This window comes from Rhodococcus opacus, from assembly GCF_012396235.1.
Classification (GTDB): Bacteria; Actinomycetota; Actinomycetes; order Mycobacteriales; family Mycobacteriaceae; genus Rhodococcus_F; species Rhodococcus_F opacus.
Map to the genome: position 1 here is coordinate 1 of NZ_JAAXPA010000002.1, position 56,396 is coordinate 56,396.

Genomic DNA, 56,396 nt, shown 5'->3' on the forward strand with positions numbered 1-56,396 from the left:
CGGGGGAGCGGGCGGCGGGGCCACGGGCCGCGCGTTCTGAGGCTGGGCGGCGGCAGGTCGGGGCGGCGGCGGCGTCGCCGGGACTGCGGGTTTCGTCACGGGGATCGCGACCGTCTCGTCGTCCGACGGCGGTGTCGTCTGCCCCCGCACCGTCGGGGTCTGCGTGGTCGGTGCGCGGTGCATCTTCACGGTCGCGGCGTCGCTCTTCTGCGTCGGGATCGCGGTGGTGGCCGCCTCGGATGCCTTGTCCGCGGGTTTCGCGGCAGAGTCCGGGCCGGCCTGAGGTGTCTCGGCTCGTGGGCGTGGTGCCGGAGGCTTGGGCAGTTCGGGCTGCGGCTCGTCGGCCTTCTTCTCTGCCGCCTTCTCGGGGGCCTTCTGCGGGGGCTTCGGCTCGGGCGACTTCGGTGCGGCGGGCTCTGCGTCCGCCGCGGGCTGCGCGGTCTTCGCAGGCTTCGCGGTCGCGTCGGCGCCGCCGGTGCCCTTGCCGGCGGTGGTGCCTGCCGCTGCCGGTCCGGACGGTGTGTCCGCGGCCGGCTTCTGAGTCGATTCGTCTTTCTTCGGGTCCTGCACGCGCTGCCCCTCGGTCTGCAGAGAAATGAACGTTGGGGGCAGCCTAACGACATCGTGCGTCATCGGAGACCACGACAGGGCGCGTCGCGGACGCGGGCCGACGCAGTGACGGCACTGCGGCGGGGGCACAATAGGCGCATGACGTCTTTCGGTGACCTTCTCGGACCACAGCCCACGCTGCTCCCCGGGGACGACGAGGCCGAATCGGCCCTGTTGAACCACGAGGATCCGGCTTCCGTCGCAGCCGCCCATCCCACCGCCTCCATCGCATGGGCCTACCTGGCCGAGGCGGCCCTCCAGGCCGACGAGACCATCGCGGCGTACGCCTACGCGCGCACCGGGTACCACCGTGGACTGGACCAGTTGCGTCGCAACGGCTGGAAGGGTTTCGGCCCGGTTCCCTACAGCCACGAACCCAACCGCGGCTTCCTCCGGTGCGTCGCCGTGCTGGCGAAGGCGGCGAAGGCGATCGGCGAAACGGACGAGTACGCGCGGTGCCTCGATCTGCTCGAGGACTGCGATCCCCGAGCTGCCGAAGCGCTTGGCGTCGGTTAACGCCCTCAGCTCGGCGAAAGTCCGTGGCCGGGACGGGCTGAGGACTTCGGCCCAGCGACTGCGGGTGTCGGCACTGCCCATCCTGCAGTGCGCGATCGCTGCCGGCGCTGCCTGGTGGGTGGCGACGGTGGTGATCGGTCACCCGACGCCGTTCTTCGCGCCGATCGCCGCGGTGGTATCGCTGGGGCTGTCACTCGGCGCCCGCCTGCGCCGTTCCGTCGAGTTGGTGGCCGGTGTGACGATCGGGATCGGGGTCGGCGACCTCATCGTCTCCGTGATCGGGAGCGGTACCTGGCAGATCACCCTTGTCGTGATTCTGGCGATGTCCGCGGCCGTATTGCTGAACAGCGGACCGATCTTCTCGATGCAGGCGGGTAACTCCGCGGTGCTCGTGGCGACGTTGCTGCCACCCGGCGGCACCGCAGGTATCGACCGCATGGTGGACGCTCTGACCGGTGGCCTGGTGGGGATCGCCGTCGTCGCGCTGATTCCCACGCATCCCGTGGGGCGGGCGCGGAAGTACGCCGCGAACGTTCTCGGGACGGCGTCCGAAGTGATGCAGCTGGTGGCCGACGGTCTGGTGGCCAACGACGACAAGCCCATCGAGAAGGCCCTCCAAAAGGCGCGGGCAACGCAGGCGTCCATCGACACGCTGCGAACCCACCTCGCGGGCGGCCGCGAGATCAGCCGCATCTCGCCGCTGTACTGGAACACCCGCGGCCGGCTCGAACGACTCACCGCGGCCGCGGACCCACTCGACAATGCCTTGCGCAACATCCGGGTGCTCGCGCGGCGTTCGCTCACGCTGGTGCGTGACGACGAGATTCTCAACCCACGGCTCGTCGACCAGGTGGAGAAACTCGCCCACGCCTTGGAAACCCTCCGGCAGATGGCGCTCGCGGACCCCGGTCAGCAACCCGATCAGGCCGAGGCGGCGCGGGTGCTCCGTTCGGTGGCGTCGGGATTGAAACCGGAACTGGTGGAGAACGCGGGCCTGTCGGCCACGGTCGTCTTCGCGCAGATCCGGTCACTGACCGTCGACCTTCTGCAGGTCGCAGGGCTGAAGCGCATTTCGGCCATCGCCACCCTGCCGCCGACCGTGGAGAAGCCGGCCTATCGTCCCGAGCTCTGACCGCCCGAGCACGCTGTTGAACATATGCGCATGTACGCATATGATCGGCAGAACTCGGGAGGAGGCTCACCCATGGGAGTCGGTCACGGCCATTCGCACGGCAACACGCAAGGCAGCGGTGAGGTAGGCCCGTCGCGAGGGCGGATCCGCCGCATGGTGATCGCTCTCGTCATCCTCCTCGCGTTCCTCGTTCTCGAGGTCGTCGTCGGTCTGACCGTCAACTCGCTGTCGCTGCTCGCCGACGCCGGGCACATGCTGACCGACGTCGTCGGAATGTCGATGGGTCTCGTCGCACTGCTCCTGGCACGCAAAGGCAGTGCCACCGCGGCCCGGACCTTCGGCTGGCACCGCGCCGAAGTGCTCACGGCCATGGCCAATGCCGCGATGCTGCTCGCCGTCGCGGTCTGGGTGTTCTACGAGGCGATCTCCCGCATCGGCGACGCCCCCGACCTTCCGGGCATGGCGCTGATCCTCACCGCATCCGTCGGACTGGCCGCGAACCTCGTGGTGATGCTGATGCTGCGCGCCGATTCCAAGGACAGCCTGGCAGTCCGCGGCGCATACCTCGAAGTGCTCGCGGACGCCGTCGGCAGCGTCGGCGTGCTCATCGCCGGCGGCGTCGTGCTGGCGTTCGACTGGACCTACGCCGACATCATCGTCGGTGTCCTCATCTCGCTGTGGGTGGTGCCGCGGGCGATGAAACTGGCCGCCGCGTCGCTGCGCATCCTCACGCAGGCGTCTCCCGAGGACGTCGACGTCGAATCGGTGCAGGCCGACCTCGAAGCGCTGCCCGGGGTCACCGGTGTCCACGACCTCCACGTGTGGACGCTCACGACGGGAATGGACGTGGCCACCGTCCACCTGACCACGGACGCCGACTCGTCCGCCGTCCTCGAGTCGGCGCGGACCGTCCTCGAGAGCCACCTGCTCTCCCACGCCACGGTGCAGGTGGAATCCACCGCCAACGGACGCCACTGCGCCGAGAACGTCACCTGGTAGGGGCCCTGTCTGTTTCGTCCGGTTACGCGGCGGGAAACCGTTGTGGGACGACTCACGGAAGGGAACACCATGTCCACTCTCGCAGCGTTCGCACGACCCGTCGCCGTTGCCGCACTCGGTGCGGCCGCCCTCTTCGCAGCACCGGCCGCCGCCTCCGCCGCGCCGTTCATGCCCGATCCGCTGGCGAACTGTAAGCCCGCCGCGACGCTCGATGTCGAAAAGGAAGGCAACCAGGTCGAGTGGGAGTTCGAGGGACCGGAAAAGGCCACGACCGACGCCCAGGTGACGTACCTCAACATCGGCGGCCAGGCGCCGACGCTCGGCACGTCCGGACCGTTGACGAACGGTGAGGGTGTCGAACGCGAACTGCCCGGCTTCACCGGACATTTGATTCCCGGCGGAACCTACGACCCCGACGGGCCGAAGGGGCCGCTGGAGGCCTGCACTCTCGGCTTCGGATTCGCCGTCACGCAGTGACCGTCACTTGGTGAACCGGGTGACACCCGCACCCGGCCGCCACAGGTCGACGTACAGGTGGTCGCCGTCGACGGTGGTGAGCACCACCTCGTCGAGGCCGAGTTCGAAGACGTCCGCCTCGGGGATTTCGTCGGGGTAGTGCTCGAGGATCTGCTGTTTCCGCTCTCCGAGGATCTCGTCTGCGCGGCCGCTGATCTTGGCGTCGCCGCCGTCCATCGTGTGGTGACCGGGGTTGCTGTGGAGAGAGAATCGCGGATCGCGTTGCAGGTCCTGCACTTTGCGTGCACCGACCATCGAGCCGAGCAGTAACGCGCCCTCGTAGGACTCGACCTCGGTGCCGCTCACTCTCGGGGAACCGTCCTTGCGGAGCGTCGCCAGCACGTGGTGCTTGTGCGCCTCGAAGCGTGCGGCGACAGCCTTGGCGAGGTCGGGTGCTTCTGTCTCGAACTGCGTCCAGTTGGTCATGCCGACCAGTGTGCTCTCCTATCCCTGACATCTACTGTCAGGGATTTTCACTAGAATCGGAGCATGCGTTCGAGTCGGCTCGTCGAGGTGATGCTCCGTCTGGAGGGCAGTCGCAGGGCCACCGCGCAGCAACTCGCGGACGAACTCGGGGTCTCGGTCCGCACCGTGTATCGCGACGTCACGGCGTTGTCGGCGGCCGGTGTGCCGGTGTGGACGGAGAGCGGACCCGGTGGCGGAATCCGGTTGCTCGACGGCTGGCAGTCGAAACTCGGCGGGATGACGGGCGAGGAGACGTCCGCGTTGATGTTGCTCGGTGTCCCGTCGATCGCCGACGATCTCGGTCTTCGCGACGTCACCGCTGCCGCGCAGTCGAAGCTGTTGGGGGCGTTGCCTGTCCCGCTGCGCGCCGGGGCTCAGCTGTGGCGGGATCGGCTCTACGTCGACGCCCCCGGCTGGTTCGACGGGCCACGCGACAACGGCGATCTCCCGGTGGTGGCGTCCGCGGTGCTCGAGGGTCGGCGTCTCGGTATCCGCTACCGGAAGGGGAGCCGTTCCGCGGCAAGAACTCTCGATCCCCTGGGTCTGGTGGCGAAGGCCGGTGTCTGGTATCTCGTTGCGCAGCATCGCGGACGGACGCTGTCGTACCGGGTGTCGCGGATCAGTGACGCGACCGTGCTGAATCAACCGGCGGTACGTCCCGAGAATTTCGATCTGGGTGCGTGGTGGACGGCGTCGGTGGCCGAATTCGATCGTGCCCTTCTGCGATTCCGGTGCCGCGTGCGGCTCTCGCCCGCGTCGTGGCGACGGCTGCCGCGGGTGGTGGGTGTGGAAGCCGCACGCGTCGAACCCGGCCCGCCGGATGACGCCGGCTGGGTGACCGTCGACCTGTCGCTCGAGGCCGAAGACGTGGCACTCGACCAGTTGACCGTTCTCGGCGGGGGAGTCGAAGTGCTCCAGCCGCCTTCGCTACGCGAATCGCTGCGTGCGGTGGGAGACGCGATCGCCCGCCGGAACGGCTGAGATGGACTACCTCCGCGTCACCCGAGTCGTTCGAGCACCGTGGCGTTGGCGAGTCCGCCGGCCTCGCACATGGTCTGCAGGCCGAACTGGGCCCCGCGCTGGTCCATCGCGTTCACCAGCGTGGTCATGAGCCGGGCGCCGCTGGCCCCCAGCGGATGTCCGAGCGCGATCGCGCCGCCGTGCACGTTGACGCGGTCCAGGTCGGCTCCGGTGTCCGCGGCCCAGGCCAGGACCACCGGCGCGAAGGCCTCGTTGACTTCGAACAGGTCGATGTCGGAGATGTCGAGGCCGCTGCGCTGCAGCACCTTGCGTGTCGCGGGGATGACCGCGGTGAGCATCATCAGCGGATCGTCGCCGACGACGGAGAAGCTGTGGAGCCGGGCCAGCGGCCGCAGTCCCAGGCGTCCCGCGATCTCACTCGTGGTGATCATGAGCGCCGCACTTCCGTCCGACAGGGGACTGCTGTTGCCCGCGGTGATCGACCAGTCGATCTGCGGGAACCTCTCCTCGTAGAAGTCACTGCGGAAGGCCGGTCGCAGGCCGGCGAGAGCGTCCAGCGTCGTGTCCGGCCGGATGGCCTCGTCGACGCTCAGCTCCGGCAGGACGGCGAGTTCCTTCGCGAAGTTCCCGGCACTCGTTGCCGCCGCGGCCTTCTGATGGCTGCGCAGGGCGAACTCGTCCAGCTGGCTGCGCGAGAGTCCCCACCGGGCGGCGATGAGTTCGGCGCTGATGCCCTGCGGGACGAGGCCGTCGGGGTAGCGGCGCTCGAAGCCGACACCCATCGATTCGCGTCCGATGCTGCTGGACCCCATGGGAACTCGGCCCATCGATTCGACTCCGGCGGCGACGACGATGTCGTAGGCGCCCGACATCACGCCCTGCGCGGCGAAGTGGACGGCCTGCTGGCTGCTGCCGCACTGCCGGTCGACGGTCGTGCCGGGCACGGATTCGGGGAATCCGGCGGCGAGAAGCGCACTGCGGGTGATGTTCTGGCTCTGGTCACCGACCTGGGTGACGGTGCCGCCGATGACGTCGTCGATCAGTGCGGGATCGATTCCCGTGCGCTCGACGAGGGTCGACAGGCTGTGGGCGAGAAGGTCGACGGGGTGCACTCCGTGCAGGGCGCCGGAGGGCTTGCCCTTGCCGATCGGCGTGCGGACGGCCTCGACGATGACGGCGTCTCTCATGATCGTTCCTTTCGGTGCTGTGAGTACTTATCAACCGCGGGCGGTTGACAAGTACTCACGGGGTGGATTCATCCGTGTGGCGGTGAGTGTGGCGACGACGGCCACCACAGCCACCGCCGACCAGGCGAGTTGGAACGCGGCGTGGGTGTCTTCGTCACCGGCGGTCGTACCGAGGAGGGCGACCAGCATGCTCACGCCCAGCACGGTTCCGACCTGACGGCTCATGGTGACGACGGCACTACCGGTGGCCGAGCGCGACTGCGGTAGTCCGGCGGTGGCGGACGACAGGATCGTCGGCAACGCCAGACCGACCCCGACACCGGCGATCATCCAGCCGGGCAGTAGTTCCGACGCGTACTGCGGTTCCATCCCGACGGACGAGAGAACGAGCACGGCGCCGGCCGCCCACAGGGCGCTGCCCGCCGCGGTGATCGCTCCGGCCGAGAACCTGCGGGACAGGAACTGGCCGACCACGGCGAACACCGGCACCATCAACGGGCCCGGCGCGATCGCGAGACCCGTCAGCAGCGCGGAGTACCCCCACACCTGCTGCAGCCACAGGATGTTCGCGAGCAGGCCGGCTGCGAAGGCGGCACTGAACGCGAGCGCCGTCACGTTCGACCAGGCGAACGTCCGCACCTTCAGCATGGCGGGTTCGATGAGCGGCTCGCGCTGCCTGCTGTTTCTCCACCAGAACAGTGCGACCGACGCGGCAGCGACGGTGAACGCGAGCGCGATTCGGGGGTCGCCCCAGCCCCAGTCGGGTCCCTGGACCAGCCCGAGTGCGAGGGCACCGATGCCGACGGTCAACAGGGCGGCGCCGAACAGGTCGAGGTTTGTGTCACGGGCGGCCGGGCGGAAGTCGGGGACCAACCGGACGGTGGCGATCAGGAAGGCGATACCGATGGGGACGTTGATCAGGAAGGCCCAGCGCCACGACGCCTCGACGAGCAGGCCACCCACCACGGGACCGAAGGCCGCGGCCGCGGCGCCCGACGCGGCCCAGATCCGGACCGCGCCCGCACGTGTGGCTTCGGGGACCGTGCTGATGAGCAGTCCCAGGCTGGCGGGGGTCAGGGCGGCGGCACCGACGGCCTGGAGCAGTCGGAAGGCGACGAGCAGCCACAGCGAGGGGCTCAGCGCGCATGCCGCGCTCGCCGCGGTGAACAGCGCCAGCCCGAGAAGGAATCCGCGCCGGCGGCCGACGCGGTCGGCCCAGCGTCCGAGCGGAACCAGGAGTGCGGCGAACACGATCGCATAGCCGCCCAGCACCCAGCTGAGGTCGCCGAGGCTGTAGCCGGGGTAGCTCGCCGCGATGTCGCCGAACGCGACGTTGACGACGAACAGATCGAGGCTGGCGACGAACGGCGCGCCGGAGAGGACGGTGAGGAGCGGGCCGAGCCGCACTTCCTCACGCACCTGACTATTGAGAGCCATAGTCAGCAATCTACACCTGACTATGGCCATGGCAAGTCAGGTGTGACGGACGCCTCGGATCGACGGTTTGCGCTGCAGAGATCCCGAGGCGGTCCTAACGTGAGGCATGGCAGTTCTGACCCCCGGATTCCACGGCAGACCTCGCAGCGAGCACTCTCTTCCGCCCGGGCAGTACGAGGTCGGCGATTTCCCGGTCCTCTCGGCAGGACCGACGCCCCGCGTCCCGACCGAGACGTGGACGCTGACCGTGACCGACGAGACCGGCCGGCGCCACGAGTGGTCGTGGGCCGAATTCATGAAGCTCCCGCAGGAGCGGCCGACGGTCGACCTCCACTGCGTCACACGTTGGTCGAAGTTCGGAACGTCGTGGAAGGGGGTCTCGCTCGACACCCTGTTCGCGGACGTCGAGACGTCCGCGGGATTCGTCCTCGCCGGATGCGACGGCGGCTACACCACGAACCTCCCCATCGCCGACATCCTCGGCGGCAAGGCGTGGATCGTGCACACCTACGAGGGGGCGCCCCTCGCGCCGGTGCACGGGGGTCCGGCCCGTCTGCTCGTGCCGCATCTCTACCTGTGGAAGTCCGCGAAGTGGGTTCGGTCGATTCAGCTCGTCACCCAGGACGTCCCGGGCTTCTGGGAGCAACTCGGATACCACGATCGCGGCGACCCGTGGCGGGAGCAGAGGTACCAGGGTGACCAGTGAACTTCTGGGCCGCGCCGTGCTCGGCTGGCGAGTGGTGGAACTCGTCGACTCGTGGCCCGAGACGGCGAGTGCGCGGGCACTGGTCCTCGAGGTCCCGGACTGGCCGGGGCATCGCGCCGGGCAGCACGTCGATCTCCGCCTGACCGGTCCCGACGGATACACCACCGAGCGGAGCTACTCGCTGGCGTCGCCGGCCGAGCGTTCACCGGGTGGGTGGCGATTGCAGTTGGTCGTCCAGCGGGTGGCGGACGGTGAGGTGTCTCCGTATCTGACCGAGGTGTTCGCCGCGGGCAATCTGATCGAGGTGCGCGGACCGATCGGTGGCTGGTTCGTGTGGTCGCCGCGCGAGGGTGGCGGCGCGCCGGTGCTTCTCGTCGCGGGTGGGTCGGGGATCGTGCCGCTGATGTCGATGATTCGCGAGCGCCGGTTCCGGCACGACCGCACGCCGTTCCGGCTCGTGTACTCCCTCCGGACGCAGGCCGACGAATTGTTCGCGGACGAGCTGAACCCGCCCGGGACCGGCGACGGGGGAGTCGAGACGTTCGTCCTCTGCACCCGTGAGGACTCGCCGCGGCGTCCCGCGGGTCGGATCACTGCCGCCGATCTCGCGGCGTGGGGATGGCCGGCGGACTTCGCCCCGCGCTGCTTCGTGTGCGGGCCCACCGGATTCGTCGAGGAGGCGGCTCGCCTGCTGCTCTCGCTCGGGCATTCGCCGGACGACATCAAGACCGAGAGATTCGGTCCTTCGGGGCCGTGACCGGAGGAAGGAATTGTCGATGAGTGCGTTGCAGGGCAACGACTTCGAGGACGGGAACGTTCTCGGCGGGCCGTTCGCGGAGATCTTCGTTCACGACCTCACCGCGGCAACCGGGCAGTGCCGGTTCTGCGGTCTCGACGGACCGATGGCGGCGGTGCACGTCTATACGCGTGCGCCCGGTGTCGTCGTGCGGTGCCCGGGATGTCAGGAGGTGCTGCTGCGACTGGTGTCGACTCCGCGCGGGCTCGAGCTCGACGCCAGCGGGTTGTCGCACCTGTCCTGGAAACTGTGAGCGCTGACTATGGAATTTGCAAGTCAGCTATGCTGAGGTGCATGGACGCGGCACGGTTGGACGGCTTTCTGGCAGATCGCGACACCTGGCGGGCGACGCACTGCTCCATCGGCAAGGCGATGGACGTGATCGGCACGCGTTCGGCCGTCCTGATCCTGCGCGAGGCCTACTACGGCACCACGCGATTCGACGACTTCGCGAAACGGGTCGGCATCACCGAGGCAGTGGCGGCGTCCAGGCTGCGTGAACTAACGGCCGAGGGACTGTTCGAGCGGCAACCCTACAAGGAGCCCGGGCAGCGCACCCGCTACGAATACGTGCTCACCGAGAAGGGGCGCGACCTCCTGCCCGCCGTGCTCGCGCTGATGCAGTGGGGCGACAAGTACCTCCAGGGCAAGCACGGTGCGCCCATCGGGATGCGGGACGACGCGACCGGCGAACCCGTGCGCGTCGAGGTCCGCAGCCCCGACCGTGAGGTGCTGCTGGCGGAACTGCGGCTGACCCCCAACTTCACCGAAGAGGATGCGTCCCGCCCGTGAGTACTTCTCAACCGCCCGCGGTTAATAAGTACTCACGGGTCAGAGCCAGAAGCGCATCAGGTAGTTGCCGTACTGCGCGTAGATCTCCGGAACCCCGGACAGTTCGAACAGCCGGTAGATGACGTCGAAGAACACCACGTTGATCGACGGCACGAACAGCAGCGCCACGAGGATCAGCAGTCCGTACGGCTTGAACTGGTCGACGGACCTGCGGGTGCGGGGCGGCAGGAACGGCTCGAGCGCGGCGTACCCGTCGAGTCCGGGTACCGGCAGGAGATTGAGCACGGTGGCCATCACCTGCAGGAACGCGAGGAAACTCAGTCCCGCCCAGAACACCTGGTGGTCGCCGCCCAGCCCGAACCAGCGGATCACCGCGAGGAGGACGATCGCGGACACCAGATTCACGGCGGGTCCGGCGAGCGACACCCGCGCCTGCACCTTCGGCGAGAACAGTCCGGTGCGCAGGTACACGGCGCCGCCGGGCAACCCGATCCCGCCGAGTGCGATGAACAGCACCGGCAGACCGATCGACAGCAGCGGGTGGCTGTACTTCACCGGGTTGAGCGTGAGATAGCCGCGCACCTCGACGTCGGTGTCGCCGTGCCGCCACGCCGTGAACGCGTGCGCGAACTCGTGCAGGCAGAGCGTCACCACCCATCCCGCGACCACGAGCAGGAACACCCCGACGTGGCCGAGGACGGACTCCAGTTCGGCGCGCCACGCGAGAACACCGCCGGCGACCGCCACGGCGACGACCAGAAGGAACACCGGACTGGGGCGTACCGCGGTGGTCCGCGCCCGGGGCAGGCTCATCGGACCAGCAACCACTCTTGGTCGTGACGGTAGAACGTCGAACGCTTGACTTCGCGCGGGTTCGGCACGCCGTCGCGGGTCAGCGCCGCGGCGGGCGACCCGAGCTGCACGGCGCGGCCCTCCACCCAGCGGCGGGGCAGCCAGCGCCTGCGAGGTTCGACCGACGCCCGCAGACCGGGCATCCGTGGGGTCGGGGTGACGTTCATGCTCGTCGTCGTCCCCGAGAACAACCGGGTGTCGTCGACGTAGGCCTCGCCGACGAGCGGCCCCCCGTCCGGACCCGTGACGGTGGCGCACCCGACGAGCGCGATGCCCGCGTCGTCGCGGATGAGGGGGACCGGCTTGGCCGTCCCCTTCAGCGCGGTGCGGGCGCCGCGGGCACCGGAGGACAGGTGGTAGGCGTCCGTCGCCTCCGAACGATGCTCCGCGACGTACGCGAGTTCGATGTGCAGGCGTTCGGTGCGCATCAACCGGGTCAGGGTGGCCGCGAAGGCGGCGTCGCTGCCCACCACGATCAGTCGCGGATCCACGACGACCTGAAGTTTGGAGAAGACCTCGTCGAAGTCGTCCTTGTCCGGGACGGCAGGTGCGCTCGAGGTCGAAATGGAGCCCAGAGGTAGGGGAAGCGGCACGTCGCCGCAAATGAGCACTACGGGGGTCAACGCCACTCCTCGCCCGGATGTCCCGCCGCGATTTCCGCAGCTTCCCTTTCGGATCATCCTAGTGGCACGCCCGAGATGGCCTCCCCAGCCGTACTGTGGGGTCTGTTCTCCGTGCCCTCGGCTAGACTGTTCCCCCGGCCACTGCCTACGAACGGCAGGACCACGCAGTCGGATACGACTGTACGTCGACCGTAGGAGACAACGTCATGCCGGCAATCGTCCTGATCGGCGCCCAGTGGGGCGACGAGGGCAAGGGCAAAGCTACCGATCTACTGGGCGGACGCCTGCAGTGGGTGGTGCGCTACCAGGGCGGTAACAACGCCGGACACACTGTGGTTCTTCCGAACGGCGACAAGTTCGCGCTGCATCTGATCCCGTCCGGAATCCTCACTCCGGGCGTCACGAACGTCATCGGCAACGGTGTCGTGGTGGACCCGGGAGTGCTGCTCACCGAACTCGCCGGACTCGACGAGCGGGGTGTGGACACCAGCCGCCTGCTGCTCTCGGCCGATGCGCACCTGATCATGCCGTACCACGTTGCCATCGACAAGGTCACCGAACGCTTCCTCGGGGCCAAGAAGATCGGCACCACCGGCCGCGGCATCGGGCCCTGCTACCAGGACAAACTCGCGCGTGTCGGCGTCCGCGTGCAGGACGTGCTGGACGAGAAGATCCTCACCCAGAAGGTCGAGGCGGCACTCGAGTTCAAGAACCAGGTGCTCGTCAAGATCTACAACCGCAAGGCCCTTGACCCGCAGCAGGTCGTCGACGAGGTGCTCGAGCAGGCAGACGGGTTCAAGCACCGGATCGCGGACACGCGCCTGCAGCTCAACGAGGCACTCGAGCGCGGCGAGACGGTGCTGCTGGAGGGTTCGCAGGGCACGCTCCTCGACGTCGACCACGGCACCTACCCCTACGTGACGTCGTCCAACCCGACGTCCGGTGGCGCAGCGGTCGGTTCGGGCATCGGACCCACCAAGATCACCACGGTGCTGGGCATCCTCAAGGCGTACACCACCCGCGTCGGCTCGGGCCCGTTCCCGACCGAACTCTTCGACCAGAACGGCGAATATCTCGCCAAGACCGGCGGCGAGGTGGGTGTCACCACCGGCCGCGCTCGTCGCACCGGATGGTTCGACGCCGTGATCGCCCGCTACGCAACGCGTGTCAACGGCATCACCGACTACTTCCTCACCAAGCTCGACGTGCTCAGCAGCCTCGACACCATCCCGATCTGCGTCGGCTACGACGTCGACGGCGTGCGGTACGACGAGATGCCCATGTCGCAGACCGACGTTCATCACGCGAAGCCGATCTACGAGGAAATGCCCGGTTGGTGGGAAGACATCTCCCATGCCCGGACGTTCGAGGAGCTCCCCAAGAACGCGCAGAACTATGTCCTGCGCCTCGAGGAACTGTCGGGTGCGTACATCTCCTGCATCGGTGTCGGCCCCGGCCGCGACGAGACCATCGTCCGCCGCGACGTGGTGCGGTAGTCCGCGCGCCTGTCGCCGAATGTGACATCGGTTCAGTTGAATTGAACCGATGCGACATTCGGCGATCCGCGATACATTCGAGCCGATGATCAGGACTGTCGAAGCGAGTACCCGGACGCCGGCCGGCCGGTGGTACGACAGCTTCCACGCAGCGGCCGCCGTCCTGGAGGCATTCGGGCACGACACGCCGGACACCGGCAGGTGCGTGGCGGTGGTGTCGACGGATCTGGGCGTCTGGGTGTTCGAGGGTGACCCGAGGTCGACGGTGGACGCGTTCGTCCACGCGGTGGAGCGGGCGATACTCGCCGGCGGGCAGGCGTTCGTGCTGGGATGCGCCAGGGTGACCGGTGCGGATCAGCGGGCCGTCCGGACCCTCCGGGTTCCGGGCGGCGACAGGATGGCGGCGGCCGCGGCGTTGGCGCGCGAACTCGTCGGCGACCCGCAGGCGCTGATCAGAACAGCACCGGGTCGTCGAAACCCGGAGTGTGCTCGAGGGCCAGCAGTTCGCGCTTGGTGAGGGTGCCGCCGCCGGCGGAGAAGCCGCCCACCTGCCCGCCGGCGGCGAGGACGCGATGGCACGGGATCACGATCGGCAGCCGGTTACGGCCGAGGGCCTGACCGACGGCCTGCGCGGCACCCGGCTTGCCGAGTTCCGCCGCGATGTCGCCGTAGGTGAGCGTGGTGCCCGGGTCGATTGCGCGGGTGAGGTCGTATACGGTGCAGTCGAATTCGGGGACTCCCTCGAAGTCGAGGTCGATCCACCGCAGATCGTCGAGTGCGCCGCCCAGATGTTCGCGTATTCCGTCGATGGCCCGCTGGACCGGTGCCGGCGGCTGGTGCTCCACCGCATCCGGGAAACAGTGTTCGAGACGCTGCCGGGTGGATTCGGGTGAACCTTCGGGCAATTGCACACCCACGATTCCGGCGGCCCGCCACGCGATGGCGCAGGTGCCGAGGGCCGTGTCGAACAGGGCGATTCCTGTGGTCACCAATCCAGTATGCCTCCCACATCTGACGTTCACCTTCCGTTGACCGCGGTTGGACATCCTCGAAGCTCGCCGACCGAGGAGATGTTTCCGTGTACCTGTCCCGCCGTGCCCTGCTCCGCTCCACCGCACTCGGGTTGCTGGCCGTGCCCGCCGCCGCGTGCTCCGATTCCGGTAGTGCGGGTCCGGCGCTGGTCCGTGAACGACCCACCCTGACGCACGGTGTCGCGGCGGGGGACGTGCGAGCCGACGGTGCGCTCGTCTGGGCGAGGTCCGACCGTCCCGCCACGATGATCGTGGAGACCTCGGCCACCGAGTCCTTCACCGACCCGATGCGGTTCGAGGGTGGACTGCTCACTCCGGACACGGACGGCACCGGACGGCTGCGGCTGACCGGACTACCCGCAGGGCAGCAGGTGCACTACCGGGTGACTCTCGAAGGCGACGACGGCGCCACCTCGGAGGCGGTGACGGGTGTCTTCCGCACCGCTCCGAGCGCCGCAGGGGACATCCGGTTGCAATGGTCCGGGGACACGGCTGGTCAGGGATACGGAATCAATCCGGACATCGGCGGAATGCGAATCTTCGACACGATGGCCGCGCGCGACCCGCACCTGTTCCTGCACTCGGGCGACGTCGTGTACGCCGACGGTCCGCTGAAGGAGTCCTTCACGCTGCCGGACGGACGCGTGTGGCGGAACACGGTCAGTGAGGCGAAGAGCGCGGTCGCGCAGACGCTGGACCAGTACCGCGGCCAGTACGCGTACAACCTCACCGACGACAACTACCGCAGGTTCAATTCCTCTGTGGCGCAGATCGTTCAATGGGACGATCACGAGACCGTCAACAACTGGTACCCCGGTGAGGTCCTCGATCTCGACACGTACACGGAGAAGAACGTGGACGTGCTGGCGCAGAGGGCATTCCAGGCGTACCACGAGTGGCTGCCGACGGAGCCGGCCGACGCGGTCGACGGTCGCGTCTACCGCAAGATCGGGTACGGGCCACTGCTCGACGTGTTCGTCCTCGACATGCGCACCTACAAGGACGCGAACGGGGTCAACACCGGTGCGGCCGGGCAGATTCTCGGTGCGGCTCAGAAGGACTGGCTGATCCGGGAACTCGGTGCGTCCACGGCGACGTGGAAGATCATCGCCAACGACCTCCCGCTCGGGGTGGTGGTCCCGGACGGCGACACCGCGTTCGAGGGCGTCGCGAACGGGGAGCCCGGTCAGCCGTCGGGCCGGGAATCCGAGATCGCCCAGGTGCTGTCGGCGATCAAGGCGGGGCGGATCACCGGGACGGTATGGCTCACTGCGGACGTGCACTACACCGCCGCGCACCGGTACTCTCCCGACCGCGCCGCGTACAAGGATTTCGACGAGTTCTGGGAGTTCGTCTCCGGTCCACTCAACTCGGGCGGCTTCGGTCCGAACGACCTCGACGCCACGTTCGGCCCCGAGGCCGTGTTCGTGCACGCGCCGCCCGCACCCAACTCGTCGCCGCTCGAGGGATACCAGCACTTCGGTGAGGTGTTCATCGACGGGCAGACGTCGGAGTTGCGGGTGGACCTCCTCGACGCGGCCGGGACGGTGCTCTTCAGTCAGCTGCTGCCGCCGCCGGCGCGCTGATCGTCTGAACCAGGCCAGTCCGGATCTTCTGGACTGGTCGGCTGGTCGGTAAAGATTCCGCCGAGAGGGGCGCCGATCCGGAACTGCTCCAGGCGAAACGCGCCCGTACCTCCCTCTTTGGGGCCGTAGTGCGCGACCGCTGCGGCCAGGAGAAGCATGCACGCGAGGGTGATCAGTGTCGTCATGGATTCGAGCTTCGCCAGAACTGGCTTTGAGTTGAATAGCCAAGAGGTTGATACTGGACTGCATGATGACTCGCGTACTCGGTGCACGCTCCCTGGCCAGGGACCTCGGCAACTGGCAGGACGACAGCAGCCGGCGGTCGGCCGCGCGGCCCGCCTACCGGGCGCTGGCCGACGGGATCCGCCTGCTCGTGCACGACGGCCGCATCCCGTTGGGGGTCGCGTTGCCGAGCGAGCGCGAACTGGCGTCGATGCTGGAGTTGAGCCGGACCACGATCACGTCATCGTATTCGGTGCTCCGGGACGAGGGGTATCTCATCAGCCGTCAGGGGTCGCGCAGCACGGTCGCGCTGCCGCTCGGGGCACGGCAGAACGGGCTGATGTTCCGCGCGCACCAGCCCGGTTCCGACAGTTCGGTGGTCGATCTCAGCTATGCCGCGATGGCCGCGCCCGCGGAGGCGGTCGAGCAGGCCTACGCCTATGCGTTGCAATCGCTTCCGCAGTTCCTGCCGACGCACGGAATGGAGCCGGTCGGGATCGGCGCGTTGCGGGACGTGATCGCCGCCCGCTACCGGGCACGAGGGCTGGAGACCTCGCCCGAGCAGATCATGGTCACCTCCGGTGCCCAGCATGCACTGCGGCTGCTCCTCAACGTGCTCACGGCGCCGGGGGAGCGGGTGCTGGTCGATCACCCCACGTACCCCAACGCGCTGGAGGCGATCCGCAGGGTCGGTGCGCGTCCGGTCCCGGTCCCGGTCCGTCCGGAGGGCGGGGCGTCCGGGGCGTGGGATCTCGACGGAATCCGCAGCGCCGCCCGGCAGACCGCGGCCCGGATGGCGTACCTGATCCCGGACTTCCACAACCCCACCGGACTGTGCCTCGACGGGTCCGGGCGGGCCGAATTGGCGCGGATCGCGCGCGACACCCGCATGACCCTGGTGGTGGACGAGACGATGGTCGACCTGTGGCTGGACGAGCCGTCCCCGGGGCCGGTCGCGGCGCACGGCAGGGGAGCCGCGAAGTCGGAGGTCGTGACGATCGGGTCGGCGGCGAAGTCGTTCTGGGGCGGGCTGCGCGTCGGCTGGATTCGCGCCGATCCGGCCCTGATCACCCGGCTCGCCGGGGCGCGGGCCGCGGTCGATCTGGGCACGCCGGTGATGGACCAGCTCGCGGCGGCGCATCTGCTCTCCGACGACGAACTCGTCCTCGCACGACGCCGGGCGGAGCTGCGGGAACAGCGGAGCGCGATGCTCGACGCTCTCGCCGACCGCCTGCCGGACTGGATCCCGACCATCGGTTCGGGAGGGATGTCGCTGTGGCTGCGCATGCCCGCGCCGGTGTCGACGGCGCTGGCCGCGACGGCCCCCAACTTCGGGGTGCTGCTGGCGGCGGGACCGCGCTTCGGTGTGGAGGGCGCGTTCGAGCGGTTCGTCCGGCTCCCGTACGCGCGGACGTCCGACGAGCTGCGCCGCGGTGTCGACTGCATCGCGGCAGCGTACGACACGCTGGCCGTCGACCGTGAGCTCGCGGAGCCGTCCCTCGTCGTCTGAGCCCGTGAGTGGCGAAGCGTGCCGGGACACGCTTCGCCACTCACGTGGGGATCAGGTCCAGACGGTGTCGATGTCGACGCCTTCGCGGGCAGGCGGGGTGGGTGCGCCGGCAGGGGTGCGGGAGAACCGCGGCGCCGGGGCGTGCTGGGTGACGCCGTCGAGGTCGATCAACGACCCGCGGGCGGCGATGTGCTCGTTGGACGGCGCCTCCGCGAACGTCAGCACGGGCGACACGCAGGCGTCGGTGCCGAGGAAGATGGCAGCCCACTCGTCGCGGGTCTTCGACAGGAACTTCTCGGCGAAGACCTTCTTCATCTGCGGCCACGCCGAGATGTCCATCTGCTGCGGCAGTTCGGCGGGGTCGAGTTCGAGGCCCTGCAACAGCAGGGCGTAGAACTGCGGCTCGATCGAGCCGACGGCCATGTACTTGCCGTCGGACGTCTCGTAGGTGTCGTAGAACGGCGCGCCGGTGTCGAGCAGGTTGACGCCGCGCTCGTCGGACCAGACGCCGCGGCCGCGGAACGCCCACATCATGTGCGACAGGGCGAGTGCGCCGTCGACCATCGCCGCATCCACGACCTGGCCCTTGCCGGACGACTGGCGCTCCACCAGCGCCGACAGGATCCCGAAGATCAGGAACATCGAACCGCCGCCGAAGTCGCCGACCATGTTCAGCGGCGGCACGGGACGTTCACCCTTGCGGCCGATGGCGTGCAGGACACCGGTCAGTGAGATGTAGTTGATGTCGTGCCCGGCGGCGCTGGCCAGCGGACCCTCCTGGCCCCAGCCCGTCATCCGTCCGTACACGAGCCGCTCGTTGCGCCCGAGGCAGACGTCGGGGCCCAGGCCCATGCGCTCGGTGACCCCGGGGCGGAAGCCCTCGATCACGACGTCCGCGCGCTCGATCAGGCCGAGGACCTTCTCGACCTGCTCAGGGTCCTTCAGGTTGGCCTCGACGACGCGACGACCACGCTGGATCTGGTCGTACGGGCCGTCCGGCGGAATCACTCCGGGACGCTGGACGCACACCACGTCGGCGCCGAGATCGGCCAGGAGGGCGGCGGCGTGCGGGCCCGGTCCGAGGCCTGCGAATTCGACGACGCGAATGCCCGCGAGGGGGCCCTTCTTCTCTGTAACTGGAGCAGACACGCGAGTTCCTCATTCCGGTGCGAGACAACCTGTCGAATCGACGTTAACTTGCGGGTGCCCGGCCGTGTGCCCCGGGTCACCGGAGCCGCCCCGGGTGACCCCGCGCTCTTGCCTGCCTGCGGGTCCGCGGGGCACAGTTGATTCATGAGTCTTCAGGGTGAGCTCGTGAGTTTCGTGGCCAGCACCGATCTGGACGTCTCGGAGATGTTCTACGTGGAGACCCTGGGGCTGACTCTCGTCTCACGGGACGAGTTCGCGTTGGCCCTCGATTGCAACGGCTCCCTGCTCCGGGTCACGCTGGTGCAGGCGAAGGCCGACACCGGGTACACCGTGCTGGGGTGGAAGGTCGCCGACCTGAACAAGGTCGTCGAATCACTGCGCAGCAAGGGCATCGAGTTCACCGAGTACCCGGGGATGGATCAGGACGAGCATGCGGCCTGGCGCGCCCCGGACGGCATCCGCGTCGCGTGGTTCCGGGATCCGCACGACAACGTGCTGTCGCTGTTCGAGGATCCGAACTGACCGGCGTCAGGGGCGGGCCGCACCGCGGCCGGCGAGTAGTGCCTCGGTAGCGTCCCACAACCGCGCGGCGAGTTCGGCGTCACGTGCGTCCTTGCTCGGGTGAACAACCTTGCAACCCTTGACGTATTCGCCGGTGAACTTGCCGCTCTCCGTCGCGGTGGCGGTCCAGACCACCGTTTCCGCAGCCTTCGCGACGTCGGCCGTGAACGGGGTCAGGAGCGTCCCCACCACCTGGTGGCCGAACAGCAGACCCCGCCCGAGGGAGGTGCCGCGGACGAAGCCGGGGTCGGCGCAATTGACGACCAGCCTCGCGGGATCGGACCGGCGCGCCAACTCCCGCGTGAACAGGGTCAGGGCGAGTGTCGAGTTGTTGTACGCACGCTGGCCGTGGAACGTGTCCTTCGTGCCGTCGAGGTCGTCGAAGTCGAGGTGCCCGCCCCGATGTCCCGACGAGTTGACGTCCACGATGCGTGCCGGATGCCGGTACCCGGCGGCGTCGGCAGTCGACGCCGCAGCCATCGCCGGAGCCAGCGACGTCGCCAGCACGAACGGCGCGAGGTAGTTCACGGCGAACATCTCTTCGATGCCGTCGACCGTCAGCTGACGACGCCCCACGGCGATGCCGGCGTTGTTCACCAGCACGTCGATCCGCGGGAACCGGTGCAGCAGTTCCTCGGACAGCTTGCGGGCCCGATCGAGCGAGGACAGGTCGGCGAGCGCCGAATTCAGCCGGTCGCGATCGGCGCTCTCGGACAGTTCGGCGATCACCGCGTCGATCCTGTCCTGGTCCCGGCCGACCAGGACGACGGTGGCCCCGCGGCGTGCGAGTTGGCGGCAGGTCTCCAGGCCGAGCCCCGAGGTGGCACCGGTGACCACCATGGTGCGGCCTGCGAGATCGTTCGACTCGGTCATTCTCGCCTCCCGAATGCAGGTCTCTACGAGAGTAGGGCAACCGGGAGGGACGCACCGTGGAACGAACCGACGGCGCGGCCACGGGTGAGGCCGTTACGTATGCGGCTCGCCGCGGGTTCGGCCTAGCGTCGGTGTTCGTACCCCAGCCAAGCGCGTCGACGCTCGCCGAGCGGATCGTTCTCCACCCGGCTCGTGTCGTCGATGATGAGCGTCTCCCGGCGCTCCGGCGAGTACCGGGGCCATCCGGGTGCCGGGGTCCCGTGCCGGGCGAAGTGCAGCCAGTGCGACTGGACGGTGTCGGTGACGGCCCGCAGCCCGCGGCGGCCCCCGAGCGCGGTGAGCAGCCGCGCCCACGGCCCGGTCAATCCGAACACCGCGTACATCTCCGTGGCGTGGGTGGCGCCCAGCCCGAGGACACGGAGTAGCCGGGGTGCGAAGTCGTACCGGTAGCTGTAGGTCGGTGCGATGGTCGTGTGGCCCTGTGCGCACAGGACGGACGGTTCCCAGAACGTCACGTCGCCGCCGAGGTCCGCTGCCGCACGCCGACCGGGATAACCGGGGTAGGCGGCGATGGCCCGTTCCTTCACCGACGCGTCCACGTGCGAGAACATCTTGTCGATCCGGGTGGGATCGGTGGGCAGGATGTTCAGGAACCGGGGAAATACCCTGCCCTCGTGGCGGTTCGTGCCGATGATCAGCGGCACCGGGTGCCCGGAACCGGAAGCGAAACAGTCGAGCGGATGCGTGGGAAGGAAGAAGCCGTCGACGACGGGCGCGAACGCGCGGGTTCCCGGTTCCTCGTCGGCGCCCCGGTGCGCCAGTGTCGTCCCCGCCTCGACGAAGCCGGCCGGGTCGGCGGTCTCGAGCCACGTCGCGGCGTCGGCGAGCGGGACCCCGGCGATCTCGAGGAATTCGCGCGACCACCGCGCGGCCCGCTCGGGGTGATACGCGGACGCCACCGGAGGGCTTTCCGCGATGGCCCGTGCGAACAGTCCTTTCGCGGCGGGGGTGGTCATCAGTGTGGTGACGGCGTTGGCGCCCGCGGATTCGCCGAAGACGGTCACGTTGTCGGGGTCGCCGCCGAACTCGGCGATGTTGCGTTGCACCCATTCGAGTGCGGCCACCTGGTCGCGGAGTCCGAGGTTGGAGTCGAAAGGCCGTTCGGGGGTGGAGAACTGGGTGAAATCGAGGTATCCGAGCGAGCCGAGGCGGTAGTTGATCGACACGTACACGATGTCGCCGCGGCGGACCAGCGACTCACCGCTGTAGAGCGACGAGGACGAGGACCCGCCGGAGTAGGCGCCGCCGTGGATGAAGACCATCACGGGTCGCGGCGATCCGGATGCGGACCCGGGTGCGAGCACGTTCAGGGTGAGACAGTCCTCGTCGGTCTCACCACCCTGCGGTGCCGGGGACCCGAAGTGGAAGGCCCGCCGGACCCCCGACCACGGCTCGACCGGTTGCGGGGCCCGTAACCGCAGAGGCCCGACCGGGGGAGCGGCGTAGGGGATACCCCGCCAGGCAGTCAGGTCGTCGTCGATCCGGCGCCCTCCGACGGCGCCGGCATCGGTGTGGACCTCGAGAGCGTTCACAGGCCCTGCCCGTAGTAGCCCCGGTACCCCTCCCAGGCCAGCCTGCGCTCCCGGCGCGGATCGTCCTGGACGGTGGTGACGGTGTCGAACACGAGTGTTGCCCTCCTGTCGGTGTCGTACTTCGGCCATGCCGCCAACGGTGTTCCCTGCGAGGCGAAGTGCAGCCAGTGCCGCTGCACGGTGTCCGTCACGTCCTTCAGTCCGCGACGACCGCCCGGTAGGGTGAGGCCGCGGCCGATCAGGGTGTCGGCGATGTCGAACACCGCGAACAGCTCGAATCCGTGTGTGGCGTCCAGTCCGAGCCATTTCATGGCGCGCGGAGCGAAGTCGAAACGGTAGCTGAAGGTGGGGGCGAACGCGGAGTGGGCCTCGGCCAGTTCGATCGACGGCCTCCAGAACGTCAGATCGCCGCCCAGGTCGACGGCCGCGTCCGGCGCCGGGTAGCCGGGATACGCGGCGGTGACGCGGGCCTCGGCGCCCGGGTCGGTGAGGGCGAACATCCGCCCGATCCGGTCGGGGTCGGTCGGCAGCGCGTCCAGGAGTTTCGGGAACAGGGTGCCCTCACGGGCGTTGGTGCCGATGATCAGCGGAACCCGGTGCGCCGAGCCGTCGGCGAACGCGTCGAGCGGCGGCTTCGGCAGGAAGTCGCCGTCGATCACGGGGCCGAACGGGTGCAGTCCCGGCGTCTCCGACAGCACCTTCGCGCCGAGACGATTTCCGGCCCGGCCCAGTGCGCCGACCGGTGACGAGGTGAGCGCCTCCGCGGCGGTGTCGGGTTCGGCCCCGAGCAGCGTCACGTAGTCGGATGCCCACCGGGCGGCGCGGTCGGCGGTGGTGACGAGGCCGGGGGCGGAACTCTCCGAGATCGCCCGTGCGAAAAGGCCTTTCGCGGCGGGTGTGGTCATCAGTGTGGTGACGGCGTTGGCGCCCGCGGATTCGCCGAAGACGGTGACGTTGTCGGGGTCGCCGCCGAATTCGGCGATGTTGCGTTGCACCCATTCGAGTGCGGCCACCTGGTCGCGGAGTCCGAGATTGGAGTCGAAAGGTCTTTCTGGGGTGGAGAATTGGGTGAAGTCGAGGTATCCGAGCGAGCCGAGGCGGTAGTTGATCGACACATACACGATGTCGCCGCGGCGGACCAGCGACTGGCCGCCGTAGAGCGCGGTGGCCGACATGCCCAGCGTGTACGCGCCGCCGTGGATGAACACCATCACCGGACGCGTCCCGGACGTGCCGGGCGTGGCCAGCACGTTGAGCGTCAGGCAGTTCTCGCTACTCGGCTGATACTTGCCCGGCCGGAGTGCGGTGAATTTCTTGTGCTGCACGGCGGCGTCGCCGAATTCGGTGGCGTCGAGTTCACCGGACCACGGCGTGACGGGCTGGGGTGCGCGCAACCGCAGCGGCCCGACCGGGGGAGCCGCGTAGGGAATTCCCCGCCACGCGACCAGGTCGCCGACGCGCCGGCCACGGACCACCCCTGCGGTCGTCCTCACCAGCGTGTCGGTCGTGAGAGTGTCAGACGCCATGCCGGAAACTATACGGAGACCGCCTGAGGGGGCATTCACCTCCGCCGACGGTCTTCCGTTCGGCTCAGCGCCGCGCCTCCAGCAGCCGCAGCCACACCTCGCTCACGGTCGGGTACGACGGGACCGCATGCCACAGCGTGTCGAGCGGCACCTTCCCGACCAGCGCGATGGTGGCGGCATGGATGAGTTCGCCGACGTCCGTGCCCGCGAACGTCGCTCCGACCAGGGTGTCGGTAGCCCGGTCGACCACAAGCTTGGCGTGACCGCTGAAATCGTCGCGGGCCAGTGACGAGCCGGCGACGGCGATGTCGACCTCCACGGTCTCGACGTCCACCCCGGCGTCGCGCGCCTCCTGCTCGGTGATCCCGACGGCCGAGACCTCGGGATCGGCGAACACCACCTGGGGAACCTGGCCGTGGTCGGCGGTCGCCCGGAATCGGGACCCCTCCAGCGCCCTGCCCTCGGCGCGGGCGGCGATCACGTCGCCGCAGACGCGGCCCTGGTACTTGCCCATGTGGGTGAGCAACGCGCGGCCGTTGGCGTCGCCGACGGCGTACAACCATTCGTCCGCCGTCGTCAGATGGTCGTCGGTGGTGAGGTATCCGTGGGAGTTCAGCAGTCGGGCGTCGAGGCCGACCGCCGACGTCGCCGGAGTGCGCCCGGTCGCGACGACGACCTCGTCGACGACGAGCGGATCCTGTCCCGCCACGTCCAGAGTCACCGGACCGCCGTGGATTCGGCCGATCCCCGTGTCCCGGGCGTCGGGCCGCTCGACGCCGCGAAGGTCCGCGCCGAACAGGAGTTGCGCACCCTTCTTCTCCAGCGAGCGGGCCACCCGCTCGCCGGCGAACGGCTCGTTCTTCGGGAGCAGGGCCCGGCCGCGCACCACCATCGTCAGTTCCTCGACACCGAGGTCCAGCAGCCACGTCGCGCTCTCACATGCCACGACGCCGCCGCCGATCACGGCGACCCGGCGCGGAACTTCTCTCAGGTTGGTGGCGTCCCGCGAGATCCACGGCAACGCCGCCCGAAGGCCGGGGGTGTCGGGGACCGCGGCGGTCGTCCCGGTGGCGACCACGACGGCGTGCCGGGCGCGCAGCTCGCGGGAATCGCCGACCGTCACCGTGCGGTCCCCGGTGATGCGTGCCGATCCGCGGATGACGTCGATTCCCTGCGAGTCGGCCCACATCACCTGCGACGAGTCGTCGTGGTTGCTGGTGAACGAGTCGCGTCGCGCCAGCACGGCGTCCACGTCGAGCGGACCGGCGGACACCCCGGGCATGTTGCGCGCGGCCCCGAGGACGTCACCCGGACGCAGCAGCGCCTTGCTGGGCATGCACGCCCAGTAGGAGCATTCCCCGCCGACGAGTTCGTGTTCGATCAGCGCCGCGGTGCGGTCGCTGCCCGCGATGGCGTAACTCGCCGCGTTCTCACCCGCGGGACCGCCTCCGATCACGATGACATCGAACTCTTCCGCGCCGCTCCCAGAGTCAGTCATACCTGTAACGGTAAGCCGGTCGGTGCTGGATGTCAGAGGTTCCGACGGGCCTCTCGCGTTGTTACCCGCGGGTAGATAGTGTGGCGGAATGAGACGGCAGAAGATTCTGATCACCGGGGCCAGCTCGGGACTCGGCGAGGAGATGGCTCGTCGGTTCGCCGCCCAGGGACGGGACCTCGCGCTGTGCGCGCGACGCGTCGACCGGCTCGAATCCGTGCGCGACGAGTTGCAGGCGGCGCATCCCGGGATCACCGTCGCCGTCCGCGAACTCGACGTCACCGACCACGATGCGGTGGTCCGGGTCTTCGGCGAACTGCGCGACGAGCTGGGCGGACTCGACCGCGTCGTCGTCAACGCGGGACTCGGCAAAGGGGCCCGGATCGGAACGGGCCGTGCCGACGCCAATCTCGCCACCGCCCGCACCAACTTCGTCGGTGCCCTGTCTCAGTGCGAGGCGGCGCTCGGGATCTTCCGCGAACAGAACTCCGGACACCTGGTGCTCGTGTCCTCGATCAGTGCCGATCGGGGTCTGCCCGGCCCGAAGGCGGCGTACTCGGCGAGCAAGGCGGGAGTGTCGGCCCTCGGCGAGGCGCTGACCGCGGAACTGGCGAAGAGTCCGATCGTGGTGACCACGCTGCTCCCCGGGTACATCGCCACCGACATGTCGGGCAGGGCCGGGGACAGTGCCAAGATGACGGCCAGCCTCGACGACGGCGTCGATGCGATGGTCGCGGCCATCGAGAAGGAGACGAACCGCGCTGCGCTGCCGGGAATCAAATGGCGAGGAATCGACCTCGCGTTGAGGTTCCTTCCTCATGCGTGGACATCCCGGTTCGTGTAGGACTGACCTATGACGACCGCCCAGGAATCCTCGTCCCTCGGCCTGCAGCGTTCGAGGCCCCGTGTCGTCATCGTCGGGGGAGGGTTCGGCGGGATCCACGCCGCCCGGCGGCTCCGCGACGTCGACGTGGACGTCACCCTGCTGGACCGGGGAACCAGCCACCTCTTCCAGCCGCTGCTCTACCAATGCGCGACGGGGTTGCTCTCCGAAGGGGAGATCAGCAGCCCGCTGCGGCACCTGCTGCGCGGCAACCGCAACGTGCACGTCGCCCTCGGGGAGGCGCACGCGGTCGATGCCGTCAGCAGGGTCCTGACCGCCAGTCGCTTCGACGGATCCACGTTCGACCTTCCCTACGACTACCTGATCGTCGCGGCGGGAATGCGTCAGGCATACCACGGGCACGACGAGTACATCCAGTGGGCGCCGGGGATGAAGACCCTCGACGACGCGCTCGCCATTCGCCGAAAGCTGATCTCCGCCTTCGAGATGGCCGAATCGCTGCCCACCGCGGAGGAGCGCAGGCCGTGGCTGACTTTCGCCGTCGCAGGCGGCGGACCCACCGGAGTCGAACTGGCGGGCCAGATCCGGGAACTCGCCGTGCACGCTCTCGCCCACGAGTTCCAGTCGATCGACCCCTGCGAGGCCCGGGTGCTGCTGTTCCACGGCGGCGACCGTGTTCTGCAGTCGTTCAACCGGAAACTGTCCGCGGCGGCGCAGAGGACCCTCGACAAGGTCGGCGTCGAAACGCATCTCGGTGTCCACGTCACCGACGTCTGCGAGACCAGCATCGAGACGACGGCCAAGAACGCGGCCCGCACCAAGAAGCGCTACGGGGCTCGCACGATCCTCTGGACCGCGGGCGTCGAGGCCGTGCCGTTCGCGGGAGCTCTCGCGAATGCGCTGGGCGTGAAGCAGATTCAGGGCGGACGCATCGCCGTCGAACCCGATCTCACCGTGCCCGGACACCCGAACGTCTGGGTGATCGGCGACCTGATGTCGCTGAACGAGCTTCCCGGCGTTGCCGAGGTCGCGATGCAGGGTGGCAGGCACGTCGGTGGATGCATCGCCCGCACGGTCGCGGGGGGAACGCCCGACCGCAAACCCTTCAAATACCGCGACCTGGGGAGCGCGGCCTACATCGCCCGCAGGCACGCGCTGCTCCAGGCCGGCCCGATCCGGATGTCCGGGTTCATGGGCTGGGTGTCGTGGGGTGTCATCCACATCGCGTTCCTCGCCGGGTACCGGAACCGGTTCGGCACCCTGCTCAACTGGGGCGTCACGCTGGCGTCGCGGACGCGCCGGGAGCGGGCGATCACCTACGGCGATCCGCAGTCGGCGCGTCAGCCCTACGCCGAACCCGCGTCCGAGTCCTGACGTCACCAGCTCCGTGCGTCGAGATCGTGGCGGGCGAGGACGTTCGCCGCTCGCTCCCGCAGCGCGGCGTGGTCCGGACTGTCCAGCGACTCGAGCGCGAGGGTGTAGCTGCCGCCGAATCGGCTGAGATAGGCGGAGAGCCGGGTGCGGCTGGTCACGACACCCGGATGCACGGCTCGGGTGGCGATGCCGGTGGCGCGGTGACCGCCGATCGAGACGAGCGCCTCGGGTAGCGGTCCGATGTTGGAACACAGCACGTCCCGTTCGCCGGGGTTGCCCGTGAGGGCATGCGCCACCCGGTCGGGGACCAGTTGCAGCATCTCCTCCGGGAACCCGGCCGGACTCGTCATCGCGGGCGCGGAGAACGCCGCGCGGCTCGCAGCCCGCACGTCCGCGACGGTGTCCTGCGGGCCGACGTCCACCTCGACCATGGCGACGGAGTTCGCGGTGCCCGACGAGGTGGCCGCGCCCCGCAGGTCCATCGGCACACTGATCGTGAGCGGCCGGGATTCGCCGTCCCGCCGCGCCAACTCGGCCACCACGGCCAGGAACAGGCTGTTCGGGGTTCCGCCTGCCCGCTCCGCGGCGGCATCCCACCGTTCGGCGTCCACGTCCAGCACCGCCGACACAGGTGAGTGGCAAAGTGTGCCGGGCGACGCTTTGCCACTCACGTGCAAGAAGCGCCGGAGTTCCGCGCGCCGGGTCCCGCTCACCACGAGGCCGGCGACCGCACGCGCGGTTCCCTCCGTCACGCGGCGGGCGAGCCGGGTGGCGTCCCACATGTCGGCGACAGCGCCGTCCGCACCGCCCGGAGTCGACGGGGGCAGGCCCTGCAGCGCCGCGGCGATGGCTGTCGCCAGTCCGCGCGCATCCGCGAGCACGTGCGAACACACCAGCGACAGCACCGTGCCCCCGTCAGCGGGTCGTGCGCACGCCAGACGCCAGCCGGGACCCCGCTCGGGGTCGACCGACAAAGAACCCTGCTCGTCCGCCCACGCAAGGACCGTCCCGGCCTCGATCTCCGCGTATTCGACGGGGAAGGCGCCGGTGCTCGGCTCGAACCGGGGCCGCGCGCCGGGAATTCGCGGACGCACCACGCGCCTGCCGAGCGGTCCGCGAGCGAACTCTGCGCTCAGGGAATCGAGGGTCGAGGCATTCACGTGCCCGTCGGTACGCCACAGTCCCTGCATCACGATCGGCGTTCCCCACCCCCGATGGGTGCGCAGGAACATCTCGTCGACGACGCTCAATCGGGCGCTCACCAGCGAAGTGTACGACCGGTCGTGGTGAACCGCGGACGCCGGCCTCTGGACAGCCGGCGCATACTGGAAGTGCAGCGCTGCACAGACCGCACACGGAGAACACCATGGTTAGCGTCGAGAAATGGAGGGTGTGGGGTTCGGTCGTGGAAGTCGACGTCACCGAAGGTGCCGCGCTTCCCGAGGCCGCAGCGCTGATCGCGGCCGTCATCGACGAGGCCGAATCGGTCTGCGACATCCACCGCGGCGACGCCGAGATCCACGCCGTCAACCTCTCGCAGGGCGCGCCGGTGAAGGTCAGCCGGCGGATGTCCGCACTGCTGCGTTCGGCGCTCTGGGCCGCGCGGATGACCGACGGGGTCGTGAACCCGCTCGCCACCGAATCGCCCGACGAGGACCTGATCCCCACCGTGCACCCGGAACCGAGCTTCCTCGACGTCCAGATCGACGACGACGTCGTGTTCGCGCCGTGGGGCGCCTCGTTCGACATCACCGACACCGCCAAGGCCGACACGGTGGACCGGGCGGCGGAACTGGTCGCCCGCCAACTCGAGTGCGGGGCCGCCGTGCGTATCGGCGACGTCATCGCGACGGCCGGGCACTGTCCCGCCGGCGGCTGGCAGATTCCGGTGCCCGGCGACGGCGAGGTCGAACTGGTGAACGGGACTGCGATGGCGACGGCGTTCGCGCCCCCGGCTGCCGAACCGCCCACCGCCACCGAGTGGGAGACGGTGACGGTGATCGCCGACGACGCACTCTGGGCGTACGCGGCCAGCATCGCCGCCCTCGCCCGCGGTATCGGTGCGATCCGCTGGATCGAACAGCACGAGCTGCGGGCCCGGCTGGTGGACCGGTCGGGCCGGGTCTACACCACGGAGAGCTGGTGAATCACGCCCGTCCGCGCTGACGGCGGTACCAGCGCACCAGGCTGTCCGTCGACGAATCGCTTTGCGCGGCCGGTTCATCCGCGGCGGTGAGCACCGGCTGCAGCTCCACAGCCTGCGTCTTGCCGAGCTCGACACCCCACTGGTCGAACGAGTCGATGCCCCACACGACGCCCTCGACGAACACCTGGTGCTCGTACAGTGCGATCAGCTGCCCGATCACCGACGGGGTGAGCTTGGGCGCGAGAATCGTGGTGGACGGCCGGTTGCCGGGCATGACCTTGTGCGGCACCAGATTCTCCGGCGTCCCCTCGGCCGCGATCTCCTCGGCCGTCTTGCCGAACGCCAGGACCTTCGTCTGGGCGAAGAAGTTGCTCATCAGCAGGTCGTGCATGCTGCCGGTGCCGTCCGCGGTGGGCAGGTCGTCCGTCGGTTCGCCGAAACCGATGAAATCGGAGGGGACGAGCCGGGTGCCCTGGTGCAGGAGCTGGTAGAAGGCGTGCTGCCCGTTGGTGCCGGGTTCGCCCCAGAAGATCTCGCCGGTGGACGTGGGGACGGGGGAGCCGTCGGCGCGCACCGACTTGCCGTTCGATTCCATCGTCAACTGCTGAAGATAGGCCGGGAACCGCACGAGGTCGTTGGAATACGGCAGCACGGCACGGGATTCGGCGCCGAAGAAGTTCGAGTACCAGAGTCCGATCAGGCCGAGCAGGACCGGCGCGTTCTCCTCGAGCGGCGCCGTGCGGAAGTGTTCGTCCACGGCGTGGAAGCCGGCGAGGAACTCCGTGAACCGCTCCTTGCCGATCGCCGCCATCACCGACAGCCCGATGGCGGAATCGACCGAGTACCGGCCACCCACCCAATCCCAGAATCCGAACATGTTGGCCGTGTCGATACCGAACTCCGCCACCCGATCCGCGTGCGTCGAGACGGCGACGAAATGCTTTGCGACCGCTTCGTTTCCGAGGCCGAGACCGCCGAGCAGCCAGCGTCGCGCGGCGGTGGCGTTGGTGAGCGTCTCGAGCGTCGAGAACGTCTTGGACGCCACGATGAACAGCGTGGTGGCCGGGTCGAGGCCCTGCAGGCTGCGCACCAGGTCGGCGGGGTCGACGTTGGAGATGAACCGGACGCTGATGCCGGCGTCGGCGTAGTGCCGCAGCGCGCGGTACACCATCACCGGACCCAGATCCGATCCGCCGATGCCGATGTTGACGACGGTCTTGATTCTCTCGCCCGTCGCGCCGCGCCATTCACCGGAGCGCACACGATCCGTGAAGTCGCCCATGCGGTCGAGGACGTCGTGGACGTCGGCCACGACGTCCTGCCCGTCGACGACGAGAGACGCGTCGGCGGGCAGCCTCAGCGCGGTGTGGAGGACGGCGCGGTCCTCGGAAGTGTTGATGTGCTCGCCCGCGAACATCGCGTCCCGGCGTGCCTCCAGGTCGGCGCTGCGCGCCAGTTCGAGGAGCAACCCGATGGTGTCGCGGTCGATGCGGTGCTTGCTGTAGTCGATGTACAGGTCGCCCGCCGAGACGGTGAGTTCCTGCCCGCGTGCCGGGTCCTTCTCGAAGAGTTCTCGAAGATGGACGGACTGAATTTGAGCGTGATGATCACGCAATTTCTGCCAGGCAGCGGTTCCGGTGATGTCTGAGCTCACGAGATTTGAGCTTAATGCCCGCGCGTCGAAACTTCCGTGCGAACTTCGGTGCGGCGCATGATGGACGTCATGGATGCTGTCGAACTCATGCGAACCGTTCCCACAACCCTCTTCCTCGGCGGCGAGAAGCGTGACGCCGAGAACGGTGCCACGTTCACCGTTTTCGACCCGGCCACCGGTGACGCCCTGACCGAGGTTGCGGACGCCAGCCCTGCCGACGCGATGAAAGCGCTCGACGCCGCGGTGGCGGTGCAGCGGGAGTGGGCGGCGACCCCGGCACGTGAGCGGGGGGAACTGCTCCGCGCGGTGTTCGAGAAGATCACGGCCCGGGCCGACGACTTCGCGCTGCTGATGACGCTGGAGATGGGCAAGGCGCTGCCGGAGAGCGCGGCGGAGGTCAAGTACGGCGCCGAGTTCTTCCGGTGGTTCAGCGAGGAGGCCGTGCGTATCGCCGGCCGCTACACACCGGCGCCCGCGGGGAACGGACGCATCCTGGTGACCAAGCAGCCCGTCGGACCGTGTCTGGCGATCACACCGTGGAACTTCCCGCTCGCGATGGGCACGCGCAAGATCGGACCCGCACTGGCCGCCGGCTGCACGATGATCGTCAAACCCGCCTCCGAGACGCCGTTGACGATGCTCCTGCTCGCCGAGGTGATGGCCGACGCGGGGCTCCCGAAGGGCGTGCTGTCTGTGCTGCCGACGTCGAAGTCGGGGGAGGTGACCGGTCCGCTGCTCGACGACCCCCGGCTGCGGAAGCTCACGTTCACGGGCTCGACCGGGGTGGGGCGGATGCTCGTCGAGAAATCGGCGAAGGGACTGCTGCGCACGTCCATGGAACTCGGCGGGAACGCGCCCTTCGTCGTCTTCGACGACGCCGACGTGGACAAGGCGGTGGCCGGCGCCGTCCTCGCCAAGATGCGCAACGGCGGCGAGGCCTGCACCGCGGCCAATCGCTTCCACGTCGCGAACACTGTGCGGGAGGAGTTCACCGCGAAGCTCGTCGACAAGCTGTCCTCGTACACACTCGGACCCGGCACGGATCCCGACACGACGCTCGGCCCGCTGATCAACGCGGACCAACTCGAGAAGGTCGGGGAACTGGTGCAGGACGCCGTCGGTGCCGGCGCCCGGGTGCGGCTCGGCGGGGTCGCCCCGGAAGGTCCCGGTTACTTCTACCCGGCGACCGTGCTGGACGAGATCCCCGCGCAGGCGCGGATCCTGAAGGAAGAGGTGTTCGGACCGGTGGTCGCGATCGCCGGGTTCGACACCGAGGAGGAGGGGATCGCCGCGGCCAACGACACGGAGTTCGGCCTGGCGTCGTACATCTTCACCCGCGATCTGGACCGTGCACTCCGGGTGGCCGACGCTCTCGAATCGGGCATGGTCGGCATCAACCGCGGGGTCATCTCGGACACCGCTGCCCCCTTCGGCGGCGTCAAAGCGTCAGGCTTCGGGCGCGAAGGGGGCAGTGAAGGCATCGAGGAGTACCTGGAGACCAAGTACGTGGCGCTCGAGCCGTAACGACCGCCGTCGGGGGACGGGCAGGCCGTTTCGGGAAATCAGTGACCGAGGCGGCCGCGCCCGAGGCGCAGCAGCAGCATGGCGAGTGTGTGGCCTTCCTGGCCGAGCTCGTTGAACCGCTCGAGCACCTTCATCTCACGGCTGTGGACGAGGCGGGGACCGCCGGACGCCATCCGCGTGCGCCCGATGAGCTGCGAGACCTCTGCACGGCGCTTGATAGCGGCGAGAATCTCGGCGTCGAGCTTGTCGATCTCCTGGCGGAGAACCTCGATCTCGGCCTCGCTGGTGGGAACAGCGGTTTCCTTGGCGGCTGATGCGACGGTCTGAGTGCTCATTGGTTCGTCTCCCTCTTGTCAGAACTTGGATCGTTGTTTCGGCTCGAGTCGTTACCGATCCAGGCTCGTTTGACGAAAAAAGCCCCGGATCCGGTGCGGACCTCGGGGCTCGTGAGCTGTTCAGTTCACGGGCACCGGAGGCCGGTACCCGTAAAGAAATCGCCACAGGGGGCGCGACGGCGGACTGAACATGTGTACCAGTTTGCCATGGCGGTACCGCGCAGGCCAAGCGGCTGTGACGCTGTCGGTACACGCCGGTAAGTTTGATAGTTGATGAACACTATCTCCGGCACCGCTTCTCCTCTGAGCACCACGTCGCCTTCACACGCCGCCGCACCGGCGCGCGCAGGGTCGGACGTGCTCCTCCAGGGCCTCAACCCACCGCAACGGGAAGCGGTCGTGCACGCCGGGTCTCCGCTGTTGATCGTCGCGGGTGCGGGCTCGGGCAAAACGGCTGTGCTCACCCGCCGTATCGCATATCTGCTGGCCGAGCGGGGGGTGATGCCCGGTCAGATCCTGGCCATCACGTTCACCAACAAGGCTGCCGCGGAGATGCGGGAACGCGTCGCCCACCTCGTAGGCCCCAGGGCCAACAGCATATGGGTGTCCACGTTCCACTCCAGCTGCGTGCGGATCCTGCGAGCCCAGGCGGCGCTGCTCCCCGGCCTCAACTCGAACTTCTCCATCTACGACGCGGACGATTCGCGGCGGCTCCTGACGATGATCGCCAAGGATCTGAACATCGACACCAAGCGCTATTCGGCGCGGCTGCTCGCCACCCACATCTCGAATCTCAAGAACGAGCTCGTCGACCCGGAGCAGGCGAGCGCCGACGCCGACAAGGATCCGGCGGAACTGCCGCGGCTGATCGCCAAGGTGTACGGGCACTACCAGCAGCGGTTGCGGTCGGCGAACGCGCTGGACTTCGACGACCTGATCGGCGAGACGGTCGCGATGCTGCAGGCGTTCCCCCAGGTGGCCGAGTACTACCGGCGGCGGTTCCGCCACGTGCTGGTCGACGAGTACCAGGACACGAACCACGCCCAGTACATGCTGGTGCGTGAACTGGTCGGCGGCACCGCCGACGGCGAGGACGCGGACCACCGGGTCGCCCCGGCCGAGCTGTGCGTGGTGGGTGACGCGGATCAGTCGATCTACGCGTTCCGCGGCGCCACGATCCGCAATATCGAGGAGTTCGAGCGCGACTACCCGGACGCCCGCACCATCCTGCTGGAGCAGAACTACCGCTCCACTCAGAACATTCTGTCGGCGGCCAACTCGGTGATCTCGAAGAACACCGGCCGGCGTGAGAAGCGGCTGTGGACCGATTCGGGCGAGGGTGAGCTCATCACCGGCTACGTCGCGGACAACGAGCACGACGAGGCGTCGTTCGTGGCCTCCGAGATCGACAAGCTCGTCGATTCCGGCGACGCCAAGTTCGGTGACGTCGCCGTGTTCTACCGCACCAACAACTCGTCGCGTGCCCTCGAAGAGATCTTCATCCGGCTCGGCGTTCCGTACAAGGTCGTCGGCGGAGTGCGGTTCTACGAGCGCAAGGAGGTGCGCGACATCGTCGCGTATCTCCGTGTCCTCGCGAACGAGGACGACACCGTCAGCCTGCGCCGGATCCTCAACACGCCCCGCCGCGGCATCGGCGACCGCGCCGAGGCCTGTGTGGCCGTCCACTCCGAGCAACGGGGCATCAGCTTCGCGGAGGCGCTGCGGGACGGCGGTGAGGGTCGCGTACCGCTGCTGAACACCCGTTCCCAGAAGGCCATCGCGTCGTTCCTCGAGCTCATGGACGGACTGCGGGTGATGCTCCCGCCGGAGACCACTGTGGATGACGTCGTCCCCGACCAGCTCGGCGACATCGGCGACGTCGTCGAGGCGGTCCTGGAGCGGACGGGCTACCGCGCCGAGCTCGCGGCGAGCAGTGACCCTCAGGACGGGGCGCGTCTCGACAACCTCAACGAACTCGTGAGCGTGGCGCGTGAGTTCAGCTCCGACGCGCGGAACGCGGCGGGCCTCGTGGAACCGCCGGAGGACGGCGACGTCGACGCCCGGGACGGTGAACCCGATCCCGGTTCCCTCGCCGCGTTCCTCGAACGGGTGTCCCTGGTCGCGGACTCCGATCAGCTGCCCGACAACGACGAGGGCGTCGTCACGCTGATGACCCTGCACACCGCGAAGGGGCTCGAGTTCCCCGTCGTCTTCGTCACCGGGTGGGAAGACGGTCAGTTCCCGCACATGCGGGCGCTCGGCGACCCCACGGAACTGTCGGAGGAGCGCCGGCTCGCGTACGTCGGCATCACCCGTGCCCGGCAGCGGCTGTATCTGACACGGGCCGTCATGCGGTCGGCGTGGGGCCAGCCCATCCAGAACCCGGAGTCGCGGTTCCTGCAGGAGATCCCGTCGGATCTCGTGCACTGGCGCCGTGAGGACCCGGGCACCGGTATCGGTTCCGGTGGTGCGATCGGCGGTGGCCGTGCGCGTGGATCGGGATACGGCGGTCAGGGCTTCGGCGGCGGTTCCGGTTACGGCGGCGGGTCGGCAGGCACGCCGAGCTTCGGCGCCGCCCGTTCCCGCAACAACAACCTGGTGCTCACGGTCGGCGACCGTGTCAGTCACGACAAGTACGGCCTCGGCACGGTCCTCGAGACCAAGGGCGCCGGCCCGACCGCGACGGTCACCATCGATTTCGGCAGCGCGGGCAAGGTCCGGCTGATGCTGATCGGTGGCGTCCCGATGGTCAAGCTGTAGCGACGACGAAACGACTGCGGCGCATGCAATGCATGCGCCACAGTCGTGTGTTCGGGTGGAGCCGAAGGGTTTCGGTCAGTCCATCTCGGTGCCGAGACTGATGCCGCGGGAGGCCAGCCAGGGGAGGGGATCGATCTTGTTCTCGCCGGCGAGGTGGACCTCGAAGTGCAGGTGCGGGCCGGTGGAGAAGCCGCGGTTGCCGACGGTGGCGATCTGGTCGCCCGCCATGACCTTCTGGCCGACGGTGACGGTGGAGGTGTTGATGTGGCCGTAGACGGTGATGGTGCCGTCGGCGTGCTTGAGGCGGACCCACATGCCGAACCCGGAAGCAGGACCCGAGTCGATGACCTCGCCGTCGGCGACGGCCACGATGGGGGTGCCGATGGGGGCGGCGATGTCGACGCCCGCGTGCAGCGTGCCCCAGCGGCTTCCGAAGTTGGAGGTGAAGGTTCCCACGGCGGGGAGGACGAACAGGGGGCGGCGGGCAGCGGCTTCGCGGGCGGCGCGCTCTTCGCTGAAACGCTGTCCCTTGGCGAGAAGGTTGCTGAACTGTGACAGGTCGGTCGGGTTCGCGATGTTGAGGACCTGCGGGGCGTTCGACTCGGACGCGGCGGTGTCGGCGACCGTGGAGAACTGCGCGGCCTGCGGCTCGGCGGTGGTTCCGATGGTGCTCGACTCGTCACTGGCGAGGGCGACCTCGGAGTGATCGGAGGAGCTGGACGATCCGCTGGTGACGGCGGCCTGGCCTGCGGCGACTACGGCGCCCGCTGCGACTGCGAGGACTGCGGCGCGACCTTTGAGAGCTGAGGGGGGAGTCGGGATGCGGTGGGCTCCGCGGCGGGAGTGGGAGGGTGCGCCCTCGAAGGACTCGGAACCGCTGCGGGGGGTGAAGCCGGGAATCTCGGACTCGGTGTCGACGGTCTCGAAGCCGTTGCCGGCGTCGACGCTGTCGGGGGTGGAGCGTGTGGACTGCGAATTGCGGAAGAGCATGCGTGAAATCTCAGAACTATCGGTCTCGGGATAACGCTCGACCGACCTCGAGGGGTACGTGGGCGCGACTTCGTCGTTGTGACCCCGTAACTCGTCATCGTGGTGACTCACAAAACGGCTGGCCGTGAACTGGCTGCGATGGTGCATACGCCCGTCCCCCTCCTGCTCGTGACCTGCCTGTGACTTGGACCCTGGCGACGGTAACGAAACGGTTGCGATGCGCGCAACCTGTAACGCGGAGGAACGGCTACATGTGACGGGCATCACAAACTGAGCTGGGGAAACGTCGAACCCACTTTTCGTCTCGGTTCAATCTCGCCCCTGAATGCGCGTGTCACAACGCGGGGGAGGCAGTGGGTTAGCGCTAGCGTCGGCCTGTGGCGTCATCAACTCGATCTCCGGACGGGCGTAGGGCCGAGCCCGAACGTATTCCCTCGTCCGGCGGCACCGGTCGGACGGCCGTCGAGGAGCCCGATCCCGCCCGTGCGCGCCGGGGGTGCGTGCTCGCGGTCGTCCTGGGTCTCGTCGGGGGTGTGGGAGTGGCCTCGGCGCCCGTGCTGCACGCCGTCCGTTCGGCCGACGGGGTGGCCGCGCCGTCGGCGATCGGCGCAGCCGCGCTGTGGGCTGCGGTCTTCGCCGTCGCGGCACCCGTTCTCGCCGTCCCCGCGCTTGTCGCCCGGCGCACTGCGGTGGCGGGTGCGCTGCTGGCCGGTGCCGGTGCGGTGTCCCTCGGCGCTGCCGTGCTCGACACACAGCTGTGGACGGACGCCATCGACGCTAATCGACTCGAACTGTTCCGGCCCGAGACGGCGGCCGAGCTCGCCGCCGGGCCCGGCGCGTACGCCGCCCTCGCCGGACACCTGCTGATCGCCTTCGCCGGCCTCCTCGGCATGGTCGCGGTCCACCGGGAATCGCTGATGGACGGTTACGGCGACGCCCGCAGCTCCGAACAGGTCGGACGGGCGACGGGCGCCCGTGTCGGATTCCTGCCGTCCGCGGTCGCGGTGGTCGCCGCCGTCGTGCTCGTCGGCGCGCTGTTCGCGCCCGCCTTCGTATCCGAGGATCCGGTCATCCTCGTCCCGACGGTCGTGGAGTCGGATCTGGCTGCGTCCGCGGGCGCCGGGGTCCTGGCGGCGGCCGTTCTGATCGTGGTCGCCTCCGCACTGGCGTCCATCTCGCCGCCCGTGGCGTCCGGTGCGCTCGTCGGGGCAGGTCTGGCCGCGCTCGGCGTGGTCGGGACGCGCCTGGTGGCCGGACTCGCCGCGGGCGAACGGATCCAGCCCGGGCCCGGCGCGGTGTGGGGGACCGTCGGCGCCGGTGTCCTCGTACTCGTCGGTGTCTGCATCCCGATGGTCGACCGGGCTCGCGACACCAGGATCCTGAAGACGCTCGCCACACCCTCGTCGTCCGCGCCTGCTCAGGGCGGCCAGGCGAAGAAGGGGGCCGTCACCCCGTCCGCGAAGGGCGTCGCCAAGGCGGCGCTGCGAGCCGAGGCCGCCGCGGCCCGCGCTCGGATCGCCCGCTGGCACGTCGCCGCCGGGACCACCGGAATCGTCACCGCCGTGCTGGCCGCCGCCGGTGCCCTGCTCCCCGTCCTCGACATCCCGGCCGACGCCGTGCGCCCCGACATCTACGCCACCCGGGTCGTGCTCGTGGCCGCCCTCGTGCTCGTCGTCGGCTGCGTCTGGCTGCTGCTGTCGGAGTTCGCCTCCACCGTCCGGCCCGCGGTCGGAGTGCTGTGGGTGACGATCCCGTTCTCCGTCGCCTCGGTGTCGCAGTCCGTCGTGCTCGCCACCGACGTCCCCGGAATCGGCGCCGGAATCGGTGCCGCGCTGCTGTGGTGTGCGGCCGTCACCGCCGGCGTTACCGGCGTGCTGACGTGGTTCGCCGGTTCGGCGGAACGCGAGGAGATCGACACGTCCGAGGAGCCGTCCACCTCGATCGCGGTCCTCGCGGTCGGGGGTCTCGGGGCGGTCGCCGCGTTCGTCGGACTGGGACTGCCGCTCTTCCACGGGACCGATGCACGCGGCGACGACTACGCGCCCGCGTCGTTCGCGGAGTTCCCGTGGAACCTCGACGTGTGGGGGCGCGTCCTACTGGGCGTCGCGGTGGTCCTCGCAGTGATCGTCGCCTCACGTGCCCGCCCGGCCCGGGCGGTGGCACTCCTGCTCGGTTCGGCCGTTGTGGTGGGGGTATACCTCCTGTCGTGGCCGCTCACCGCGGCCCGGGTGACCGATCCCTCAATGGGGGCCGGTGTCGTCCCGACAACCGTGGGCATAGTGTTGATTGCGGCTGCCGCGGCCCTCACGACACGCAGCAGAAATCGGTGAGGTCCGCCCCGTCGACCGCGGTGAGGCTCGCCTCAGTACTTCTGGTGAGGCTCGCCTCAATGCGTGTTATCGCGTGATGTGGACCACATAGCAGACACGCGGCCGCAGACCGGGCCCGGCAACTGGTTAAAGTCCAAAACAGACCCGCTCCTACCCCTCGAGCGGGTGTCAACGCAGACGAGACGGTGAGCAGATGGATCTCTTCGAATACCAGGCGAAGGAACTCTTCGCCAAGCACGAGGTGCCGACTTCGGCTGGGCGTGTTACCGACACGGTCGCCGGCGCACGCGAGATTGCCGAAGAAATCGGCAAGCCCGTGATGGTCAAGGCGCAGGTCAAGGTCGGAGGCCGCGGCAAGGCCGGTGGCGTCAAGTACTCCGCCGACGCCGATGCCGCCCAGGCCAACGCCGAGGCGATCCTGGGCCTCGACATCAAGGGTCATGTCGTCAAGAAGCTGCTGGTCGCAGAGGCGAGTGACATCGCCGAGGAGTACTACATCTCCTTCCTGCTCGACCGCACCAACCGCACCTACCTGGCCATGTGCTCGGTCGAGGGTGGCGTCGAGATCGAGGTCACCGCCGAGGAGAACCCCGACGCTCTCGCGAAGATCCCCGTGGACGCCGTCAAGGGTGTCGACCTCGCGTTCGCGCGCAGCATCGCCGAGGCAGGAAAGCTGCCCGCCGAGGTGCTCGACGCAGCGGCCGTGACGATCCAGAAGCTGTGGGAGGTCTTCATCAACGAAGACGCTCTCCTCGTCGAGGTCAACCCGCTCGTCCGCACGCCGGACGACCAGATCCTCGCACTCGACGGCAAGGTCACGCTCGACGAGAACGCTGCGTTCCGTCAGCCCGGCCACGAGGCGTTCGAGGACAAGGACGCCACGGACCCGCTCGAGCTCAAGGCCAAGGAAAACGACCTCAACTACGTCAAGCTCGACGGTGAGGTCGGCATCATCGGTAACGGCGCCGGCCTGGTCATGTCGACCCTGGACGTCGTCGCGTACGCCGGTGAGAAGCACGGTGGCGTGAAGCCGGCCAACTTCCTCGACATCGGTGGCGGCGCCTCCGCAGAGGTCATGGCGAACGGCCTGGACGTCATCCTGAACGACGCGCAGGTCAAGAGCGTGTTCGTGAACGTTTTCGGTGGCATCACCGCGTGTGACGCGGTCGCCAACGGCATCGTCGGCGCCCTGAAGACGCTCGGGGACGAGGCCAACAAGCCGCTGGTCGTCCGACTGGACGGCAACAACGTCGAAGAGGGTCGTCGTATCCTCGCCGAGGCCGCCCACCCGCTGGTCACGGTCGTCGGAACCATGGACGAGGCCGCCGACAAGGCTGCCGAGCTGGCCTTCGCCGCAAAGTAAAGGGACTCAAAAAACATGGCTATCTTCCTGACCAAGGACTCCAAGGTCATCGTCCAGGGCATCACCGGCGGCGAGGGCACGAAGCACACCGCGCTGATGCTCAAGGCCGGCACCCAGGTCGTCGGCGGTGTCAACGCCCGTAAGGCCGGCACCACCGTCACCCACGACGGCGGCGTCGAGCTGCCCGTCTTCGGCACCGTCGCCGAGGCCATCGAGAAGACCGGCGCGGACGTCTCCATCGCGTTCGTTCCCCCGGCCTTCGCCAAGGACGCCATCGTCGAGGCCATCGACGCGGAGATCCCGCTGCTCGTGGTCATCACCGAGGGCATCCCGGTGCAGGACTCGGCGTACGCCTGGGCGTACAACGTCTCCAAGGGCAACAAGACCCGCATCATCGGACCCAACTGCCCCGGCATCATCACCCCCGGCGAGTCGCTGGTCGGCATCACCCCGGCCAACATCGCGGGCACCGGCCCGATCGGTCTCGTGTCCAAGTCCGGCACGCTGACCTACCAGATGATGTTCGAGCTGCGTGACTTCGGCTTCTCCACCGCCATCGGCATCGGCGGCGACCCGGTCATCGGCACCACCCACATCGACGCCATCGAGGCGTTCGAGAAGGACCCCGAGACCAAGGTCATCGTGATGATCGGTGAGATCGGTGGCGACGCCGAGGAGCGTGCCGCCGACTACATCAAGGCGAACGTCACGAAGCCGGTCGTCGGCTACGTCGCGGGCTTCACCGCTCCCGAGGGCAAGACCATGGGCCACGCAGGCGCCATCGTCTCCGGTTCCTCGGGCACCGCGCAGGCCAAGAAGGACGCCCTCGAGGCTGCCGGCGTGAAGGTCGGCAAGACGCCGTCCGAGACCGCTGCGCTCGCTCGCGAGATCCTGCAGAGCCTGACCGTCCAGGCCTAGGCGCTCCGCGCCCGTGCGCCTTTTTGGTAGCTCCCGCTACCGGAAAGGCGCACGGGCCGTTCAGGCATCGACCCACATCTCCCCGGCCGGATCGAGTGTCCCCGTCCCCGACGTGACGGCAGCGACCAGATCGGCCAACTCCGCCGAGTCCCGCGCCGCGAGGGTGAGGACCGCGGATTCCCCGTATGTCGTGTCCACCACGACGACGCCCCGCCCACGCAACTCCGACTCGACGCGTCCCGCCTCGGCGTGGCCGACGGCGAGGGTGTGCAGGTGGCGAAGTTCCCTCCGCACGAGGGGTGCGGCATCGACCGCTGTGGCCACCGCGCCGGAGTAGGCGCGCACCAGTCCGCCCGCGCCCAGCTTGATTCCCCCGAAGTACCGTGTCACGACCACCGTGACGTCGACGAGATCACGGGCCTTGAGTACCTGCAGCATCGGAATGCCCGCGGTGCCACCGGGTTCGCCGTCGTCGCTCGCGCGCTCGACCCGGTCGCTGGGGCCGTTTCCGATGATGTACGCCGAACAGTGATGTCGCGCATCGGGATACGCCCGCCGCCGATCCTGGACGAAGGCCTGCGCCGCCTCGGCGTCCTCGACGCGCCGCAGCGCGGCGATGAAACGTGAGTGCTTCACCTCCGTCTCCAGGGTGAGATCGGCGGTGTGGGGAGCGAGGGTGTACGGCACAGAACCATTGTCTCCTGCGCTGTTCCCGGTGCCGCGGGCCGCGAGTGACGGCAGTGACCGACGGGTATACGTAGGCTAGCGTCGGAAGAGCGCACGCAGACGACCACTTGTCGACTAGGAGAAGTCATGACGTTCACGCCCGGAGGACCGAGTTACGGTCCGCCCGCGCAACCGACTGCAGGGGGAGAACCGAAAGGCCTGGGCTTCTTCCTTCTGATCGGTGTCGCAGTTCTCGGTGTCCTCAACCTACTGCTCGGGTTCGCCCCGTACGCCACGTTGGCGCGAGAGTCCGTGAACTCGTTCGAAGCCAACACGGACGGGCTCGGCCTCCTGTTCCTCGGTGGTCTCCTCGCGGCAGTCTCGCTCCTTCCGAAGCAGTCCTACGCGGGCGCGGCAGCAGCGGCGTCCGTCGCGGGCTGGGTTGTCGCGTTGTTCGTTTTCCTCAACGTCGACGCGGATTCGGGTTGGGGCGCAATCCTGATCCTCGTTCTCGGATTCATCCAGTCGGCCGTGGCCGTCGCGGCCACGCTGTTCGACATCGGACTCCTGAAGCAGCCGGCGCCCAAGCCGGCCGCAGCCGCGGGCTTCGGTCAGCCCGGTCAGCCCGGTCAGCCCGGTCAGCCCGGTCAGGCGCCGCAGGGTTACGGCCAGGGCGCCCCGCAGGGCTACGGGCAGGGCCCGCAGCAGTCGTACGGACAGCCGCCCCAGGGCTACGGTCAGAGCGCCCCGCAGGGCTACGGGCAGAGTCAGTCGCAGCCCGGCTACGGCCAGCAGAACCAGCCCGGCTACGGCCAGCAGGGTTACGGCCAGCAGGGTCAGCCCTCGCAGAGCCAGACCGGCTACGGTCAGGGCTACGGGCAGCCCCAGCAGCCGGGTTACGGAGCCGCGGCGGGTGCCGGGTCCGCGTCGTACGACGCCCCGACCGCCGCCTACCAGCAGCCGCAGTACCAGGGGTACTCGCAGCCGTCGAGCCCGTCGCAGTCCACCGGAACGCCCAGCTCGCAGTACCCGGCCGGCACCAGTTACGGTTCCGCGCAGCACGCGGCGCCCGCGTACGGCTCGCAGTCCGAGTCGTCCCCCGTGGAGCGCACGCTCGAGTACGGCGAGCAGCCTTCCACCGAGGCGAAGTCGGCAGACTCGGCCGAGAAGTCCGAATCGGAGGGCTACAGCGCGCCGACCCAGGCGTTCGACACGCGCGCCGACAGGGACGACAAGTAGCGGCCCAACCAGCAGGTGGCCTCTGACCCAACGTGGTCGGAGGCCACTTCTGTGCGGCGCGCCTGACCGCCGCCGCGGCGTCGGAGTGCCACTCTCGAGGGGATGAGTTCTTTGGTTGATCGTGCGCAGCGCGTCGCACAGGGTGCACGACGGCGAGCCGTCGGTGATGACGAGCGGCAAGTCCCGCGACAGCGACCCGTGCCCGACGCCGACGAGATGCGGGCGCTGCTCGCGGTCGCGTTCCGGCCCGCGGGCGTCACCGTCGTCCTGTTGTCCGCACTCATCGTCGTCACGCTGGTGGCGGCGAACAGCGACCTCACCGGAACGTTCGGTGCCATCGCGGCGTCGTGGCTGGCGATTCACCAGGTGCCGTTGACGATCGACGGCACGTCACTCGGTGTCCTCCCGCTGATCCCGACAGCCGGGATGATGTGGGTCGTCGCCCGCGGATGCGCCGCCGTGGTGCACCCGGCGTCCTCGCGGCGGCACGCTCTGCAGGTGATCGGCGCTGCGGTGGCCGGACCGCTGGTCGTGACGGCCATCAGCCTCGCCGTCATCGCGGACGCGTCGGCGGTCATCCCGTTGTCCTCCCCGAACGCGCTCGCCGCGTTCGGGTGGGTGCTGTTCGTGCACCTGCTTGCATCGGCGATCGGTGTGACGGTCGCGATGTGGCCGACGCTCGGTGCGCAGGTTCCGTCGTGGGTCCGGGACGCGGTGCGGCCGGGACTGCGCGCGTTGACGGCGATTCTCGGTGCCGGCGCGGTCATGGTCACGATCTCGCTGCTGATGGAGTGGTCGACGGTCGGCTCGCTGCTCGAACGCGGCGACGGCGTCGTCGGACTGCTCGGACTGACGATCCTGTCGGTGCTGTACCTGCCGAACGTCGTGGTGGGTGCCGCGGCCGCGGTCATCGGAGGGACCGCGCAGATCGGGGACGTCTCGGTCAGCGTGTTCGGGAACGTCGGTGGTTCGCTGCCGCCGTTGCCGCTGCTCGGCGCCGTTCCCGACGGGGTGTCGGGTGGTGCCTGGCCCGCGCTGCTGGTGATTCCGTTGCTGATCGGTGTGATGCTCGGACGCGACTGCGGGCGTCGCGTCGCCGGGCAGGAAGCGCTGTTCACCGTGCTGACCGCCGCCGCGGGGGTGGGCGTGGTGACGGCGGTGCTCGGCCTCGTGTCCGGTGGCAGGCTCGGCGCATTCGGAACGGTCGAGCTGCACTGGTGGGCGTTCGGACTGCTCACGTTCGCGTGGCTCGGACTCGCGGGCGCGGTGACAGCGGTGGTCGTGGCCTGGCATCGGAGCCGGGGCGCCGTGGACGAGGACGACGCCGACACCGAGGACGAGGAGCCGCATCTTCCCGGCGCGGAGGAGGTTCCGGCAATCGCCGCCCCGATCACCGAGGAACCGGTGGTCGCCGAACACGTCGCGCCGAGTCGGGTGATCGAAGCCGAACTCGTCGACGAGACCGAAGCGCCGGCAGCGCCGGTTGCACCGCAGGACACCGGCGCCGACGCCGAGGTCGTGGTGGACGCAGAGGTCGAGGAAGACACGCCGACGGACGAACCCGAGGGGTCCGCAGACGCCGCCGAGAGCCCGGAAGCCGACCTGCCCCGAGGGCCCGCAACCCCCAGCGACTAGGCTCTTGGTCGGTCGACGATGCGACCGCCCCCATTTTTTGCCCGTCTTTCGATTCACCCGGCCTTTCGATTGTTCAGGAGTAGTGCGCTGACTTCCTCGCGTGACCACCTGAGGCCCACGACCGGTTCGCCGGCGCGGATCGTCGTACTCGCCTCCGGTGCGGGAACCCTCCTGAGGTCGCTGATCGAAGCAACACACACGGACGGGTATCCCGCCGAGATCGTCGCCGTCGGCGTCGACCGCGACTGTGATGCGACCTCCCACGCGAACGCGGCGGACATTCCCCACTTCCGGGTGAGCCTGCGCGACCACGCCGACCGTGCCGCCTGGGACGTCGCGCTGACCGAGGCCGTCGCGTCCCACCAGCCGTCGCTCGTCGTGTCGGCGGGTTTCATGAAGATCCTCGGTCCCGCCTTCCTGGAGCGCTTCGGCGGTCGCATCATCAACACGCATCCCGCGTTGCTGCCCGCATTCCCCGGCGCGCATGCGGTCCCGGATGCGCTGGCCTACGGCGTGAAGGTGTCGGGATCGACCGTCCACCTCGTGGACGCCGGTGTCGACACCGGCCCGATCCTGGCGCAGGAACCCGTGCCGGTGCTCGACGGCGACGACGAGTCGACCCTGCACGAGCGCATCAAGACTGTGGAGCGACGGTTGTTGGCGGACGTCATCGCCGCTGTCGCCACCCGTGGAGTTGTTTCCGATGGACGAAAGGCCGTGATCCCCAGTGAGTGAACGCAAGGCAGTACGCCGAGCGCTCGTCAGCGTCTACGACAAGACCGGTCTGGTCGAACTGGCTACGGGCCTGCACAAGGCAGGCGTCGAGCTGGTGTCGACAGGGTCGACTGCAGCGAAGATCGCCGACGCCGGCATCCCGGTCACCCCCGTCGAGGCGCTGACGGGCTTCCCCGAATGCCTCGAGGGCCGGGTCAAGACGCTGCACCCGCGGGTGCACGCCGGCGTCCTCGCCGACACCCGGAAGCCGGAGCACCTCGCGCAGCTCGAGGAACTCGGCATCGAGGCGTTCCAGCTGGTGGTCGTGAACCTGTACCCGTTCACGCAGACCGTCGCATCGGGGGCGACCCCAGACGAGTGCGTCGAGCAGATCGACATCGGCGGACCGTCCATGGTGCGTGCCGCCGCGAAGAACCACCCGTCGGTCGCGGTCGTGGTGGATCCCGCCCGCTACGACGACGTGCTCACCGCGGTCGCCGACGGCGGTTTCACGCTGCCCGAGCGCACCGCCCTCGCTGCGCAGGCGTTCCAGCACACCGCGTCGTACGACGTCGCGGTCGCCAGCTGGATGACGTCCACGCTGGTCGAACCGGGTGACTCCCAGTTCCCCGAGTGGGCAGGCGCCACCTGGGACCGCTCGGCTGTCCTGCGGTACGGCGAGAACCCCCACCAGGCCGCGGCCCTCTACGTGAACCCCGCCGCCCCGGCCGGTCTGGCTCAGGCGGAACAGTTGCACGGCAAGGAAATGTCGTACAACAACTACACCGACGGCGACGCAGCCTGGCGTGCGGCGTTCGACTTCAGCGAGCCGGCTGTCGCGATCATCAAGCACGCGAACCCGTGTGGCATCGCGGTCGGAGCCGACATCGCCGAGGCACACCGCAAGGCGCACGCCTGCGACCCGGTCAGCGCATACGGCGGAGTCATCGCCGCGAACCGCGAGATCACCGTCGAGATGGCCGAGCAGGTTGCCGAGATCTTCACCGAGGTGATCATCGCCCCGTCCTACGCGGACGGTGCGCTCGGAGTGCTGCAACGCAAGAAGAACATCCGCGTCCTCCTCGCCGAGGCACCGACCGCGACGGGAATCGAACTGCGTCCCGTGTCCGGTGGAGCGCTCCTGCAGGAGCGCGACGTGCTCGACGCCGAGGGCGACGACCCGGCCAACTGGACGCTGGCCGTCGGCGACGCCGCCGACGAACAGACCTTGAAGGATCTCGAGTTCGCGTGGCGCGCGTGCCGATCGGTGAAGTCCAACGCCATCCTGCTCGCTTCCGACGGTGCGTCGGTCGGCGTCGGCATGGGCCAGGTCAACCGCGTCGACTCCGCGCACCTCGCGGTGCAGCGGGCCGGTGACCGGGTGGTCGGGTCGGTGGGCGCGTCGGACGCGTTCTTCCCGTTCCCCGACGGACTGCAGGTGCTCGCGAACGCCGGCGTCAAGGCAGTCGTGCAGCCGGGTGGTTCCGTCCGCGACAACGAGGTGATCGATGCGGCCAAGGAAGCCGGCGTCACCATGTACCTGACGGGCGCGCGGCACTTCGCGCACTAGCGTTCGGCAACTCTCGAACGGGCCTTGGCATCATGCCGGGGCCCGTTCTGCGTCGTCAGGCGGCTGCGGCCCCGTGTGCTCGGGCCGTGCCCTGGAGTTCGCGCGGCGAACCGGTGATGACCACGCGGGCGGCGCCGCGGCTGCGGACCTCGCTGATCAGCTCACCCAGGCCGGCCTCGTGGGCGGCATCGCAGTGCGACAGGTCGAGGGTGACGGCGTACCCGGTGAGGTCGTCCGGCAGGTCGAGATACGGGGGAGAGGTGGACAGCTGGTTGATGCGAAGTTTCATGGGGTGCTCCTGAAAGTGAAAGGTAAAAGAAAAGGCACCCGAGGGGTTTGCCCTGGGTGCCCGAGAATGACGTGGTGTGAGTCTCAACATTCTCGGGGTGCGCCGAACTTGGTGATGTGCTTGTCGGCGGAGCAGCGACGCCATGCGGGTACGGATGCGAAGAGCGCGTGAAGCTGCATCATGTCCGTACCTTTCTGCGTGTCGTTGCTGGTTGGTAGATGACCGTACAGCACCGGTTGAGGGTTTGCACTTCCATTATCCGGCCGCTGCGCCGAAATGCAGGGTTGAGCAGCGGCTCTTGGCCCAGAGTTGCCGTCCCGTTCACCTCCGCGCACGGATTCGTATGAAGCACCGGCGATTGCGTCGGCGTGTGGCTGATCGGTGCGCATCTGTCGAATCCCACACTTTGGTCACAGCTTGCTTTCGATCCGGCCTCGAGCTGCCCGCACGTACGGTGCAGCTGATTCACTCGGGGCTGATGTGACTCGAGTGGCACCTGTGGAAGGAGAGTGGCGCCCGGACTGCGACGGTGCGCCCATTCCCGTTATGAACCGATTTGCGATCAAGGCCGGCCTCGGCGCCTGCGTCCTGGGTGCGTCCGTGCTCATCCCTGCTCAGGCTTCGGCAGAACCCGCGGCGACGGCGACCGGCACCGAACTGTCCGGGATGACGGTGTTCCTCGACCCCGGACATCAGGGTTCGAGCGAGGGCCACGACCTCGCGCAGCAGGTGAACGACGGCCGGGGCAACACGAAGGACTGCCAGACCAGTGGCATGACGTCGCTGGGCGGGGTGCCCGAGCACACGATCAACTGGAACGTTTCCCAGCTGGTGAAGAGCAGCCTCGAGAGTCTCGGCGCGAAGGTCGTCCTGAGCCGTCAGGACGACACCGGCTGGGGCGGATGCGTCGACGAAAGAGCGCGTGCGGCAAGCGAATCGAATGCCGACGTCGCGGTGAGCATTCACGCGGACTCGACGGCGCAGGGCGAGGACGCGAGCAAGCACGGGTTCCACATGATCATCCCGTCGCTGCCCATTCCCGACGAGAAGGCGGACGCGGCGCAGTCCGGTGGCGGCCTCGAGGCGTCGAAGATGATGCGCGACGCCTACAAGTCGGACGGATTCGTTCCCGCCAACTACGCCGGCGTGAACGACGGCCTCCAGACCCGCGCCGATGTAGCCGGGCCCGCGCTGACTCAGGTGCCGCTGGTGTTCGTCGAGATGGGCAACGGTTCCAACAAGGAAGACTCCGCCCAGCTGGAGAGCACCGACGGCCAGTTGAAGCACGCGATCACCATCACGACGGGCATCGTCACCTACCTGCTGACGGGGTCCCAGTCGGCGCCGGCCGAGGAACTCGCGGCAGCACCGGCGGCCACCACGACGACGCCCGAGGCGAGCGAGGACAGCGCGTCGTCGACCACCACCACGACGCCGAAGGCGACCACCCCGAAGGCCACCCCGCAGTCGACGGCCCCGGAGTCGGCGGAGTTCTCCGAGTTGATGGAGATGCTCGCGCCGCTGCTCGAGGTCGAGGGCCTCGACGGGCTCGAGGATCTCGTCAACGACAAGAACCTGGGGCTCGTGTCCGAACTGGCGAGCACACTGATGGCCGTGATCACCGGAGCCGGCGGGAACTGATCACAGAGCGGCGATCCACCTGCTGAACGGGTCGCTGAACTCCGCCGAGTAGGGGAGCGGTTCCACGTAATCCGGTCCGGTGGACGGACGGTCGCCGACGTCCTTGAGGACGTGATTGGCGTTCGTCATCCGCACCGGCGTCAGCGCGGTGTGCGCGAGGGCGTCGTTCAGGCCGTCGACGTCCGCGAGCTGTACCTGGATGTCCTTGGCGGAGCAGCTGGTGAGGACGGGGAACCCGGCGGGCAGCCGGCCGGCCAGTGCGCGCGGGTCGAGAGCGTCCTCCTCCGCGAGGGCCTTCGCGTTGGCATGGACCAGCCCGGCGTTCTGCAACGGTTCCGGAAGGTCGTCGGGGATCGTGCCCGACGTGCGGAGCGATTCGACGGTGTCCGCGAGCGCGAGCCGGAGTTCGTCGGCGAGTTCCACCGGCAGCTGGCCGGTGCCGACGACGGCGTCGAGCTGACCGTGGATCTGTGTGGTGAGCAGGTCGAGGAGCCGGACACTCAGCGGTTCGAGCAGTCCGACGGCGCGCACCCGCGACTCGTCTTCCGCGGTGGCGAGCGCGAGGGCGACGAGTCCGCCGTCGCTGTGACCGATGACGATAAGCTTCGACGGGTCGACCCCGGGTTGGGCGGCCAGGAAGTCGAGGCCCGCGGACGCGGCGTCGACGAAGGTGGTGAATCCGAGACCCCCGACTTCTTCCACCTCGTAGGGGCCGAGGGCGGTCTCGCCGCTGCCGATCTTGTCGTAGCGCAGGCTGGAGATGCCGTGCTGTTCGAGCACGTCGGCGAGATGGCGGAGCGTTCCGATGTCACCGGGGAGCAGGGCGCTGTCGCCGTTGCGGTCGGTGGGACCACTGCCGGCGAGCAGCAGCGCGGCGGGTGCCGACCCGTTCGCGTGGTCGGGGGTGCGCAGGCTGCCGTAGTACGTGACGGCACCGCTGTCGAACGTGATCTCGGTGTCAGGCATGGGGACTGTCTACCAGTTCACGTCGCGCGCAGTCGCCGCACCCGTTGCACCCCTCGCCACGCGAACCACAGCAGGAATGCGAGTAGCGGGATGACGAGCAGCGGAAGCAGCAGGGCGATCAGGGATGTGACGAACGAGACCACGTCTTCGATCACCGACACCACGGGATTGGCCAGTCCGCCGGTGGAGGCGGTGCTCACCGCCCGGGTCCCGGTCTGCGCGGTGCTGAACGCCAGAGCGGTGGGCGCGCCGATGACGATTCCGGCGATCGCGGCGGTCGACGGGTCCACGTCCGCGAAGGCCGCCCAGGTCGCGATGACACCCGCCGCGGGACCGGTGACGTTGCCGATCACGGACAGCGCGTTGTCGACGAACGGGATGAGATCGGCGGTCAGTTCCACCGCTGTCGCGATCGACAGCGCGACCAGCGCCCCGGTCGAACCGAGCCACCGCATCGACTCGTTCAGGGTGATCCCGAGCACCTCGAAGTGCACCGCGGCGCTGAGCATCAGCAACGGCAGGAACGTGCGCAGTCCCGACGCGGCGGCGAGGCCGAGGCCGAGCAGTCCGGGCAGAACCCACGTCTCCATGCACGGAGTGTAGAAGCTCGGCTATCACGGCAGGCGGGCATCGCGGCCGAGATCTCAGAGAAGCATCACAGAACTCACACAATCGGCGATTAGCGTCTGCATCACCAGTTGTTCCAACGGATTACGTCCGAGAACAGCCCCCGACTCCAGGAAGGTGCCGCACCATGAACGTCGTACAGCTGACCACCGGTGATGTCGTCGCCGCCATGTTCTCCCTCGACTTCGTCGACGGCGGATTCCGCCGGGAGGCCGTCGAGCGGATTCACCGGGGAGCGATCGACGAGTGGGTGTCCGCGCTCACCGGGTCGGGTCTGTTCTCGAACCGCGCGGTCGCGGACGTGGTCCGGGCATGGCGCGACGATCCGCGAGTCCTGCTCGATTCCCTTCTGGCGGAGGCTGATCCGGTGACACTCGAGCGCTACCGCTCCGCGTGGTACGAGTTGGACGCCCTGGTCTCGTATGGTGTCGCCGCGTAGGCGCACTCTCAGGGAATGCTGAAGACGTCGGCGAACGTGGCGAGCAGCGCCGGATCGCCGGTGACGGACACGCTGCCGACGGCGATGGCGTCCTCCGGGGTGATCTCGCGTGCCATCAGTGCCTTCACCGCCGGCCCGGTCTCGATCACGAGGTCGGGCTGGTCGGCTGCGCCCTCCACGACCTCGAGTGCGCCGCGGTCGATGCGGGCGGACAGCACGATCGGCCCGAGCCGCAATTCGTAGGTGAGTGTGACGTCCCGTGCGGCGTCGGGGTGGAACGTCGATCGCAGCGCCATCACCATCGAGTCGACGGTCACGGCATCGTCCGGGTCGGGTTCGCCGAGGGTGCGGGCGCCCCACCGGCCCAGCGACTTCACGGCGTCCTCCAGGGCGTTGCCGTAGTCGGTCAGTTCGTAGACCACCGCGTTCGACGGCCGGGGCAGCGCGCGGCGCGCGATCACGTCGGCGTCCTCGAGTTCCTTCAGGCGCGCCGACAGGATGTTGGACGGGATGCCCGGCAAACCCTGCTTGAGATCCGTATATCGCCGCGGTCCGACCAGGAGATCTCGGACGATGAGCAGTGCCCAGCGTTGTCCCACGATGTCCAGGGCATGCGCGAGTCCGCAGTACTGCCCGTAAGTCTGCCGTGCCATGGTTTCAACTATAGACCGAAGTTGCCTATTGACATCAATAGGTTTCTTTTTGCAACATTGATACGTGATCTGCTCCACAAGGTCGCACGGCTCGTCACCCGAAAACACTCAGCTCCACCGACGGAAAGAGAATTCGATGTCGACCATGATCTTCGTGAACCTCCCCGTGAAGGACCTCGGCAAATCGACGGCCTTCTACGAGGCGCTCGGCTACCGGAAGAACCCCCAGTTCTCGGACGAGAACGCGTCGTCGATCGTCGTCAGCGAGCAGATCCACGTCATGCTGCTGACGGAGAAGTTCTTCTCCACCTTCACCAAGAAGGCCGTCGCGGACGCCACCACGACCACCGAATCCATCATCTGCATCTCCGCGGACAGCCGGGAGGCCGTCGACGCGCTGGCCGACAAGGCGCTCGCGTCGGGCGGATCCTTCTCCAACGATCCGATGGACGAGGGATTCATGTACGGCCGCAGCTTCCAGGACCCGGACGGTCACCTCTGGGAGGTCATGTGGATGGATGTCGATGCAGCGCAGGGGCAGGAGTCGTGAGCACCGCGACCACACCCGTGATGGCGGAGTCGGGAACCGCACGCACGGTGGGCTGGGTCCTCAGCGGACTCGTCGGCGCCTTCCTCCTCTTCGACGCGGTCGGCAAGCTCCTGAAGATCGGACCGGTGGAGGACTCGGCCGCCGAACTGGGATTGCCGATGCACATCATCGTGCCGATCGGAGTGGTGCTGCTCCTCTGCACGGTGCTCTACCTGGTGCCGCGAACGGCCCCGCTGGGGGCGGTGCTGCTGACCGGCTACCTCGGTGGGGCGGTACTCACCAACTGGCGCGTCGAGAAGCCGTTGTTCAGCACGGTGCTGTTCGCGGTGTACGTCGGAATCGCAGTCTGGGCGGGGCTGTACCTGCGCGACCGCAAGGTCCGCGAACTGCTCCCGCTGCGCCGCGAGGACTGACCCGGGCGGGTCGGCGCGCGTTAACCGCGTGCCGATTCGCTCGAATCCTCGTAGCGTGGAGTGGTGACGTCATCGGAACACAGACCTTCCACCGTCGGCGAGCTCCGCGAGTCGGGCCACATTCAACGCACCGTCAAGGAAGAGATCCGCGAGAATCTGCTCGCGGCCCTACGCGACGGCCGTGATCCGTGGCCCGGCATCGTCGGTTTCGAGGAGACGGTGGAACCACAGCTCGAACGGGCTCTCATCGCCGGTCACGACGTGGTGTTGCTCGGCGAACGTGGTCAGGGCAAGACCCGCCTCCTCCGCACCCTCAATCTGCTCCTCGACGAATGGACCCCGGTGATCGCCGGTTCCGAACTCGGGGAGCATCCCTATGAGCCCATCACCCCGGCGTCCATCCGCCGGGCGCAGGAACTGGGCGACAGCCTCCCCGTCGCATGGCGGCACCGCAGCGAGCGGTATTCCGAGAAACTCGCGACCCCCGACACGTCGGTGGCGGACCTCGTCGGCGACGTGGATCCGGTCAAGGTCGCGGAGGGCCGGAGTCTCGGCGACCCGGAAACCATTCACTTCGGGCTCGTTCCCCGTGCGCACCGGGGCATCGTCGCCATCAACGAACTGCCCGACCTCGCCGAGCGAATCCAGGTGTCGCTGCTCAATGTCATGGAGGAACGCGACATCCAGGTCCGCGGGTACACGCTCCGGCTCCCGCTGGACGTCCTGATGGTGGCCAGCGCGAACCCGGAGGACTACACGAACCGCGGTCGCATCATCACCCCGCTGAAGGACCGGTTCGGCGCCGAGATCCGGACGCACTACCCGACCCGGCTCGACGACGAAGTCGCGGTCATCCTCCAGGAAGCGCACCTCACCGCGGAGGTGCCCGAGTACCTCCTCGAGATCCTGGCCCGGTTCACCCGTCTGCTCCGCGAGTCGACGTCGGTCGATCAGCGATCGGGTGTGTCCGCCCGCTTCGCGGTGGCAGGCGCCGAAACCGTCAGTGCCGCTGCGGTGCATCGCGGCGCCGTGCTCGGTGAAGCCGACCCGGTCGCGCGGCCGGTCGACCTGGAGACCGTCGTCGACGTCCTGCGGGGCAAGGTGGAATTCGAATCCGGCGAGGAAGGGCGCGAGATCGAGGTCCTCGAGCACCTGCTCCGGCGGGCGACGGCCGACACCGTCCGCACCCGGCTCGGCGGCATCGACCTGGCGGAACTCGTGGACGCGGTCGAACAGGGCGACCCGGTGGTGACCGGTGAACGGATCACGGCGAAGGCACTGCTGAACGAGCTGCCCGAACTCGAGGTCCTCGACGAGCTGGCCGAGCGTCTGGGCGCGGAGTCCGACGGCGAGCGGGCCGCGGCCGCCGAGTTCGCCCTCGAAGGCCTGTACCTGGCGCGGCGGATCTCGAAGAACCCGGACATCAACGGGCAGACGGTGTATTCGTAATGTCCCGCAAGGCGGAGCGCGGACCGCACAACGCGCGGTACGGGCCGTACGAGGGCGGTGATCCGCTGGCGCCGCCGGTGGACCTGCGTGAGGCCCTGGCCGCGATCGGCGACGACGTGTTCGCCGGCACGTCGCCGCGGCAGGCGCTGCGCGAGATGCTCCGGCGCGGCAACCGGGACATGCGCGGCCTGGACGAGCTTGCGGCCGAGGCCAATCGGCGTCGCCGTGAACTGCTGAAGCGGAACAACCTGAACGGCACACTCGAAGAGGTCCGGGAACTCCTCGACCGCGCGGTGCTCGAGGAACGCAAGACACTGGCCCGCGCGCTCGACGACGACGCCCGATTCTCGGAGATGCGCCTCGAGGAACTGTCGTCGTCCACCGCGCAGGCCGTGCAGGAACTCGCCGACTACGACTGGCGCAGTTCGGAAGCACGCGAGGACTACGAGAAGATCCGGGACCTCCTCGGCCGCGAAATGCTGGACCAGCGGTTCGCCGGCATGAAACAGGCCCTCGAGGGTGCCACGGAAGAAGACCGCGAACGCATCCGGGAGATGCTCGCCGACCTCAACGACCTGCTCGACAAGCATTCGCGCGGCGAGGACACGCAGGAACAGTTCGACGAGTTCATGGACAAGCACGGGGAGTACTTCCCCGAGAACCCGCAAAACGTCGAGGAACTGCTCGATTCGCTGGCGCAGCGGGCGGCGGCGGCGCAGCGCCTGCGGAATTCGCTGTCGCAGGAGCAGCGCGACGAACTGGATGCGCTGGCGCAGCAGGCGTTCGGCGATCCGTCGCTGATCGGACAGCTGGACCGCCTCGACCAGCACCTGCAGGCCGCGCGCCCGGGCGAGGATTGGCAGGGCGCGCAGCGGTTCCGCGGGGACGACGGCATGGGCCTGGGCGAGGGCACCGGGGCGTTGCAGGACATCGCGGAACTCGAGTCGCTCGCCGAGCAACTGTCGCAGCAGTACGCGGGCGCACAACTCGACGACATCGACGCGGAGACTCTGGCCCGGCAACTGGGCGACGAGGCGGCGGCCGACGCGCAGACCCTCGCCGAACTCGAGAAGGCCCTGCGAGACCAGGGCTTCCTCGACCGCGGGGCGGACGGCCAGTGGCGCCTGTCGCCCAAGGCGATGCGCCAACTCGGTCAGACGGCTCTGCGGGACGTGGCGCAGCAGCTGTCTTCGCGTGGCGGGCAACGGGAGACGCGCCGCGCCGGGTCGATGGGGGAGCCGACGGGCGCGTCCCGCGAGTGGGCGTTCGGCGACACCGAGCCGTGGGACGTCACACGCACGATCACCAACGCCGTGCTGCGGGCGGCATCCGATCCGGTCGAGCGCGGTCGCGTCCCGGTCCGATTGTCGGTGGCGGACGTGGAGGTGATGGAGACCGAGCAGCGGTCGCAGGCGGCGGTCGCGTTGCTGGTCGACACGTCGTTCTCGATGGTGATGGAGGGCCGGTGGGTGCCGATGAAACGCACCGCCCTCGCCCTGAACCACTTGGTGAGCACCCGGTTCCGCAGCGACGAACTGCAGCTCATCTCGTTCGGCAGGCACGCGCAGGTGCTGACGCCGGCGGAACTGGCCGGCCTGGACGGCGCGTGGGACCAGGGCACCAATCTGCACCACGCGCTGCTGCTGGCGGCCCGGCATCTGCGCCGGCACCCCAACGCCCAGCCGGTGGTCCTGATCGTCACCGACGGTGAGCCGACTGCCCACCTCGAGCCGGACGGCTTCGCGTACTTCGACTACCCGCCGAGCGCCCGGACCCTCGGTCTGACGGTCCGGGAACTCGACACCCTTGCCCGCCTCGGCGCTCACGTCACGTTCTTCCGGCTCGGTGAGGATCCCGGTCTCGCGCGGGTGGTGGACCGGATGGCCGAGCGGGTCGGCGGACGCGTCGTGGCGCCCGGGCTGGACGGTCTCGGCGCCGCCGTCGTCAGCGACTACATGCGTCGCCGCCGCTAGGTGCGGCTCCGCCACCCGTGAGTACTTATTAACCGCCCGCGGTTAACAAGTACTCACGGGCGCGTCAGCGCACAGCGGGCTGGTGCTGGGTGATGCAGTGAATTCCGCCGCCGCGCGCGAAGAGCGGGCGGGCGTCGACCGACACGACCGTGCGGCCGGGGTAGGCGGCCGACAGGATCGCGACCGCTTCCTCGTCCGCGGGATCGTCGAAGCTGCACGCGATGACGCCGCCGTTGACGACGAAATGGTTGATGTAGCTGTAGTCGACGAAACCCTCCTCGTCGCGCAGGACTGTCGGCGCGGGGACGGTGATGATCTCCCACGACTCACCGCGGGCGTCGGTGGTCTGCTTCAGCACGTCGATGACGGCCTTGCTGACCTCGAAGTCGGGGTGTTCGGGGTTGCGCTGGTCGTGCACCAGGACGACGCCCGGTGACGGGATGGCGGCGACGATGTCGACGTGCCCGCGTGTGCCGTACGTGTCCTGGTCCCGGGTCAGTCCGCGCGGCAGCCAGATGACCTTCGTGGCACCGATCGTCCGGGCGAGCTCGGCCTCGATGTCGGCTTTCGACAGTTCCGGGTTACGGCCGGGGTCGAGTTGCACGGTCTCGGTCACCAGCACGGTGCCGAGGCCGTCGACCTGGATGCCGCCGCCCTCGTTGACGATGGGCGAGTCGACGAG

General features: G+C 68.7%; 54 protein-coding genes and 1 pseudogene (1 of these 55 running past the window's edge). 32 read left to right on the forward strand and 23 right to left on the reverse strand.

From position 1 onward, the window contains the following. Nucleotides 1-570 (reverse strand): annotated as a pseudogene (locus HGB39_RS01930) (Rv0361 family membrane protein); the annotation flags it as partial. Nucleotides 571-708: 138 nt separating this feature from the next. Here HGB39_RS01930 and HGB39_RS01935 point away from each other — a divergent pair. From HGB39_RS01935 to HGB39_RS01950, 4 genes are all read left to right on the forward strand, one after another. After that, nucleotides 709-1,125, forward strand: coding sequence for a DUF3151 domain-containing protein (locus tag HGB39_RS01935; RefSeq protein ID WP_005260038.1), 417 nt, complete (start codon nt 709-711; stop codon nt 1,123-1,125). Nucleotides 1,126-1,189: 64 nt separating this feature from the next. After that, nucleotides 1,190-2,257, forward strand: coding sequence for an FUSC family protein (locus HGB39_RS01940; protein WP_005260036.1), 1,068 nt, complete (start codon nt 1,190-1,192; stop codon nt 2,255-2,257). Between the two features lie 72 nt (nt 2,258-2,329). Next, nucleotides 2,330-3,256 carry a cation diffusion facilitator family transporter gene (locus HGB39_RS01945; protein WP_037204807.1) on the forward strand — a complete coding sequence of 309 codons (927 nt, stop codon included), beginning with the start codon at nt 2,330-2,332 and terminating at the stop codon, nt 3,254-3,256. A 69-nt stretch (nt 3,257-3,325) separates the two neighbouring features. Continuing rightward, nucleotides 3,326-3,733, forward strand: coding sequence for a hypothetical protein (locus HGB39_RS01950; protein WP_043790106.1), 408 nt, complete (start codon nt 3,326-3,328; stop codon nt 3,731-3,733). A 3-nt stretch (nt 3,734-3,736) separates the two neighbouring features. Here the strand turns inward: HGB39_RS01950 and HGB39_RS01955 are convergent, their stop codons facing one another. After that, the gene (locus HGB39_RS01955) at nt 3,737-4,198 is read right to left on the reverse strand and encodes a pyridoxamine 5'-phosphate oxidase family protein (RefSeq protein WP_005567225.1); all 462 of its coding nucleotides are present in this window, start codon (nt 4,196-4,198) and stop codon (nt 3,737-3,739) included. A 63-nt stretch (nt 4,199-4,261) separates the two neighbouring features. Between HGB39_RS01955 and HGB39_RS01960 the strand changes: the two genes are divergently transcribed. After that, on the forward strand, nt 4,262-5,218 hold the full coding sequence (locus HGB39_RS01960; RefSeq protein WP_005567226.1) for a helix-turn-helix transcriptional regulator: 957 nt from the start codon (nt 4,262-4,264) through the stop codon (nt 5,216-5,218). Between the two features lie 17 nt (nt 5,219-5,235). Here the strand turns inward: HGB39_RS01960 and HGB39_RS01965 are convergent, their stop codons facing one another. Both HGB39_RS01965 and HGB39_RS01970 read right to left on the reverse strand, forming a co-directional pair. Continuing rightward, on the reverse strand, nt 5,236-6,405 hold the full coding sequence (locus HGB39_RS01965) for a thiolase family protein (RefSeq protein ID WP_005567227.1): 1,170 nt from the start codon (nt 6,403-6,405) through the stop codon (nt 5,236-5,238). 30 nt (nt 6,406-6,435) lie between these two features. Further along, complete coding sequence (locus HGB39_RS01970; protein WP_064080042.1) at nt 6,436-7,842, reverse strand: MFS transporter; 1,407 nt, start codon at nt 7,840-7,842, stop codon at nt 6,436-6,438. A gap of 106 nt (nt 7,843-7,948) precedes the next feature. Between HGB39_RS01970 and HGB39_RS01975 the strand changes: the two genes are divergently transcribed. From HGB39_RS01975 to HGB39_RS01990, 4 genes are read left to right on the forward strand one after another with little or no spacing between them, the layout of a single operon-like run. After that, nucleotides 7,949-8,548, forward strand: coding sequence for a sulfite oxidase-like oxidoreductase (locus HGB39_RS01975; protein WP_005574921.1), 600 nt, complete (start codon nt 7,949-7,951; stop codon nt 8,546-8,548). Then, a complete protein-coding gene (locus HGB39_RS01980; protein WP_005574919.1) occupies nt 8,538-9,305 on the forward strand; it encodes a ferredoxin reductase in 768 nt (255 codons plus the stop codon). The genes HGB39_RS01975 and HGB39_RS01980 overlap by 11 nt, the downstream gene beginning before the upstream one ends. Nucleotides 9,306-9,324: 19 nt before the next feature. Then, complete coding sequence (locus HGB39_RS01985; RefSeq protein WP_005574917.1) at nt 9,325-9,597, forward strand: DUF6510 family protein; 273 nt, start codon at nt 9,325-9,327, stop codon at nt 9,595-9,597. A 41-nt stretch (nt 9,598-9,638) separates the two neighbouring features. Beyond that, complete coding sequence (locus tag HGB39_RS01990; RefSeq protein ID WP_005574916.1) at nt 9,639-10,136, forward strand: winged helix-turn-helix transcriptional regulator; 498 nt, start codon at nt 9,639-9,641, stop codon at nt 10,134-10,136. A gap of 39 nt (nt 10,137-10,175) precedes the next feature. On the opposite strand, the gene HGB39_RS01995 is transcribed toward HGB39_RS01990, so the two are convergent. Both HGB39_RS01995 and HGB39_RS02000 read right to left on the reverse strand, forming a co-directional pair. Further along, on the reverse strand, nt 10,176-10,949 hold the full coding sequence (locus HGB39_RS01995; RefSeq protein ID WP_005574914.1) for a site-2 protease family protein: 774 nt from the start codon (nt 10,947-10,949) through the stop codon (nt 10,176-10,178). After that, entirely contained in the window at nt 10,946-11,599 is a 654-nt protein-coding gene (locus HGB39_RS02000) for a hypothetical protein (RefSeq protein ID WP_005574912.1), read from the reverse strand. Before HGB39_RS02000 ends, HGB39_RS01995 begins: the two co-directional genes overlap by 4 nt. A 218-nt stretch (nt 11,600-11,817) precedes the next feature. Here HGB39_RS02000 and HGB39_RS02005 point away from each other — a divergent pair, with 218 nt between their 5' ends. After that, nucleotides 11,818-13,107, forward strand: a complete 1,290-nt coding sequence (locus HGB39_RS02005; protein ID WP_005260012.1) for an adenylosuccinate synthase — start codon at nt 11,818-11,820, stop codon at nt 13,105-13,107. 85 nt (nt 13,108-13,192) lie between these two features. After that, nucleotides 13,193-13,624, forward strand: coding sequence for a racemase (locus tag HGB39_RS02010; protein ID WP_240482941.1), 432 nt, complete (start codon nt 13,193-13,195; stop codon nt 13,622-13,624). Here the strand turns inward: HGB39_RS02010 and HGB39_RS02015 are convergent. Next, nucleotides 13,560-14,153 (reverse strand): methylated-DNA--[protein]-cysteine S-methyltransferase, encoded by a 594-nt coding sequence (locus HGB39_RS02015; RefSeq protein ID WP_247607352.1) that lies wholly within the window; start codon nt 14,151-14,153, stop codon nt 13,560-13,562. The genes HGB39_RS02010 and HGB39_RS02015 overlap by 65 nt on opposite strands. Nucleotides 14,154-14,185: 32 nt before the next feature. Between HGB39_RS02015 and HGB39_RS02020 the strand changes: the two genes are divergently transcribed. After that, nucleotides 14,186-15,724 carry an alkaline phosphatase D family protein gene (locus tag HGB39_RS02020; RefSeq protein WP_005574907.1) on the forward strand — a complete coding sequence of 513 codons (1,539 nt, stop codon included), beginning with the start codon at nt 14,186-14,188 and terminating at the stop codon, nt 15,722-15,724. Here HGB39_RS02020 and HGB39_RS02025 read toward each other — a convergent pair. Then, nucleotides 15,697-15,909: a hypothetical protein gene (locus HGB39_RS02025; RefSeq protein WP_005574905.1), complete on the reverse strand. Its 213-nt coding sequence runs from the start codon at nt 15,907-15,909 to the stop codon at nt 15,697-15,699. The genes HGB39_RS02020 and HGB39_RS02025 overlap by 28 nt on opposite strands. Before the next feature lie 62 nt (nt 15,910-15,971). On the opposite strand from HGB39_RS02025, the gene yczR reads away from it, so the two are divergent. Continuing rightward, a complete protein-coding gene (yczR, locus tag HGB39_RS02030; RefSeq protein WP_054247810.1) occupies nt 15,972-17,456 on the forward strand; it encodes a MocR-like transcription factor YczR in 1,485 nt (494 codons plus the stop codon). Between the two features lie 51 nt (nt 17,457-17,507). On the opposite strand, the gene HGB39_RS02035 is transcribed toward yczR, so the two are convergent. Further along, entirely contained in the window at nt 17,508-18,605 is a 1,098-nt protein-coding gene (locus HGB39_RS02035) for a CaiB/BaiF CoA transferase family protein (protein ID WP_005238498.1), read from the reverse strand. A 144-nt stretch (nt 18,606-18,749) separates the two neighbouring features. Between HGB39_RS02035 and HGB39_RS02040 the strand changes: the two genes are divergently transcribed. Next, nucleotides 18,750-19,127 carry a VOC family protein gene (locus HGB39_RS02040; protein ID WP_005260002.1) on the forward strand — a complete coding sequence of 126 codons (378 nt, stop codon included), beginning with the start codon at nt 18,750-18,752 and terminating at the stop codon, nt 19,125-19,127. A 6-nt stretch (nt 19,128-19,133) separates the two neighbouring features. On the opposite strand, the gene HGB39_RS02045 is transcribed toward HGB39_RS02040, so the two are convergent. From HGB39_RS02045 to HGB39_RS02060, 4 genes are all read right to left on the reverse strand, one after another. Next, nucleotides 19,134-20,039, reverse strand: a complete 906-nt coding sequence (locus tag HGB39_RS02045; RefSeq protein ID WP_005259999.1) for an SDR family NAD(P)-dependent oxidoreductase — start codon at nt 20,037-20,039, stop codon at nt 19,134-19,136. A 122-nt stretch (nt 20,040-20,161) separates the two neighbouring features. Next, nucleotides 20,162-21,631, reverse strand: coding sequence for a carboxylesterase/lipase family protein (locus HGB39_RS02050; RefSeq protein ID WP_005574900.1), 1,470 nt, complete (start codon nt 21,629-21,631; stop codon nt 20,162-20,164). Continuing rightward, nucleotides 21,628-23,157 (reverse strand): carboxylesterase/lipase family protein, encoded by a 1,530-nt coding sequence (locus HGB39_RS02055; RefSeq protein WP_005574899.1) that lies wholly within the window; start codon nt 23,155-23,157, stop codon nt 21,628-21,630. The genes HGB39_RS02050 and HGB39_RS02055 overlap by 4 nt, the downstream gene beginning before the upstream one ends. A 64-nt stretch (nt 23,158-23,221) precedes the next feature. Beyond that, nucleotides 23,222-24,655 (reverse strand): dihydrolipoyl dehydrogenase family protein, encoded by a 1,434-nt coding sequence (locus tag HGB39_RS02060; RefSeq protein WP_005574897.1) that lies wholly within the window; start codon nt 24,653-24,655, stop codon nt 23,222-23,224. Between the two features lie 88 nt (nt 24,656-24,743). On the opposite strand from HGB39_RS02060, the gene HGB39_RS02065 reads away from it, so the two are divergent. After that, nucleotides 24,744-25,496 (forward strand): SDR family oxidoreductase, encoded by a 753-nt coding sequence (locus HGB39_RS02065; protein ID WP_005574895.1) that lies wholly within the window; start codon nt 24,744-24,746, stop codon nt 25,494-25,496. Nucleotides 25,497-25,505: 9 nt separating this feature from the next. Further along, entirely contained in the window at nt 25,506-26,870 is a 1,365-nt protein-coding gene (locus HGB39_RS02070; RefSeq protein ID WP_005574893.1) for an NAD(P)/FAD-dependent oxidoreductase, read from the forward strand. A gap of 2 nt (nt 26,871-26,872) precedes the next feature. Here the strand turns inward: HGB39_RS02070 and HGB39_RS02075 are convergent, their stop codons facing one another. Beyond that, the gene (locus HGB39_RS02075) at nt 26,873-28,132 is read right to left on the reverse strand and encodes a non-ribosomal peptide synthetase family protein (protein WP_081276690.1); all 1,260 of its coding nucleotides are present in this window, start codon (nt 28,130-28,132) and stop codon (nt 26,873-26,875) included. A gap of 104 nt (nt 28,133-28,236) precedes the next feature. Here HGB39_RS02075 and HGB39_RS02080 point away from each other — a divergent pair, with 104 nt between their 5' ends. Beyond that, nucleotides 28,237-29,016, forward strand: coding sequence for an FAD:protein FMN transferase (locus tag HGB39_RS02080; protein WP_037204797.1), 780 nt, complete (start codon nt 28,237-28,239; stop codon nt 29,014-29,016). 1 nt (nt 29,017) lies between these two features. On the opposite strand, the gene pgi is transcribed toward HGB39_RS02080, so the two are convergent. Continuing rightward, nucleotides 29,018-30,670 (reverse strand): glucose-6-phosphate isomerase, encoded by a 1,653-nt coding sequence (pgi, locus tag HGB39_RS02085; protein WP_005561939.1) that lies wholly within the window; start codon nt 30,668-30,670, stop codon nt 29,018-29,020. Between the two features lie 69 nt (nt 30,671-30,739). Between pgi and HGB39_RS02090 the strand changes: the two genes are divergently transcribed. Next, nucleotides 30,740-32,194, forward strand: coding sequence for an NAD-dependent succinate-semialdehyde dehydrogenase (locus HGB39_RS02090; RefSeq protein WP_005561941.1), 1,455 nt, complete (start codon nt 30,740-30,742; stop codon nt 32,192-32,194). Between the two features lie 38 nt (nt 32,195-32,232). Here HGB39_RS02090 and HGB39_RS02095 read toward each other — a convergent pair whose 3' ends face one another. Then, nucleotides 32,233-32,529 (reverse strand): chorismate mutase, encoded by a 297-nt coding sequence (locus HGB39_RS02095; RefSeq protein ID WP_005238528.1) that lies wholly within the window; start codon nt 32,527-32,529, stop codon nt 32,233-32,235. A 273-nt stretch (nt 32,530-32,802) separates the two neighbouring features. Between HGB39_RS02095 and pcrA the strand changes: the two genes are divergently transcribed. After that, nucleotides 32,803-35,289 (forward strand): DNA helicase PcrA, encoded by a 2,487-nt coding sequence (pcrA, locus tag HGB39_RS02100; RefSeq protein WP_168442917.1) that lies wholly within the window; start codon nt 32,803-32,805, stop codon nt 35,287-35,289. Between the two features lie 75 nt (nt 35,290-35,364). On the opposite strand, the gene HGB39_RS02105 is transcribed toward pcrA, so the two are convergent. Continuing rightward, nucleotides 35,365-36,426, reverse strand: a complete 1,062-nt coding sequence (locus HGB39_RS02105) for a M23 family metallopeptidase (protein ID WP_043788909.1) — start codon at nt 36,424-36,426, stop codon at nt 35,365-35,367. Nucleotides 36,427-36,656: 230 nt separating this feature from the next. On the opposite strand from HGB39_RS02105, the gene HGB39_RS02110 reads away from it, so the two are divergent. The 3 genes from HGB39_RS02110 to sucD all read left to right on the forward strand — a co-directional run bounded on the left by HGB39_RS02110 (nt 36,657) and on the right by sucD (nt 40,890). Continuing rightward, nucleotides 36,657-38,609, forward strand: coding sequence for a hypothetical protein (locus tag HGB39_RS02110; RefSeq protein ID WP_064080771.1), 1,953 nt, complete (start codon nt 36,657-36,659; stop codon nt 38,607-38,609). A gap of 193 nt (nt 38,610-38,802) precedes the next feature. Continuing rightward, the gene (gene sucC, locus HGB39_RS02115; RefSeq protein WP_005238541.1) at nt 38,803-39,972 is read left to right on the forward strand and encodes an ADP-forming succinate--CoA ligase subunit beta; all 1,170 of its coding nucleotides are present in this window, start codon (nt 38,803-38,805) and stop codon (nt 39,970-39,972) included. A 15-nt stretch (nt 39,973-39,987) separates the two neighbouring features. After that, nucleotides 39,988-40,890 carry a succinate--CoA ligase subunit alpha gene (sucD, locus tag HGB39_RS02120; protein ID WP_005238543.1) on the forward strand — a complete coding sequence of 301 codons (903 nt, stop codon included), beginning with the start codon at nt 39,988-39,990 and terminating at the stop codon, nt 40,888-40,890. A gap of 60 nt (nt 40,891-40,950) precedes the next feature. Here the strand turns inward: sucD and HGB39_RS02125 are convergent, their stop codons facing one another. Beyond that, complete coding sequence (locus tag HGB39_RS02125; protein WP_005259975.1) at nt 40,951-41,577, reverse strand: IMPACT family protein; 627 nt, start codon at nt 41,575-41,577, stop codon at nt 40,951-40,953. A gap of 126 nt (nt 41,578-41,703) precedes the next feature. Here HGB39_RS02125 and HGB39_RS02130 point away from each other — a divergent pair, with 126 nt between their 5' ends. The 4 genes from HGB39_RS02130 to purH all read left to right on the forward strand — a co-directional run bounded on the left by HGB39_RS02130 (nt 41,704) and on the right by purH (nt 46,714). Next, the gene (locus HGB39_RS02130) at nt 41,704-42,795 is read left to right on the forward strand and encodes a DUF5336 domain-containing protein (RefSeq protein ID WP_005570342.1); all 1,092 of its coding nucleotides are present in this window, start codon (nt 41,704-41,706) and stop codon (nt 42,793-42,795) included. 111 nt (nt 42,796-42,906) lie between these two features. Next, the gene (locus tag HGB39_RS02135; protein WP_054246445.1) at nt 42,907-44,430 is read left to right on the forward strand and encodes a cell division protein PerM; all 1,524 of its coding nucleotides are present in this window, start codon (nt 42,907-42,909) and stop codon (nt 44,428-44,430) included. 69 nt (nt 44,431-44,499) lie between these two features. Next, the gene (purN, locus tag HGB39_RS02140; RefSeq protein WP_005259970.1) at nt 44,500-45,165 is read left to right on the forward strand and encodes a phosphoribosylglycinamide formyltransferase; all 666 of its coding nucleotides are present in this window, start codon (nt 44,500-44,502) and stop codon (nt 45,163-45,165) included. Continuing rightward, nucleotides 45,158-46,714, forward strand: coding sequence for a bifunctional phosphoribosylaminoimidazolecarboxamide formyltransferase/IMP cyclohydrolase (gene purH / locus HGB39_RS02145; RefSeq protein WP_005571818.1), 1,557 nt, complete (start codon nt 45,158-45,160; stop codon nt 46,712-46,714). The genes purN and purH overlap by 8 nt, the downstream gene beginning before the upstream one ends. Nucleotides 46,715-46,769: 55 nt before the next feature. Here the strand turns inward: purH and HGB39_RS02150 are convergent, their stop codons facing one another. Continuing rightward, nucleotides 46,770-47,003 carry a hypothetical protein gene (locus tag HGB39_RS02150; protein ID WP_005259967.1) on the reverse strand — a complete coding sequence of 78 codons (234 nt, stop codon included), beginning with the start codon at nt 47,001-47,003 and terminating at the stop codon, nt 46,770-46,772. 546 nt (nt 47,004-47,549) lie between these two features. Between HGB39_RS02150 and HGB39_RS02155 the strand changes: the two genes are divergently transcribed. Next, nucleotides 47,550-48,644, forward strand: coding sequence for an N-acetylmuramoyl-L-alanine amidase (locus HGB39_RS02155; protein WP_005571820.1), 1,095 nt, complete (start codon nt 47,550-47,552; stop codon nt 48,642-48,644). Here HGB39_RS02155 and HGB39_RS02160 read toward each other — a convergent pair whose 3' ends face one another. Beyond that, on the reverse strand, nt 48,645-49,610 hold the full coding sequence (locus HGB39_RS02160; protein ID WP_005571822.1) for an alpha/beta hydrolase family protein: 966 nt from the start codon (nt 49,608-49,610) through the stop codon (nt 48,645-48,647). 17 nt (nt 49,611-49,627) lie between these two features. Then, the gene (locus HGB39_RS02165) at nt 49,628-50,200 is read right to left on the reverse strand and encodes a DUF4126 domain-containing protein (RefSeq protein WP_005259962.1); all 573 of its coding nucleotides are present in this window, start codon (nt 50,198-50,200) and stop codon (nt 49,628-49,630) included. A gap of 164 nt (nt 50,201-50,364) precedes the next feature. Here HGB39_RS02165 and HGB39_RS02175 point away from each other — a divergent pair, with 164 nt between their 5' ends. Next, nucleotides 50,365-50,676, forward strand: coding sequence for a hypothetical protein (locus HGB39_RS02175; protein WP_005571823.1), 312 nt, complete (start codon nt 50,365-50,367; stop codon nt 50,674-50,676). An 8-nt stretch (nt 50,677-50,684) separates the two neighbouring features. On the opposite strand, the gene HGB39_RS02180 is transcribed toward HGB39_RS02175, so the two are convergent. Further along, on the reverse strand, nt 50,685-51,329 hold the full coding sequence (locus tag HGB39_RS02180) for an HxlR-like winged helix-turn-helix transcriptional regulator (protein ID WP_005571824.1): 645 nt from the start codon (nt 51,327-51,329) through the stop codon (nt 50,685-50,687). Nucleotides 51,330-51,465: 136 nt separating this feature from the next. On the opposite strand from HGB39_RS02180, the gene HGB39_RS02185 reads away from it, so the two are divergent. The 4 genes from HGB39_RS02185 (at nt 51,466) to HGB39_RS02200 (ending at nt 55,714) form a co-directional block, all read left to right on the forward strand. Then, entirely contained in the window at nt 51,466-51,879 is a 414-nt protein-coding gene (locus tag HGB39_RS02185) for a VOC family protein (RefSeq protein ID WP_005259955.1), read from the forward strand. Then, on the forward strand, nt 51,876-52,292 hold the full coding sequence (locus HGB39_RS02190) for a DoxX family protein (protein WP_005571826.1): 417 nt from the start codon (nt 51,876-51,878) through the stop codon (nt 52,290-52,292). The genes HGB39_RS02185 and HGB39_RS02190 overlap by 4 nt, the downstream gene beginning before the upstream one ends. Before the next feature lie 63 nt (nt 52,293-52,355). Continuing rightward, nucleotides 52,356-53,741 (forward strand): ATP-binding protein, encoded by a 1,386-nt coding sequence (locus HGB39_RS02195; protein ID WP_005238585.1) that lies wholly within the window; start codon nt 52,356-52,358, stop codon nt 53,739-53,741. Continuing rightward, on the forward strand, nt 53,741-55,714 hold the full coding sequence (locus tag HGB39_RS02200; RefSeq protein ID WP_005571827.1) for a vWA domain-containing protein: 1,974 nt from the start codon (nt 53,741-53,743) through the stop codon (nt 55,712-55,714). Before HGB39_RS02195 ends, HGB39_RS02200 begins: the two co-directional genes overlap by 1 nt. 64 nt (nt 55,715-55,778) lie before the next feature. On the opposite strand, the gene HGB39_RS02205 is transcribed toward HGB39_RS02200, so the two are convergent. Further along, nucleotides 55,779-56,396, reverse strand: the 3' portion of a protein-coding gene (locus tag HGB39_RS02205) for an agmatine deiminase family protein (RefSeq protein ID WP_005571828.1). 405 nt of this gene lie beyond the right edge of the window; only the last 618 of its 1,023 coding nucleotides appear in the window; its start codon lies beyond the right edge, outside the window — the gene reads right to left on this strand; it ends in the stop codon at nt 55,779-55,781.

Coding starts and splice junctions, on each gene's coding strand:
- HGB39_RS01935 (WP_005260038.1), top strand. CDS start 709: ATGACGTCTTTCGGTGACCTTCTCGGACCACAGCCCACGCTGCTCCCC.
- HGB39_RS01945 (WP_037204807.1), top strand. CDS start 2,330: ATGGGAGTCGGTCACGGCCATTCGCACGGCAACACGCAAGGCAGCGGT.
- HGB39_RS01950 (WP_043790106.1), top strand. CDS start 3,326: ATGTCCACTCTCGCAGCGTTCGCACGACCCGTCGCCGTTGCCGCACTC.
- HGB39_RS01955 (WP_005567225.1), bottom strand. CDS start 4,198: ATGACCAACTGGACGCAGTTCGAGACAGAAGCACCCGACCTCGCCAAG.
- HGB39_RS01960 (WP_005567226.1), top strand. CDS start 4,262: ATGCGTTCGAGTCGGCTCGTCGAGGTGATGCTCCGTCTGGAGGGCAGT.
- HGB39_RS01965 (WP_005567227.1), bottom strand. CDS start 6,405: ATGAGAGACGCCGTCATCGTCGAGGCCGTCCGCACGCCGATCGGCAAG.
- HGB39_RS01970 (WP_064080042.1), bottom strand. CDS start 7,842: ATGGCTCTCAATAGTCAGGTGCGTGAGGAAGTGCGGCTCGGCCCGCTC.
- HGB39_RS01975 (WP_005574921.1), top strand. CDS start 7,949: ATGGCAGTTCTGACCCCCGGATTCCACGGCAGACCTCGCAGCGAGCAC.
- HGB39_RS01985 (WP_005574917.1), top strand. CDS start 9,325: ATGAGTGCGTTGCAGGGCAACGACTTCGAGGACGGGAACGTTCTCGGC.
- HGB39_RS01990 (WP_005574916.1), top strand. CDS start 9,639: ATGGACGCGGCACGGTTGGACGGCTTTCTGGCAGATCGCGACACCTGG.
- HGB39_RS01995 (WP_005574914.1), bottom strand. CDS start 10,949: ATGAGCCTGCCCCGGGCGCGGACCACCGCGGTACGCCCCAGTCCGGTG.
- HGB39_RS02005 (WP_005260012.1), top strand. CDS start 11,818: ATGCCGGCAATCGTCCTGATCGGCGCCCAGTGGGGCGACGAGGGCAAG.
- HGB39_RS02010 (WP_240482941.1), top strand. CDS start 13,193: ATGATCAGGACTGTCGAAGCGAGTACCCGGACGCCGGCCGGCCGGTGG.
- HGB39_RS02015 (WP_247607352.1), bottom strand. CDS start 14,153: ATGTCCAACCGCGGTCAACGGAAGGTGAACGTCAGATGTGGGAGGCAT.
- HGB39_RS02025 (WP_005574905.1), bottom strand. CDS start 15,909: ATGACGACACTGATCACCCTCGCGTGCATGCTTCTCCTGGCCGCAGCG.
- yczR (WP_054247810.1), top strand. CDS start 15,972: ATGATGACTCGCGTACTCGGTGCACGCTCCCTGGCCAGGGACCTCGGC.
- HGB39_RS02040 (WP_005260002.1), top strand. CDS start 18,750: ATGAGTCTTCAGGGTGAGCTCGTGAGTTTCGTGGCCAGCACCGATCTG.
- HGB39_RS02045 (WP_005259999.1), bottom strand. CDS start 20,039: ATGACCGAGTCGAACGATCTCGCAGGCCGCACCATGGTGGTCACCGGT.
- HGB39_RS02055 (WP_005574899.1), bottom strand. CDS start 23,157: ATGGCGTCTGACACTCTCACGACCGACACGCTGGTGAGGACGACCGCA.
- HGB39_RS02060 (WP_005574897.1), bottom strand. CDS start 24,655: ATGACTGACTCTGGGAGCGGCGCGGAAGAGTTCGATGTCATCGTGATC.
- HGB39_RS02065 (WP_005574895.1), top strand. CDS start 24,744: ATGAGACGGCAGAAGATTCTGATCACCGGGGCCAGCTCGGGACTCGGC.
- HGB39_RS02070 (WP_005574893.1), top strand. CDS start 25,506: ATGACGACCGCCCAGGAATCCTCGTCCCTCGGCCTGCAGCGTTCGAGG.
- HGB39_RS02080 (WP_037204797.1), top strand. CDS start 28,237: ATGGTTAGCGTCGAGAAATGGAGGGTGTGGGGTTCGGTCGTGGAAGTC.
- HGB39_RS02090 (WP_005561941.1), top strand. CDS start 30,740: ATGGATGCTGTCGAACTCATGCGAACCGTTCCCACAACCCTCTTCCTC.
- HGB39_RS02095 (WP_005238528.1), bottom strand. CDS start 32,529: ATGAGCACTCAGACCGTCGCATCAGCCGCCAAGGAAACCGCTGTTCCC.
- pcrA (WP_168442917.1), top strand. CDS start 32,803: ATGAACACTATCTCCGGCACCGCTTCTCCTCTGAGCACCACGTCGCCT.
- HGB39_RS02105 (WP_043788909.1), bottom strand. CDS start 36,426: ATGCACCATCGCAGCCAGTTCACGGCCAGCCGTTTTGTGAGTCACCAC.
- sucC (WP_005238541.1), top strand. CDS start 38,803: ATGGATCTCTTCGAATACCAGGCGAAGGAACTCTTCGCCAAGCACGAG.
- sucD (WP_005238543.1), top strand. CDS start 39,988: ATGGCTATCTTCCTGACCAAGGACTCCAAGGTCATCGTCCAGGGCATC.
- HGB39_RS02130 (WP_005570342.1), top strand. CDS start 41,704: ATGACGTTCACGCCCGGAGGACCGAGTTACGGTCCGCCCGCGCAACCG.
- HGB39_RS02150 (WP_005259967.1), bottom strand. CDS start 47,003: ATGAAACTTCGCATCAACCAGCTGTCCACCTCTCCCCCGTATCTCGAC.
- HGB39_RS02155 (WP_005571820.1), top strand. CDS start 47,550: ATGAACCGATTTGCGATCAAGGCCGGCCTCGGCGCCTGCGTCCTGGGT.
- HGB39_RS02160 (WP_005571822.1), bottom strand. CDS start 49,610: ATGCCTGACACCGAGATCACGTTCGACAGCGGTGCCGTCACGTACTAC.
- HGB39_RS02165 (WP_005259962.1), bottom strand. CDS start 50,200: ATGGAGACGTGGGTTCTGCCCGGACTGCTCGGCCTCGGCCTCGCCGCC.
- HGB39_RS02175 (WP_005571823.1), top strand. CDS start 50,365: ATGAACGTCGTACAGCTGACCACCGGTGATGTCGTCGCCGCCATGTTC.
- HGB39_RS02180 (WP_005571824.1), bottom strand. CDS start 51,329: ATGGCACGGCAGACTTACGGGCAGTACTGCGGACTCGCGCATGCCCTG.
- HGB39_RS02185 (WP_005259955.1), top strand. CDS start 51,466: ATGTCGACCATGATCTTCGTGAACCTCCCCGTGAAGGACCTCGGCAAA.
- HGB39_RS02200 (WP_005571827.1), top strand. CDS start 53,741: ATGTCCCGCAAGGCGGAGCGCGGACCGCACAACGCGCGGTACGGGCCG.